General features: G+C 67.1%; 43 protein-coding genes, 1 pseudogene and 1 other annotated feature (1 of these 45 running past the window's edge). Of the genes and pseudogenes, 26 read left to right on the top strand and 18 right to left on the bottom strand.

All coding sequences use genetic code 11. The features are described from left to right. Window positions 1-275: the 5' portion of a hypothetical protein gene (locus tag JMJ56_RS22475; protein ID WP_202834015.1), read on the bottom strand. It extends 97 nt beyond the left edge of the window; 275 of the gene's 372 nt are visible here — the first part of the coding sequence; it begins with the start codon at window positions 273-275; the stop codon falls past the left edge of the window. Between the two features lie 766 nt (window positions 276-1,041). Between JMJ56_RS22475 and JMJ56_RS36240 the strand changes: the two are divergent. Both JMJ56_RS36240 and JMJ56_RS22470 read left to right on the top strand, forming a co-directional pair. Further along, window positions 1,042-1,116: pseudogene (locus JMJ56_RS36240) on the top strand (hypothetical protein); the annotation flags it as partial. Window positions 1,117-1,135: 19 nt separating this feature from the next. Next, window positions 1,136-1,867 carry a cation diffusion facilitator family transporter gene (locus tag JMJ56_RS22470; RefSeq protein WP_236038265.1) on the top strand — a complete coding sequence of 244 codons (732 nt, stop codon included), beginning with the start codon at window positions 1,136-1,138 and terminating at the stop codon, window positions 1,865-1,867. Between the two features lie 555 nt (window positions 1,868-2,422). Here JMJ56_RS22470 and JMJ56_RS22465 read toward each other — a convergent pair. Beyond that, window positions 2,423-4,693: a replication initiation protein gene (locus JMJ56_RS22465; RefSeq protein WP_202834014.1), complete on the bottom strand. Its 2,271-nt coding sequence runs from the start codon at window positions 4,691-4,693 to the stop codon at window positions 2,423-2,425. Window positions 4,694-5,891: 1,198 nt separating this feature from the next. Between JMJ56_RS22465 and JMJ56_RS22460 the strand changes: the two genes are divergently transcribed. The 9 genes from JMJ56_RS22460 (at window position 5,892) to arsH (ending at window position 14,409) form a co-directional block, all read left to right on the top strand. After that, window positions 5,892-6,977 (top strand): substrate-binding domain-containing protein, encoded by a 1,086-nt coding sequence (locus JMJ56_RS22460; protein ID WP_202834013.1) that lies wholly within the window; start codon window positions 5,892-5,894, stop codon window positions 6,975-6,977. A gap of 162 nt (window positions 6,978-7,139) precedes the next feature. Continuing rightward, entirely contained in the window at window positions 7,140-8,000 is an 861-nt protein-coding gene (locus JMJ56_RS22455) for a metalloregulator ArsR/SmtB family transcription factor (protein WP_202834012.1), read from the top strand. Further along, the gene (locus tag JMJ56_RS22450) at window positions 7,957-9,045 is read left to right on the top strand and encodes an ArsJ-associated glyceraldehyde-3-phosphate dehydrogenase (RefSeq protein ID WP_456318797.1); all 1,089 of its coding nucleotides are present in this window, start codon (window positions 7,957-7,959) and stop codon (window positions 9,043-9,045) included. Before JMJ56_RS22455 ends, JMJ56_RS22450 begins: the two co-directional genes overlap by 44 nt. Beyond that, on the top strand, window positions 9,045-10,271 hold the full coding sequence (gene arsJ, locus JMJ56_RS22445) for an organoarsenical effux MFS transporter ArsJ (protein ID WP_202834011.1): 1,227 nt from the start codon (window positions 9,045-9,047) through the stop codon (window positions 10,269-10,271). Before JMJ56_RS22450 ends, arsJ begins: the two co-directional genes overlap by 1 nt. A 95-nt stretch (window positions 10,272-10,366) precedes the next feature. Next, complete coding sequence (locus JMJ56_RS22440; protein WP_202834010.1) at window positions 10,367-11,011, top strand: hypothetical protein; 645 nt, start codon at window positions 10,367-10,369, stop codon at window positions 11,009-11,011. A gap of 14 nt (window positions 11,012-11,025) precedes the next feature. Beyond that, window positions 11,026-11,469 carry an arsenate reductase (glutaredoxin) gene (gene arsC, locus JMJ56_RS22435; RefSeq protein ID WP_202834009.1) on the top strand — a complete coding sequence of 148 codons (444 nt, stop codon included), beginning with the start codon at window positions 11,026-11,028 and terminating at the stop codon, window positions 11,467-11,469. Next, entirely contained in the window at window positions 11,466-12,560 is a 1,095-nt protein-coding gene (gene arsB / locus JMJ56_RS22430) for an ACR3 family arsenite efflux transporter (protein ID WP_202834008.1), read from the top strand. Before arsC ends, arsB begins: the two co-directional genes overlap by 4 nt. A gap of 7 nt (window positions 12,561-12,567) precedes the next feature. Then, entirely contained in the window at window positions 12,568-13,653 is a 1,086-nt protein-coding gene (locus JMJ56_RS22425) for an ArsO family NAD(P)H-dependent flavin-containing monooxygenase (RefSeq protein ID WP_202834007.1), read from the top strand. A 12-nt stretch (window positions 13,654-13,665) separates the two neighbouring features. Then, on the top strand, window positions 13,666-14,409 hold the full coding sequence (arsH, locus tag JMJ56_RS22420; RefSeq protein ID WP_202834006.1) for an arsenical resistance protein ArsH: 744 nt from the start codon (window positions 13,666-13,668) through the stop codon (window positions 14,407-14,409). 356 nt (window positions 14,410-14,765) lie between these two features. On the opposite strand, the gene JMJ56_RS22415 is transcribed toward arsH, so the two are convergent. Both JMJ56_RS22415 and JMJ56_RS22410 read right to left on the bottom strand, forming a co-directional pair. Beyond that, entirely contained in the window at window positions 14,766-18,539 is a 3,774-nt protein-coding gene (locus tag JMJ56_RS22415) for a hypothetical protein (protein WP_202834005.1), read from the bottom strand. Window positions 18,540-18,731: 192 nt separating this feature from the next. Further along, the gene (locus tag JMJ56_RS22410) at window positions 18,732-19,643 is read right to left on the bottom strand and encodes a LysR family transcriptional regulator (protein ID WP_202834004.1); all 912 of its coding nucleotides are present in this window, start codon (window positions 19,641-19,643) and stop codon (window positions 18,732-18,734) included. A 77-nt stretch (window positions 19,644-19,720) separates the two neighbouring features. Between JMJ56_RS22410 and JMJ56_RS22405 the strand changes: the two genes are divergently transcribed. Together JMJ56_RS22405 and JMJ56_RS22400 are read left to right on the top strand one after the other, a co-directional pair. Continuing rightward, entirely contained in the window at window positions 19,721-20,296 is a 576-nt protein-coding gene (locus JMJ56_RS22405) for a GNAT family N-acetyltransferase (protein ID WP_202834003.1), read from the top strand. Window positions 20,297-20,450: 154 nt separating this feature from the next. After that, window positions 20,451-21,680 carry an MFS transporter gene (locus JMJ56_RS22400; RefSeq protein WP_202834002.1) on the top strand — a complete coding sequence of 410 codons (1,230 nt, stop codon included), beginning with the start codon at window positions 20,451-20,453 and terminating at the stop codon, window positions 21,678-21,680. 307 nt (window positions 21,681-21,987) lie between these two features. On the opposite strand, the gene JMJ56_RS22395 is transcribed toward JMJ56_RS22400, so the two are convergent. Then, window positions 21,988-22,170, bottom strand: a complete 183-nt coding sequence (locus JMJ56_RS22395) for a hypothetical protein (protein WP_202834001.1) — start codon at window positions 22,168-22,170, stop codon at window positions 21,988-21,990. Between the two features lie 294 nt (window positions 22,171-22,464). Beyond that, window positions 22,465-23,952 carry a SulP family inorganic anion transporter gene (locus JMJ56_RS22390; RefSeq protein WP_202834000.1) on the bottom strand — a complete coding sequence of 496 codons (1,488 nt, stop codon included), beginning with the start codon at window positions 23,950-23,952 and terminating at the stop codon, window positions 22,465-22,467. Window positions 23,953-24,022: 70 nt separating this feature from the next. Further along, window positions 24,023-24,078: a sequence feature (sul1 is cis-regulatory element that is thought to sense ions involved in sulfur or methionine metabolism; They are found in Alphaproteobacteria), on the bottom strand. Between the two features lie 610 nt (window positions 24,079-24,688). Between JMJ56_RS22390 and JMJ56_RS22385 the strand changes: the two genes are divergently transcribed. Next, a complete protein-coding gene (locus tag JMJ56_RS22385; protein WP_202833999.1) occupies window positions 24,689-25,750 on the top strand; it encodes a hypothetical protein in 1,062 nt (353 codons plus the stop codon). A 340-nt stretch (window positions 25,751-26,090) separates the two neighbouring features. On the opposite strand, the gene JMJ56_RS22380 is transcribed toward JMJ56_RS22385, so the two are convergent. The 6 genes from JMJ56_RS22380 to JMJ56_RS22355 all read right to left on the bottom strand — a co-directional run bounded on the left by JMJ56_RS22380 (window position 26,091) and on the right by JMJ56_RS22355 (window position 34,458). After that, entirely contained in the window at window positions 26,091-27,347 is a 1,257-nt protein-coding gene (locus JMJ56_RS22380; protein ID WP_202833998.1) for a molybdopterin molybdotransferase MoeA, read from the bottom strand. 123 nt (window positions 27,348-27,470) lie between these two features. Beyond that, window positions 27,471-30,095 carry an arsenate reductase (azurin) large subunit gene (locus JMJ56_RS22375; protein WP_202833997.1) on the bottom strand — a complete coding sequence of 875 codons (2,625 nt, stop codon included), beginning with the start codon at window positions 30,093-30,095 and terminating at the stop codon, window positions 27,471-27,473. A 12-nt stretch (window positions 30,096-30,107) separates the two neighbouring features. Continuing rightward, the gene (locus JMJ56_RS22370; protein WP_202833996.1) at window positions 30,108-30,635 is read right to left on the bottom strand and encodes an arsenate reductase (azurin) small subunit; all 528 of its coding nucleotides are present in this window, start codon (window positions 30,633-30,635) and stop codon (window positions 30,108-30,110) included. Between the two features lie 169 nt (window positions 30,636-30,804). Then, window positions 30,805-32,160: a sigma-54-dependent transcriptional regulator gene (locus tag JMJ56_RS22365; RefSeq protein ID WP_202833995.1), complete on the bottom strand. Its 1,356-nt coding sequence runs from the start codon at window positions 32,158-32,160 to the stop codon at window positions 30,805-30,807. Beyond that, complete coding sequence (locus tag JMJ56_RS22360; protein ID WP_202833994.1) at window positions 32,150-33,613, bottom strand: sensor histidine kinase; 1,464 nt, start codon at window positions 33,611-33,613, stop codon at window positions 32,150-32,152. The genes JMJ56_RS22365 and JMJ56_RS22360 overlap by 11 nt, the downstream gene beginning before the upstream one ends. Continuing rightward, the gene (locus JMJ56_RS22355; protein WP_202834049.1) at window positions 33,610-34,458 is read right to left on the bottom strand and encodes a substrate-binding domain-containing protein; all 849 of its coding nucleotides are present in this window, start codon (window positions 34,456-34,458) and stop codon (window positions 33,610-33,612) included. The genes JMJ56_RS22360 and JMJ56_RS22355 overlap by 4 nt, the downstream gene beginning before the upstream one ends. Before the next feature lie 258 nt (window positions 34,459-34,716). Here JMJ56_RS22355 and JMJ56_RS22350 point away from each other — a divergent pair, with 258 nt between their 5' ends. Together JMJ56_RS22350 and JMJ56_RS22345 are read left to right on the top strand one after the other, a co-directional pair. Further along, on the top strand, window positions 34,717-35,094 hold the full coding sequence (locus tag JMJ56_RS22350; RefSeq protein ID WP_202833993.1) for a hypothetical protein: 378 nt from the start codon (window positions 34,717-34,719) through the stop codon (window positions 35,092-35,094). Next, entirely contained in the window at window positions 35,094-35,441 is a 348-nt protein-coding gene (locus JMJ56_RS22345) for a hypothetical protein (protein WP_202833992.1), read from the top strand. The genes JMJ56_RS22350 and JMJ56_RS22345 overlap by 1 nt, the downstream gene beginning before the upstream one ends. Window positions 35,442-35,453: 12 nt before the next feature. Here the strand turns inward: JMJ56_RS22345 and JMJ56_RS22340 are convergent, their stop codons facing one another. The 5 genes from JMJ56_RS22340 to JMJ56_RS22320 form a co-directional block, all read right to left on the bottom strand. Beyond that, a complete protein-coding gene (locus JMJ56_RS22340) occupies window positions 35,454-36,686 on the bottom strand; it encodes an MFS transporter (protein ID WP_202833991.1) in 1,233 nt (410 codons plus the stop codon). Then, window positions 36,683-38,140: an NAD(P)-binding domain-containing protein gene (locus tag JMJ56_RS22335; RefSeq protein WP_202833990.1), complete on the bottom strand. Its 1,458-nt coding sequence runs from the start codon at window positions 38,138-38,140 to the stop codon at window positions 36,683-36,685. The genes JMJ56_RS22340 and JMJ56_RS22335 overlap by 4 nt, the downstream gene beginning before the upstream one ends. Before the next feature lie 54 nt (window positions 38,141-38,194). Then, on the bottom strand, window positions 38,195-38,617 hold the full coding sequence (locus tag JMJ56_RS22330) for a PadR family transcriptional regulator (protein WP_202833989.1): 423 nt from the start codon (window positions 38,615-38,617) through the stop codon (window positions 38,195-38,197). A gap of 326 nt (window positions 38,618-38,943) precedes the next feature. After that, window positions 38,944-39,351 (bottom strand): hypothetical protein, encoded by a 408-nt coding sequence (locus JMJ56_RS22325; RefSeq protein WP_202833988.1) that lies wholly within the window; start codon window positions 39,349-39,351, stop codon window positions 38,944-38,946. 359 nt (window positions 39,352-39,710) lie between these two features. Next, a complete protein-coding gene (locus JMJ56_RS22320) occupies window positions 39,711-40,181 on the bottom strand; it encodes a hypothetical protein (RefSeq protein WP_202833987.1) in 471 nt (156 codons plus the stop codon). Window positions 40,182-40,894: 713 nt separating this feature from the next. Here JMJ56_RS22320 and JMJ56_RS35585 point away from each other — a divergent pair. After that, window positions 40,895-41,164, top strand: a complete 270-nt coding sequence (locus JMJ56_RS35585) for a helix-turn-helix transcriptional regulator (protein ID WP_202833986.1) — start codon at window positions 40,895-40,897, stop codon at window positions 41,162-41,164. Between the two features lie 872 nt (window positions 41,165-42,036). Further along, window positions 42,037-43,002, top strand: a complete 966-nt coding sequence (locus JMJ56_RS22310) for a Bug family tripartite tricarboxylate transporter substrate binding protein (protein WP_202833985.1) — start codon at window positions 42,037-42,039, stop codon at window positions 43,000-43,002. Between the two features lie 115 nt (window positions 43,003-43,117). On the opposite strand, the gene nhaA is transcribed toward JMJ56_RS22310, so the two are convergent. Beyond that, the gene (gene nhaA / locus JMJ56_RS22305; protein ID WP_236038263.1) at window positions 43,118-44,314 is read right to left on the bottom strand and encodes a Na+/H+ antiporter NhaA; all 1,197 of its coding nucleotides are present in this window, start codon (window positions 44,312-44,314) and stop codon (window positions 43,118-43,120) included. 227 nt (window positions 44,315-44,541) lie between these two features. On the opposite strand from nhaA, the gene JMJ56_RS22300 reads away from it, so the two are divergent. The 8 genes from JMJ56_RS22300 to JMJ56_RS22265 all read left to right on the top strand — a co-directional run bounded on the left by JMJ56_RS22300 (window position 44,542) and on the right by JMJ56_RS22265 (window position 57,628). Next, window positions 44,542-47,877 carry a transglutaminase family protein gene (locus tag JMJ56_RS22300; protein ID WP_202833984.1) on the top strand — a complete coding sequence of 1,112 codons (3,336 nt, stop codon included), beginning with the start codon at window positions 44,542-44,544 and terminating at the stop codon, window positions 47,875-47,877. Window position 47,878: 1 nt separating this feature from the next. Next, window positions 47,879-50,401, top strand: coding sequence for a circularly permuted type 2 ATP-grasp protein (locus JMJ56_RS22295; RefSeq protein WP_202833983.1), 2,523 nt, complete (start codon window positions 47,879-47,881; stop codon window positions 50,399-50,401). Then, on the top strand, window positions 50,398-51,288 hold the full coding sequence (locus tag JMJ56_RS22290; protein WP_202833982.1) for a transglutaminase family protein: 891 nt from the start codon (window positions 50,398-50,400) through the stop codon (window positions 51,286-51,288). The genes JMJ56_RS22295 and JMJ56_RS22290 overlap by 4 nt, the downstream gene beginning before the upstream one ends. Window positions 51,289-51,460: 172 nt before the next feature. Further along, window positions 51,461-52,558 (top strand): zinc-binding metallopeptidase family protein, encoded by a 1,098-nt coding sequence (locus JMJ56_RS22285; RefSeq protein WP_202833981.1) that lies wholly within the window; start codon window positions 51,461-51,463, stop codon window positions 52,556-52,558. A 228-nt stretch (window positions 52,559-52,786) separates the two neighbouring features. After that, complete coding sequence (locus tag JMJ56_RS22280; RefSeq protein WP_202833980.1) at window positions 52,787-53,107, top strand: 6-pyruvoyl trahydropterin synthase family protein; 321 nt, start codon at window positions 52,787-52,789, stop codon at window positions 53,105-53,107. Window positions 53,108-53,286: 179 nt separating this feature from the next. Next, entirely contained in the window at window positions 53,287-53,802 is a 516-nt protein-coding gene (locus JMJ56_RS22275) for a molybdopterin-dependent oxidoreductase (RefSeq protein ID WP_202834047.1), read from the top strand. 3 nt (window positions 53,803-53,805) lie between these two features. Beyond that, window positions 53,806-56,298 carry a putative bifunctional diguanylate cyclase/phosphodiesterase gene (locus JMJ56_RS22270; protein ID WP_202833979.1) on the top strand — a complete coding sequence of 831 codons (2,493 nt, stop codon included), beginning with the start codon at window positions 53,806-53,808 and terminating at the stop codon, window positions 56,296-56,298. Between the two features lie 97 nt (window positions 56,299-56,395). After that, window positions 56,396-57,628 (top strand): cation:proton antiporter domain-containing protein, encoded by a 1,233-nt coding sequence (locus tag JMJ56_RS22265; protein WP_202833978.1) that lies wholly within the window; start codon window positions 56,396-56,398, stop codon window positions 57,626-57,628. Window positions 57,629-57,671 lie beyond the last annotated feature (43 nt).

Here is a 57,671-nt window from a genome sequence, read left to right as displayed (position 1 = left end):
TGGGTGGCGACGCCGTCCGGGCGGTGCGGCTGCGGGCCGTCGCCTCTGGGGGCGTCGAAATGCGCGGCCGCGCCGCCAGAGTGGTTCGACGTGGCGCTCGGGTTGTGCGGCTGCGGGCCGTCCCCACGCGTCGGATCGAAGTGGGGCGCCCGGTCCCGCTGGCTGGCGGCCTGGGCCAGGATCCGTGGACGACCGGCGTCATCGTCCGCCAGGGCGGGCAGGGCGCCTGTCGCGGTCAGTAGCAGGGCGGCAGCCAGAGCGTTGCGAAGCTTCATCCGTGTGTTCTCCTGTGCTGGCTGCCAGGAGGTGGCAGCCGTGACAGGCGACGATGTCGGGCCGCCATGTCACGGGGGTGCACGGCGGTGCATCCATTTGTTGCAAGGCGTGGCCGGGCATGAAGCCGCTGCTTAACGGCCGTGATGGCCACCGTGGTGATGTCCGCCGCCATGGCGGTGCCCACCACCATGGTGGTGACCACCGTGGTGATGCGGCGGCGCGTGATGGTGATGGTGGCGCTGCGGCACGTAGTGATGATGGTGCCCGCCGCCGCCCCAGTATCGCGGAGCGGCCGCGTATGGGGCCGGTCCATAGCCCGGGTAGACGGGCGCGCCGCCGTAGTATGGCTGGGCGCAGGCTGGCCCCAAGGCGAGCAGAACCAATGCGGCAATCGTGGTGACCCGGCGCATGACGGCTGTTTCTCCGACTCTGGCACGCTCCAAGTGCACGGGGGGTGTGTCGAGCGCATGTCGGGAGGAGGGCCTAATCTGGGCAATCCTCCGCGGCGCCAGCTCCGCGCCGGTCAGTCTCGGGCGCCGCTGGCATGCGCCCGGTCAGCCGTCTCCGGGCCCGCGGCCGCTCGTGCCCTCCACGCCGACAAAGAGCAGCGCCGGGCCGGGCGTTTACAGGGCAGGGCACAGGGGAACTCGACATGCGGCATGACCACGACCACGACGGCGGGCACTCCCTCGCGCACGGCCCCGGCACTCGCACGCGGACTTCGGGCGGGCCTTCCTAATCGGCATCGCCCTGAACTCGATCTACGTGGTCCTGGAGGGCGTGTTCGGCATCCTGTCCGGCTCGCTGGCCTTGCTGGCGGACGCCGGGCACAACCTCTCGGACGTGCTCGGCCTGCTGCTTGCCCTGGGGGGCGACGCTGCTGTCCAAGCGGGGCCCGACGCGGCGCCGCACCTACGGCTGGAAGGCGAGCTCCACCTTGGCAGCGCTGGTCAACGCGGTCCTCCTGCTGGTCGCGGTCGGTGCCATTGGCTGGGAGGCGGTCCGGCGCCTCGCCGAACCCGAGCCGGTGGCCAACGGGACGGTGCTCTGGGTGGCGGCGGTCGGGGTGGCTGTCAACGCCGGGACGGCGTGGCTCTTCGCCGCAGGCCGCAAGGGCGACATCAACGTCCGGGGCGCGTACCTCCACATGGCGGCGGATGCTGGGGTGACGATCGGCGTCATCGTTGCCGCGCTGATTATCCGTTGGACCGGCTGGCTATGGCTGGACCCGGCGGTCAGCCTCGCCATCGGCGCGGTAATCCTGGTTGGGACCTGGGGCCTGCCGCGGGACTCTGTGAACCTGGCGATGGGCGCCGTCCCGGCGGGCATCGCCCCGGACGAGGTCAAGGCATGGCTCGCCAGCATGCCCGGCGTGACCGAGGTGCACGACATGCACATCTGGGCCATGGGAACGACCGAGACGGCGCTGACGGTGCATCTCGTTCGAGACGACGCGCGGGCAGACCGCGAGCTGCTCCTGCGCGTGCAGTCCGGGTGCCGGGAGCGGTTCGGGATTGCCCACCCCACGGTGCAGCTGGAGACGCCCGAGACGGCACAGGCTTGCGGGCTGCGGCCGGACCACGTGGTCTGATGCGGGGGACCATGCAGCCGACTTCCTGGAGCCGAGCAATCGCCTGGGCGCTGCTCACCGTTCTGGGTATGACGAACGCCACGGGCAACGTGTTCGACCTGGAGCAGAAGTTCTGGTAGTTCGACCGTGTCCTGCACGCATGCAGCATCCTTGCCCTGACGCTCTGGCTGACACTGTTCGTGTTCGGCCAGACGCTCGATGGGAAGCGTGGCCACCGCCTCGCGCTGGTCCTCCTGATGGTGAGCGTCGGCGTCGTCGGTGCGCCGTAGGACGTGGCAGAATCCGGCTTCGACCAGGGCGCTCCGGGCGACGTCATCAAAGGCGGGCACGACGCCATCATCGACATTCTGATGGACACCGCAGGGTCGGTGTCCCGGGCCTGAGGCCCTCTCGGCTGAACGGGGCGGGACCGCCGCCCGGGCCCACAGGCGCTCGTCGAGGTAAATGAGGCCCAGGAGCTGACGAATGCGACGGACATGAGCGACATATCCCCCTGACCTCGCGTGCCTCGGTCAGAAGCTTCTCGGTCGCGAGTTAGAGCAGCGCCACGAGAGTCTACCACGGAATTGGAAACATCTCTTCCCAACCCGGGACTTCCGTTAGGCAGGAGTGGTTTACCATATCCCGTCGGTCTCCCACGGGGAGCAAGCAATGCTCTTTTGAGGGATTAGGCAGCGCCGGGCGACAGGCAAATACCACTGCCGACGACTCCATCTCGGCAGCCACGGCGAGAGTCTCTACCCGCATCTGGGACACCGCAGGACGTGGGTCGGGTACCACGCTCAAGGAGTTCACCATGTCCGGGCCGGAGGAAATCCCTGCCCGGACATCGGATGTCGTAGAGCACAAAGACGTCGCCACGCTGGTAGAATCCACCATGGAAGCGCCATAGAGAATTTCTGTTCGAACCCCGGATGTCACAGGAGCTTTGGGCGGTACCACGTCGGGGGAGTCTGCTATGGCAAGCACGGAAGGGTTCGCGCCGACAGAGGCTACTGCGGGGAATGGGCTGGGTACCATGCTCGAGGGGTCCACCACAGCCACGGCGGCGCCAAGCGGAATCCTCTCCCGGATATCGGGTACCACCGGCTCTGAGTGGGTTACCACGTCTGCCATGGCCAGTGCGGGAAGTTCTACCTGTACAGCGGTAGCCTCACGGCAGGGGGTGGGTACCATCTCCAGGTCGTGGGTTACCGGGAGCAGGGAAGCAAGCGAAGGGTTTTCCGTTTCCGCCGAATTGAGGTGGCCCTTTTTTACATGGGGGACAGCGTCTGTCCGGTTGTTTGCGGGCTCGCTTTCGGCCCCATTGGCCATCGCCGAGCGAACCGCATCCCAGTGGCGCCGGACAGTCCGTTCGCTGACGATACCCTCGTTTTGGACGGCTGCCAGCACTGCGGCCTGGGTCGGCGTCCGGCCAAGTTCCTTTGCCAAACGGGTGGCGGCCGCGACAATCAAACCCTCAGAGCGTGCTTTGCGGGATTCGGCTGTCATCCGGCCACCAGCGCCATGGCGTTCCGCCAAGTCAACCGGGTTGGACGTAACCGGTTTCGGAGCGCGAGCCTTATAGACGTGCCAAGTCCACCGAGCGACTTTGGCGGCAGTCACCAAAGCCTTCTTCTCAGCACGTCGGCCATCGCCGCTTAGGCTGTCAGCGAGGCGCATGGCCTCCGCTGCCACTCTGGCGCTGAACTCTTGCTCGTCACGACCGGCAGCCTTGTGCGGCCAAACCTCTTGCCGCGCCCAAGATGTCAGATGCGCAAACAAGCGATTTGACCCGGCGGCGATGAGTGGGTCGGGATGTTCCGGTGAGAGCGTCGGACTGCGCTGCTGCGCAGCGGCCAACTCCCGCAGCGCGTCCATGCGGACGTTGATGTCGACGTGCTGACGCAACACGCCGAGGTCATAGGGCTGCTCTGCCAAGATGCGCCGCTGCCACATCGGGCTGAGAGGGTTTTTGTGCCTGTGGCTATTCAGGAGGCCGCCAGGGTCGGCACCGAGCGGCAGCAGGGCTTTGGTGAGACCGCGGAGGACGCCTCGGTAGAGAGCGCTGAACCGAGCGCATCGCTCACCCTCCATCGGGACGCTGTCGTGCAACAACCAGAAGAGGTGTGGATGGTGGACCCGCCCATCGTTGTCCTCCCAGCCAACCACCAAATTCGGGAGCGGTACGCCAGCCGTCCGGCATGCGTCAGCAATGTCGTCCCACGCCAGGATAGCGTCTACCTCAATGCGGAGAACGCCACAGACCCGTTTGTTGTCTTCGACGTAAGCTGCGTCGAGTGCCAGCAGCTTGCTGTCGCTGCGGTACGCCTCACCCTTATGGTCTCCAACGTATAAACGCCGAACCTTAGGTACTTTGGATGCGAACAGCTGCAGGATTGGGTGCTCGGAGGACACCAATCCGCGGTAGCAAAATTCGGGGCGGAAATAGGTTTTGCTCTCTGCGAAGAACCCGCCCCACCATTGGAAGCCCACTTCCATCCGTAGTTTGACGCAAGCTTCTGTTGACCGTCTGCGTTCGCGTGCCGCATCTGTGAAAAGCGCAATCATTTCGGCAGTCGGCTTGGGTTTTGCCTCTTTTGGGGCGGCCGATGCAGGCTTGCTCGTCTGAGCCTCAACGTTGGCGTCGAGCGCTTCCGAGTGAGGTAAAATTGTTTTCGCCGTTTCCGCCTCAACTCGGGCAGACTGGTCTTTGTCAGCTTCAGGCGGGTCCGGCTTCTCTTCCGCATGCGGTCCCGGGTCCGGCACCGCATGCGTCTGTGATGTGCTGCGTTGGACAGAGTAGTGTACTTTTCGCCGTAGCGGATAATCCAGGCTGCGTCGCATTCCGGTTTACGCCTCCGAGGCCGTCGCACTCCAAGCTTACGCTGGCGCGTTTTGGCACGCACAGGCGTAGCCGCCGCGTCAGCGCTGTCCTGATTGCCCGCGCTTTCGACGCGAGCCGGATGGGAATCCATTCACGGCCTCGTTACAAACACGATGTCCGACGAGACCTGAAGGGCTTCGGTTCCGGACCCGATTCCTACATTCTGCTCAAAATGCCGATTCTCCTAGAAGAAAAACCTAAACTAAAAGTAGGGAACGACAGCTTGTGGGGTATCAGCGACCGGAGAACGGCAGGGTTGAGAGAGGATTCTGCGACGCCTAACCATTGCCTCTATGGCGCGAATCCTCCCGCGTTGCGGAGGTGCTGGGCTAGGCCGCCTAACTTCGCGCGAGTATGCAGGGCATGGTGGATCGCTCGCGTCCTCGACTACCGTCAGCTGCTTCAAGCAGAACTGTGGCGACGCAACCCGACCGGCTCGACACTGGATGTGACGTTGGTGGAAACAGTCCGAGTTGTCCCCGTCGACTGTCCGTTCAGGCCGTTCAGCTTACGGCGCCCTTTCCCATGGGCAGCCGTCAAAGCGGCGGTCGACGGTATTTTCAGCCTCCGCAATTAGAATATTTAACCCGTTCGGAACACTGCTTCGGAATGTTGCAGAGCGTACTCCGTCCGGTGAATACAAGACGAGAACCCATCCATCACCGCCGTCGTCTGAAACCTCAAGACGGTGGTCTCGGTAAGCCTTCAAGATTACCTGCTGCGGCTTGTTCATGGCCTGTCTCATGGCTAACAAGCCGCAAACTCTTCTATATGACACTGTCGTGTCAACGCCCCAACACCGTTGAGCCGCACTCGAGCCATTGCAGTAGTCGCCAAAATCGACGGTCTCCGTTGCAGGCCGTATCAGAGCCGCCGCCTTACGGATGCTCCTGCTTCGTACCCTACTGTTGTTCAGCCAAGCGCATGGTTCATCAAACTGCTTCAGCGCACCCATGGATCCCGTGTAGCCGGACCCAAGCCCATGGGATTTCACTGTTCTGTAACAGACAACATCCCATCGGCATTCTATGACCTTTCTGCAAACCTCGAATTGAGCTTTCTTGTCTGGGTGTTTGCGTGGAAGGTCTCAAAGCTATGCTGGCTTTCGTTGCGGGACATCGGCCGACATCAGCGGAGGAGCGGTGTCGTGGTGGTCAGATGAGGCGTGAGAAGGACGGAGGCCCGTTTGGCCGCAAGTCGAGCAAGGTTTTGATTGCTGCAGTAGTTGCGGCCATGCTGGCCATGTACGGTCATCCAGCGGCTGCACAGCCACGTGAAACGGTCCAGGTAACCGGCAGCTCGACAGTGTTCCCTTTCACTTCCGCAGTCGCCAGCAGCATTGCGAGAGCGGCAGGAGGGGAGCGGGTGCAGGTTACCAGCACCGGCACTGTGCATGGCTTCGCACAATTTTGCCGAGGTTCTAACCTCCAGCATCCTGACGTCCAAAACGCATCACGCCGCATGACGGCTGGCGAGTTCAGCTTATGCGTCCGAAACGGCGTGAACGAAATAATGGAAATCCCAATCGGGTTCGACGGTATCGTCGTGGCACATCGCAGAGGGTTGCCTTCGCCCAACTTTACTCTGGCTCAACTGTGGATGGGGATGGCCAAGGAGGTACCGCAGGGCGGGCGCATTGTACCGAACCCGTTCACCTCATGGCGCCAAATCTCGGCCTCCTTGCCAGACTGGCCCATCAGCGTCATCGGACCGCCGCGAACTTCCGGCACCCGCGACAGCTTCACCGAACTAGCGATGTTGGCAGGCTGCCGGACGTTTCCGGAAATCCAGGTCATCACGGATGCCGCTGAGCGGACCCGCCTCTGCAGCACTGTGAGGGAGGACGGAGGCTGGGTCGACGGCGGCGAGGACGACCAAGCCATCGTACGTCGCGTTACGGAGGGCCGCGACGGTACGCTCGGCGTCTTCGGTTTCAGCTTCCTGCAAGCCAACAGGGAGCGCATCGAAGGGTCCTCCATCGAGGGCGTGGATGATGCCGCCGAGACCATTGCCTCTGGGCGTTACCCTCTCTCGCGGCCTCTCTTCTTGTATGTGAAGCGGCCGAACCTCGAACGGGTGCCAGGCCTTAAAGAGTTCCTTGCTGAATATGTCTCCGACGGCGCTATGGGGTCCGGTGGTTACCTTCTGCGTATCGGCTTGGTGCCCGTCGACTCCGAACGCCTGCTGCAGGTTCGGGCTGTGGTGCGAGACCGCACCATCATGATGCGGCGCCCAAATGATTGATGCGCTTCAATCTCAGAAACCCAGTCGCTCATCATAATCACCGTAATTGTTAGTAAGTGAGCGGCGAGGTCCAGAGGGTGATTACATGACGACTAGCCGCAGCGGCATGCCCGCAGCAGCAGGGGGTCCGGCGCCGCGCAGCGGCTGCCGAGGTTAAAAACGATGGAATCTTCAACGGCTGCCGATGTTTTCGCCGCCCTTGGCCAGGAGTCCCGCCTGGAGCTGCTGCGCGCGCTTCTCGAAGCAGGCCCCAGCGGCCTCTCCGCGGGAGCAATTGGCACAGCCCTAGGCATCGTGCCCTCTACCTTGTCTTTCCATCTGCGGGCCCTGGAGCAGGTGGGGTTGATCCGCCCAACCCGGCAGGGCCGCAGCCTGATTTACGCCGTCCAGGTCGACCGCCTCCGTCAAACCATCGCCTTTCTCACAGAGTCCTGTTGCGGCGGCCAACCTGAGCTTTGTGGAGCGCTGACCTTGCCAATGCTCGCCTCCTCCCCGGAGAACTCCCCGATGAAGCCTGCCTTCAACGTCCTCTTCCTTTGTACGCGTAACTCCGCGCGCTCGCTGATGGCTGAGGCGGTTCTGAGGAAGCTGGGAGGGGACCGCTTCCGGGCCTATTCGGCGGGGTCCGATCCGGCGCCCCAACCCATGCCGGAGGTCGTGGAGAAGCTCAAGACCCTTGGCCATGACGTGTCGGGCATTCGGAGCAAATCCTGGCAAGAGTTCCTGCACAGAGAAGCGCCCCGCATGGATTTCGTAATAGCGCTGTGCGACACCCTTCAGGGTCAGAACTGCCCCGACTTCGGCGACCGGGCTATCACTGCATCCTGGCCACTGCCAGGACCCGGCAAGTTCGAGCCAGGATCCAGCGAGCGGGTGCTCTTACTCAATGAGCTCTACGCCAGCCTGCATCGGCGTATCGGCATCTTCACCAACCTGAAGTTCGATGCGCTGGACCGCATGTCGCTGCGGCACCAGCTGGATGACCTCGCGCAGGCCCCCCTCTCCGTCGCAAAGGACCGTTGAGATGCGCATAGGCATCAATGGTATGGGCCGCATCGGCAGGCTGGCGCTCCGCGCGGGCCTGGGCGGCGTATTCCGGGAGAACGAGGATCCGCGCGCGGGCAACCGGCTGGACGTCGTCCATGTGAACGAGCTCAAGGGCGGCGCCGAGGCTACCGCCCACCTCCTCGCGTTCGACAGCATCCACGGCCGCTGGCGCGAGCGGATCGGGGCGGAGGATGGCCGCGCCATCACCATCGGCAACCGGCACATCGGCTTCAGCGCGGAAGCCGCCCCGTCCGAGGTGCCCTGGGGCGACTTGGGCTGCGACATCGTCCTGGAATGCACGGGCAAATTCCTGAAGCAGGAGCAGCTCCAGGGCTACCTCGACCGGGGCGTTAAGCGGGTCATCGTCGCGGCGCCGGTCAAGGACGGCTCCGCCTTGAACGTGGTCGTCGGCGTTAATGACGACCGCTACGACCCGCGGGAACACCGGTTGCTGACCGCCGCCTCCTGCACCACGAACTGCCTCGCCCCTGTGGTGAAGGTTGTCCACGAGGCCATCGGCATTCGGCACGGCCAAATCACTACCATCCACGACCCGACCAACACCAACGTGGTCGTGGACGCGCCGCACAAGGACCTGCGCCGAGCCCGCTCGGCCATGCTGTCCCTCCAGCCGACGACAACCGGCAGCGCCACCGCCATCTCGCTCATCTACCCCGAGCTCAAGGGCCGCCTGAACGGTCACGCCGTCCGGGCACCGGTGCTGAACGCCTCGTTGACGGATGCCGTCTTCGAGATGCGGCGCGAGACCACCGAAACCGAGGTCAACGAGCTGTTCCGCGCGGCGGCGGCGGGACCGCTCGCGGGCATCCTCGGCTTCGAGACCAGGCCGCTGGTTTCGGCCGACTACGCCAACGATACCCGCAGTGCGATCGTCGACGGGCCAAGCACCATGGTGACCGACGGCACCCTGCTGAAGGTATACGCCTGGTACGACAACGAGATGGGCTATGCCTGTCGGATGGTGGACCTGGCCAACATTGTCATCGAACGGGGAGCATGATGTCAGGCATCCGCAACTACCTCGTCGTGACCGGTGCCTACTGGGGGTTCACCCTCACGGACGGGGCGTTGCGGATGCTGGTGCTGTTGCACTTCTACCAGCTCGGCTACACGCCGTTCACGCTAGCCTTCCTGTTCCTGCTCTACGAGGCAGCGGGCATCTTCGCGAACTTCGGTGGGGGCTGGTTGGCGGCCCGCTTCGGCATCCCCCGCATGCTCTCGATCGGCCTGAGCCTACAGATTTGCGGGCTGCTCATGTTGTCGGCGCTGGACCCAGCCTGGGGCGCGGCCATGTCGGTCGCCTGGGTGGTGGCCGCCCAGGGCATCTCCGGGGTGGCCAAGGACCTGACCAAGACCGCCTCTAAGTCAGCCATCAAGGCAACCTCGCAGCAGGGCGCCGGTCAGCTGTTCCGGTGGGTGGCCTGGTTCACCGGCTCCAAAAACGCCATGAAGGGCTTTGGCTTCTTCGTGGGCGGCGCCCTGCTCCAGTTCGTGGGGTTCCGTCCGGCGCTCTGGCTGCTGGTGGCCCTGCTGGCCGTCGTCCTGGCTGGCGTACTGCTGTCGCTACCGCGCGAACTCGGCAAGGCGAAGGCATCAAAGAGCTTCAAGGAACTCATGGCAAAGAGCCGGGGCGTGAACCTGCTGGCAGGCGCCCGGATCTTCATGTTCGGCTCGCGCGACGTCTGGTTCGTCGTGGGCCTGCCGGTGTTCCTCTACAGCCAGGGCTGGCACTACGTCGGGGTCTCGACCTTCCTCGCCGCCTGGACCATCGGCTACGGCGGGGTGCAGGCCCTGGCGCCGTCGGTCGTCCGCCGCAGCGAGGACGGGCTGTCGCGGGAGGTTCCCGAGGCGCGGCTCTGGGCTGCGGCCCTAACCGCGATCCCGGCCGCCATCGCCCTCCTGCTGGCCACCGGCGGCGTCGGGCGCCCGGATGTCATCGTGGTCGTCGGCTTGGCGGTGTTCGGCTTCGCCTTTGCGGTCAACTCGTCGCTCCACAGCTATCTGATCCTAGCCTACGCAGGCTCGGAGAAGGCCGCCGAGGACGTCGGCTTCTACTACGCCGCCAATGCCGGAGGGCGCCTGTTCGGCATCCTGCTGTCCGGCATCCTGACGCAGTGGGGTGGCCTTCAAGCATGCCTCTGGGGTTCGGCGGCGATGCTGGCGGCCTGCATGGCGCTGACCTTCATGCTGCCCCTGCGGGCCGAGGCAAGACGGATCGTGATCTAAGGATGCACTTCGGTTAGCCACTGCAGGCTCTGACGGTCTGTGGAAGCCGCATTGTTGGATTATCCGAGCTTCAAAACCTCCGAGTTGGACAGCCCATGACCGCTTTGAACTGGGTGCTGCAAGAAGATCAGGTGACTGTCGCCTGCGATACGCTCGTCAGCAGCGCGACCGACATGTTACCTGTTCGATTCATATCGAAGGTCTTTCCCATACACCACGCGCGAACCCTTCTGGCCGGGACTGGATCTGAGCTGGCACTCATGAGAGCCCTCTCCGTTGTTATTTCGGGAGCGTTGTGTCGGCATGTCGTGGATGTCGACAGGGCGCTCACTGCTGTGCTGCCTGGGGTTGTGCAGGAGCTTCCCGAAAGCATCACGTCGACGATCTACATCTTTGGGTGGGATGAGGATCAGAGGCAGATGCGCGGTCACGCATACCGTTCACCGAATGGATTTGCCTCGGAATTGCTGCGCTATGGTCTTGGCATCAAGCCGCAGGTGGATGTCAGCACCGGTTCGATTGAACCCTTCGAGCCGTTTTTCATCGACATCGTTATGCGACAACGGGAAGAAGATGAACAAAAACCGTTAGCGAAGCGTGTTGGCATTGGCGGCGAGATCATCCTGTTCCAGATGACCGAGGATGAGTTGACCGCCAAGACGATCCATCGCTTTGCGGACTATCCGCACCAGTTCAACCTCGCAGCAAATCGGCCTGCGCCTAGTTTATCTGCTGTCTAATTAGAGGCCGCTCAATGACGACTAGCTTCATCATTTACCACAACCCCGCCTGCGGGACGTCCCGCAATGTCCTTGGCCTCATCGGCAACAGCAGCGAAGAGCCGACCATCGTCGAGTACCTGAAGACGCCGCCCTCCCGGGAGGAGCTGTCGGATCTCATCCGGCGCATGGGTGTGCCGGTGCGCCATGTGCTCCGCCAAAAGGGCACGCCCTATGCGGCACTCGGCCTCGGCGACCCGGCCCTGACCGACGGCCAGCTGCTCGATGCCATGATGGCGCATCCCATCCTCATCAACCGGCCCATCGTCGTGACGCCGCTCGGGGTGAAGCTGTGCAGGCCGTCCGAGACGGTGCTCGACATCCTGCCGAACCCGCAACGCGGCGCCTTCGACAAGGAGGACGGCGAGCCTGTCGTCGATGAGCGAGGCCACCGAGTTGCGAAGGGAGTGGCGGCATGAGCGCGTCAGCTCAGGCGGAGGCCGCCATCCAGAGCCGCAAGGCGGCGATGGGCACCTTCGAGCGCTACCTGACCCTCTGGGTGGCGCTGTGCATCGTCGCGGGCATTGCGCTCGGCGCGGTCATGCCGGGCTTCTTCCGTGCGCTCGGCCGCATGGAGGTCGCCCAAGTCAACATCCCGGTCGCGGCGCTGATCTGGCTGATGATTGTGCCCATGCTGCTCCGCGTAGATTTCGCCGCTATGGGTCAGGTCACTCGGCACTGGCGCGGCATCGCCGTCACCCTCGGCGTGAACTGGCTGGTGAAGCCCTTCTCCATGGCGCTGTTAGGCTGGTTGTTCATCGGCTGGCTGTTCCGGCCATGGCTCCCGGAAGGGCAGATTGACAGCTACATCGCCGGGCTCATCCTGCTGGCCGCCGCGCCCTGCACGGCCATGGTCTTCGTGTGGTCACGCCTGACCGATGGCGAACCCAACTTCACCCTCAGCCAGGTCGCGCTGAACGACGCCATCATGGTCGTCGCCTTCGCGCCCGTGGTCGGCCTGCTGCTCGGCCTCTCGGCCATCACGGTGCCTTGGGACACGCTGCTGCTGTCCGTGGCGCTCTATATCATCGTGCCTCTCGTCGCGGCACAGATCTGGCGGCGCTCGCTGCTGGCCTCCGGCGGTGATGCAGCCCTCCAGCGCATGCTGAAGGCGCTGAACCCGGTGTCCCTGGTAGCCTTGCTGACCACTCTGGTGCTGCTCTTCGGCTTCCAGGGCGAGCAGATCCTGGCGCAACCGTTGGTCATCCTGCTGCTCGCCGTGCCCATCCTCATTCAGGTTTACTTCAACGCGGGTCTCGCCTATCTGCTGAACCGGCAGTGCGGTTCGGCGCACAGCGTGGCCGGGCCGTCGGCTCTCATCGGTGCCAGCAACTTCTTCGAGCTCGCCGTCGCCGCCGCCATCAGCCTCTTCGGGTTCGAGAGCGGCGCCGCGCTGGCCACCGTGGTCGGCGTGCTGGTGGAGGTGCCGGTGATGCTCTCCGTGGTCCACATCGTCATGCGGACCCGCGGCTGGTACGACCGAGGGGCAGGCCGGGTGGCAGCTCGCTAGACCCCGGATGCCGGAAACTCAGAGCAGGCAGGTCGTCGTCATCGGCGGCGGGCAGTCTGGCCTCGCGGTCGGCTATATCCTGCGCCGGACGGGGCTAGACTTCGAGATCTTGGACGCCAACGAGAGGCCGGGTGGCGCCTGGCCGTCGGCCTGGGACTCTCTGCAGCTCTTCTCCCCCGCGCAGTGGAGCTCGCTGCCGGGCTGGCCCATGCCGCCGGTCCCGGGTGGCGGGTATCCCGGCCGGGACCACGTGGCCGCCTACCTCGCAGCCTACGAGGAAAGATACCAACTGCCAGTCCGGCGCCCAGTCCGGGTCGAGGCTGTCGAGCGCGCCGGTGACCGCCTGCTGGTCCGGACCGATGCGGGCAGCTGGACGGCCTTGGCCGTGGTCAGCGCGACTGGCGGCGCCAATCGCACCTTCCTCCCAGAGTACCCTGGGGCGGAGGGCTTCCGCGGGAGGCAGCTGCACTCCTCCTCCTACCGCTCGCCGCAGGAATTCGTGGGCCAGCGAGTCCTTGTCGGCGGCGGCGGAAACTCCGGCGCCCAGATCCTAGCCGAGCTGTCGCTCGTGGCCGAGGTGACCTGGATGACGCCCCAGGCGCCAACCTTCCTGCCGGACGAGGTGGACGGTCGCGTGCTGTTCGAGCGGGCGACGGAGCGCGTGCGGGCTCAACAGGAAGGACGCGACCCCGGGCCGCCCAGAGGCGGCCTGGGCAACATCGTCATGGTCCCGCCGGTCCGGGAGGCCCGCGACCGCGGCGCGCTGCGCAGCGTTCGACCATTCCTGCGCTTCGAGCCCGACGGCGTGGTCTGGCGGGATGGCAGCCGCAGCCTGGTGGACGCGGTCATCTGGTGCACGGGCTTCCGCCCGGCCCTCGCTCACTTGGCGCCGCTCGGCGTGCTGGAGCCGGATGGGCGCGTCGTGGTCCGGGGTGGCCGGTCCGTCCGCGAGCCACGCCTGTGGCTGGTTGGCTACGGCGATTGGACCGGGCTCGCCTCTGCCACGCTGGCCGGGGTGACGCGGGCTGCCCGAAGCGCCGTCCAGGAGATCGGAGACACCTTGGCGGCAACGCCGCCAGCGAACGCCGCCTAATTGGAGACCTGAATGCGTGACGTGAACCTTCCGGATCAATCGCTACCCAACGTCTCGGAGGCGCAGCTCGACATCCCGACCATCGAAAAACTCGGCATCCCCGGCGCCAGCACGCACCCGCCGCGGATCCTGCTGCTCTACGGTTCGCTCCGGGAGCGGTCCTATAGTCGCTTCCTGACACTCGAAGCCGAGCGCATCCTGCGGCGATTCGGCGCCGAGACGCGGGTCTTCGACCCCCGCGACCTGCCATTGGTGGACAGCGTGCCCGCCGACCATCCTAAGGGCGCCGAGCTTCGGGAGCTTTCCCTCTGGTCCGAGGGCCAGGTCTGGTGCAGCCCGGAGCGGCACGGCGCCGTCACCGGCATCCTCAAGAACCAGATCGACTGGCTTCCCCTCGAAAGTCGCGGTGTCCGCCCGACCCAGGGCCGGACGCTGGCGGTGATGCAGGTCTCTGGTGGTTCTCAAAGCTTCAACGCTGTGAACACGCTGCGTCTGCTCGGCCGCTGGATGCGGATGGTCACGATCCCCAATCAATCCTCGGTGCCCAAGGCTTTTGAGGAATTCGACGAGGCGGGCCGGATGCTGCCAGGGCCGCTCTACGACCGAGTGGTTGACGTCATGGAGGAGTTGGTGAAGTTCACCCTGCTACTGCGCGACCGCTCGGACTACCTGACCGACCGCTACAGCGAGCGGAAGGAGCGGGCGGAAAAACAGGCCAAGGCTGATCTCGCCGTCATGTCGGGTGCGGTGAGCTGAAGGTAGGCGGGTGGCAGCATAACGCTGCTGCTCTTTTGTCAGCTGTGTGCCCATCCGGCCGTCCGTGCTCCACCACCGCCTCACGAATGCGAACGTGACTGCTCGGGGGCCGACGGCTGAGTTGATTGGATTACAGATGTTGGCAGGCCGCGTGGAAATGGCCTTTGCAGCAGCAGGATCATACAATCATGGCCGCAGGCGTGATCGTGATGGTGGCACGGAGGCAATCGTGCTGCTTGCAACGGTAGCTGCGCCGCATGCGGCCGACACAGTTTCCTCGCCGTGCGACATGCCGCGGAGGATGGTGGAACTACACCGGAGCGGAGACATACAGCCGCGCAAGCCTGAAGGCTGGGTCAATCCTCCATCATGCGCTGCCTGGCTCGTACATCTTCACGCTTAGCATCTTCCAACCAATCCGCGGCGACACTTGCCAGCATGGCCGAGGTCCGAGGCCAAGCCGTGCAGGCGTCCGCCCACCCCCTGTATGCTGCAGCAAGCTGTCGCTCCTGGTCCCCACCGTCGTAGAGCCCCCTCAAGTGCACCCCACGCATGTTGAAGCGCTCAATGCGAATGCCCGTCTCAAGGTCGTCCGAAACTGCCTCCTCAATGAGGTCGCGCACGGGGCTAGCAGGCCATGCGCCGTCCGTGAGGTCATGCGGCGCGTGGGCCAGGACCTTTCCAACGCACTGAGCGCCGATCGCCTCACGGTCGGCCTCCCGCAGCCGCCGCATCGCCTCCCGGACCCACAGAGCTGTCACCTCCCCGTTCACGCCGTTGGCCGTTACGCCGGGAACGGTGCGAAACGCAGCGAGGAGGTCGTAGGCGGCCTTGGCAAGGTTGCGCTCCGCCTGATTCAGCTCCCGCGGCTCCTCCGACGCGCCTCGGAAGACGAGCTTCACCGCGTCCACAAACATGGTCGGGTCGGCCGCCATGAGGTGGAGGATGGCTAAATCCCCGTATCCTTCCCGCGCCCGGCCCAAAAGGGGCAGGTAGGCGAACTCACGCCTGGCCAAGTCGGTGCGGTTCACGTCGTCGCGTGCGCGCAGCCCATCGAAAACCTGCTCGAGGTGGAATGAGAGCATGGATGGGTCGTCGAGGGGACCGGAGTTCAAGGCGGACAGGGTACCGTCGAGCGCCTCGAAGACGAGCGCGGCTGCGGGGCGCGCGGCCTCGGCAAGGGTGGTCAGCGCTTGGTAAGGCCGTCCAACAGAGAGATACTGGCTAGCCGCCCTCTCGTTCAGCGCAGAGTCACCCTCCGCGAGCCGCCATGGATGCCTCCCCCTCCAGTAGGAGTTGGCCACGGCGTCACTGAGGCGGTCAACGAAGTCCCAGGTCCCGGGGCCGTCCTCCAGACCGAGCGCCAGATTGGCCACCTGCTCCGGCGTGCGCCCCTCCCGCGCGGCACGGGCGAGCAGCTCGCGCCACGCGTCGCCAAAGGTGCGGTCGGCCGAACCGGAGAGGGCGCGAGCGAGGATGCCGGAGTTCTCGGTGCGAGCCGCCTGGGCCGTCCCGCACAGGTCGAGGACGGCCTCGGGCGTACCCGCCGCGAGTACGGCAGGAGCCGCGAGAAGCCACGGAGCACGCACGGCCTCCGCGAGGCGCAGCAGTCCGGCGCTCCCTTCGCGGCTCAACAGGTCCGCCACTGCGACACCGCGCGCCTCCTCCAGCGCCTCCGCCGTCATCTCCTCTTCCGTGAGAGCGCGGTGGCGTGACGGACGATGGAAATCGAACAGGGGCGCCGCGACGGAGACGCTGTCGCTGGGCGCGAACCGGCGCACGATACCGGCGAGGACCTCAAGCCGCTCGCCCTTCAACGTCCACCCCGCGTCGGGGAACTCGGCATGCCTCGCCGCGATGTCCCGGAGCTTCTCCCACAACCTCCTTCGTTCTTTCACCTCCGTCGCTGCGAAGACAGCCTCCAATTGCTGCGTCGCCCGCGCCTGATCCTCGGATGAGAGGACCTCGATGCGGTCGAGAAGCGTGATCCATCGTTCGGGATCGGTCCCCACCATGCCGAGTACGTGATTGGCGACCGCAGCCCACATCTTAGCGGTTTCCTGCCTCGACGGTCCGTGGTCGTAGGAGCTGGCTTCTCGGAGACGGGGCCGTGCTGTGGGCTCCGCAACGGCGTGATGCTCCGGGAGCAGGCGCATGCAGAGTTCCCATCCGACCGATTCGCTGGTTCGGATGATCGCTGTCAGCACGCCGAGACACTTCTCCAAGTCCGCGTCCGTGCCCGGCAACCAAGGCAGCAGAATGGAGCGCAGGCTCCGAACCGGCCTGTTAATGAGCATGCTGTCAGGATGCGGGTCGAGGGCCGCAAGCCTGGCCAGGAGGAGGGCCGCCTGTGGCAGCACAGCTGGGTCCCAAGCAATCCGTTCCAATGCCCAGAGGAGATGGACGTGGTAAGACCTGGGCGTGATGAATTCGGTGCGTTCAACGAACAGCCACCGCACTCCCTCAGGGTCGGCTGCCACGAGGCGTTCAATCGCCGCGACGAAAGGGATGGGGGCGGCCTCCGCCAAGATCGGGAGAGTGCCACGCAGGCTGGCGAGAAGGCGTGCATCCGTCGCGAGGCCCGGTAGCGCTGCCACCGTGGCGTCCGCCCACCTTTCAGGCCCGCCTGCGGTTGCCAGCGCCGGTCCGCAGCCCGCACTATTATGGAGGGTTGCCGTCATCAGCAGCGTGGTCGCAAGGCCGTCCCGAAGCCAGTCGGAGTGCGGCACGCCCGGGCCCGCCATCATCAGGTCCGCGCTGGTCTTGTCGAGATTCGCATCCACGAGGCCCAGCACATCCAGGCAAGCCTGCCTCAGCCGCTCGAAGTGGCCCGCGCCGAGGTGGCGTCCCAGCAGGACGAAAGCATCGACAGGCGCTCGAACCTTCCAAACCGTGCCTTCGTTCTCCAAGGGTGGGTCATCGATCGCAAGGAAGGGCTGCGCCCGCGCCTCCCATTCTCCGTAGTCGGCGACTCCGGCGAGACGGGCGACAACCGCTCTGTCGGCGGGCGTCGCCGCATCCCAGGCTCCTGCCAGCAAGGCGGGCAGGAGGGAATCGGGGGTGGCGGCCCATGCCGGTGAAGGGTGATCGATGCCTGGGATGCGCCGGGCGAGCACCGTGACGCTCCTGCCGCACTCGGATGCGAGCTGAAGCGCCTTCTGCAGGGGTATCCTGGGCTGCTGCAAAGCCTCGGCGAAGTCGTGCCGCGACGGCCTTCGCAGGTCTATAGCGCCACCGGCTGCGTCGTTGCGGCCCCTGGCCAGGATGGTCGGCCCCCATTGCGCGAGGGACCCGACGCTGCGGGCCGCGCCGTGTGTCGGGAAGTAGGCGAGCGGCCTGTCCCGCAGATCCCGCGCCGCCTCGGGCGTGTCCACCACAAGCGACCTTGCCTCCAGCACCAGCCGCACGGCGGGGTCGGCCTTACGGAGCGCCGCCATAGCAAAGGCGAGTGCCTCGTCGGGCGAGTCGGCTGAGACGACGATGCGGTCGGGTTGGAGGGCGGCGAGACGCTCGAGCATTTGCGTCGCCTGCTGCTGTCGTCCGGCGAGGATGACCTCCTCCTTGAGCGGCGGGTCGAAGCGGTTGGAATACTCGTGCCAGAATTCCTCAACACTCCACACGCCCTGCGGAGCCGCCTGGAACTCCAGGCGCGCCCAGCGTGCCGCCACGCCCGACGCGAGGGCCAGCCAGTGCCTCAGTCGCCCGCCGTCTACGATCAGGACGGCTCCCCATCCCGATTCTGCTCGGAGTTCCTCCTCGAAGTCGTGGAGGTGGTGGCCGGGGGTGTCGTAGTGCCTTGGCGTGACGAAGACGAGGGTGGAAGCGGCCCGTTCGGTGTCGTCCACCTCGCCCTTTCGCTTTCGAATGTCACGCCGTGCCTTGTCCCTTACGTCCCGCGAACAGCCGAACTCCCAGTAGGACCTGCCGCGCGGTACGTGAGGCGGCGCCCCCGGCGAAACCAACACGCCGTCGAAGCCTCGCACCCGCCCCGCGCCGTCTGAGAGGAAGCGCATCACGTCAGGAACCGCCGACGTGGCCAGGATCAGGTCGGCCACTAGGCGCGGCAGCTTGTCTTGCGCATCCGTCTTCTCGGCGAAGCCATCGAGGTGGTGCTTGTCTATCCACTCCATGCGGATCTCCCGGTCGCTGCCGCGCTCGCAGACGAACGACAGCAGAAAAATACCATAAAAGGAAGTTGCGCGTCACCATGGGGCGGTTCGACAAGTCGGACGCGACGGCGGCAGCAGTTCTCAGAGATAACCTTTAGCGGCTCGGCACCAGCCGTTACTCTGGTTCCAAAGTGGATTTGTCGCTTACGGCCATTATCCATTGTTCACCGAACTTGATTGGCTACCCGCAATTTTCAAGGCGCCGAGCAACCTTCCAAGGCCCCGGTCGACGACCTTCTCCTTGCGAACCACGACTGCGAGTTGCCGTGCGAGGGCTGGACGCAAAGGCCGCACCACGGCGCCCGCGACGTGGCCGCCGAGTGCGAGCCAGGGCAACACCGAGCAGCCGCGACGGCCCGCCACCAGCACTTTGATGGCCTCGACGCTGCCAAGCTCTATGATGGGTCGAGGGACAACGCCCGCTCGATGGAACCAAGCGTCGATGATGGCTCGGGTGTTCGCACCCGCCTCGTACAGGATGAGGGGCAGTCCGTCGAAGTCGGCCGCGGTCAGCGCGAGGCGCTCCGGGGGCGCCATGCTGTCTGGCAGGAGTGCCACCAAGGCGTCGGTGGCGATCCGGGTCGTGGTGAGCGAACGTGCGAGCGCCGCTGGTAGGGTGACCAGCGCCGCGTCGAGATCGCCTTCCTCGACCCGGCGGAGGATGTCCGGCGTGTTTCCGGTGGCGATGATGACCTCGAGGCCGGGCATGCGCGCGTTCAGCTCCGCCAGCACCGGTGGCAGGAGGTGGATGCAAGCCGTGGCACCCGTGCCCAGGCGGACGCGCCCCACCTCACCGAGCCGGTGGGCCGCGGCCACCGCCCTGGCGTCCTCGACCGCGGCCTGCGCCCGCCGGGCCGGTTCAACGAGGGCCCGCCCGGCGGCAGTTGGCACCGCACGCCCGGCGACCCGCTCAAGCAGCCGGACGCCCATGATGCGCTCCAGCTCGCGGAGCTGCTGGCTGGCTGCGGGCTGGGTCAGGCCGAGCGCCTGCGCGGCGGTGGTGACGCCACCGGTCTCAACAACCAAGAGGAAGGTCCGTAGCTGGCGGAGGCTTGGGTCATGCATGCGGAAAACTTATCCTGATGCCGCGGATCAGATAAATTTCCTTTCACCCCCGAGCGGGCGGCCGCAGTCTTGCAGGCATGAACACACAGGACTTCGCCCCAGCGACAGGGCAACTCAGCACCATCCGCGTCAGGCCGTCAGCGGAGGACGATGTTGACGCCATCGCCGCCACCTACGGCCATCACGTCCTGCATGGGACCGGCTCCTTCGAGACCGAACCGCCCAACGAGGACGACATGCGGCGGCGGCGCGCCGACGTCCTCGCCCGCGGGCTGCCCTACCTGGTCGCCGAGGGCGGCGACGGCGCCATCCTCGGTTATGCCTACGCCAGCGCCTACCGGCCGCGCGCCGCCTACAGGAACACAGCGGAGAACTCCGTCTACGTGCGCCACGACGTCAATGGCCGCGGCATCGGCCGCCTGCTGCTCCAGGAGCTGCTCACGCAGTGTGAGGCGCTCGGGGTGCGGCAGATGGTGGCGGTGGTCGGCGACAGCGCGAACCTGGCTTCGGTGCGCCTGCATGAAGCATTCGGATTTCGCCTTGTCGGCACCCTCCGCTCGGTCGGCCGCAAGCACGGCCGATGGCTCGACACCGTCCTGCTCCAGCGCGCGCTCGGCGAGGGAGACGGCACGGACCCGGACGAGGGCGGCTGACGCTAGGAAGAGGGGACAGCGCACAGCGGACCCAGCGCCTTCGCATCCCGCGGCAACGTCGTTACGGTGCCTCGCCCACACCGAGGTGCTCGATGCTGCCAGCCGCTGCAAGCCAGACAGCGCACCCCGCCAGGGACGGCCAAGCGGCTATCCCATGAGGGAGGCTGGGCGAGCCGCCCTTACCCCGGGCAGCCGGAGCTTCGTCGCCGCCATCGTGGCCGCGCAAGTGCTGACGCAGATCGGCGCCTTCATCTTGCCCGCCCTGCTGCCCGGCACCATCGAGCGCTGGCAACTATCGAAGACCAAGGCCGGTTGGCTGGTCGGCATTTTCTTCGCCGCCTACGTCCCCGCCGTCCCGGTGCTCCTGGCTCTGACCGACCGCGTCCCGGTGCGGCGCATCTACCTCGTCGGGACCGGGCTGACCGCGCTGTCGCACCTTGGCTTCGCCTTCGTGGCAGACGGGTTCTGGTCCGGCCTGCTGATGCGCGCCCTGGCGGGCGTCGGCTGGGCGGGCGCCTACATGGTCGGCCTCAAGGCCATCGCTGACCCGCTCGAGGGCACCGCGCAGTCGCGGGCGGTTTCCTGGCATGCTGCCGGGGTCGGCATCGCGGGTGCCGTTTCCTTCGCCGCCGCCAACCTGTTCGACGCACTGGGTGGGCCGAGTGCCGCCTTCGCGTTCGGCGGCGTCGCCGCGGCAACCGCCTTCGCCATCGCCGTGGTTGTCATGCCGGGCAAACTGCCGCCCCGCCTGGGTGACGCCGCGCGCGGGCCGCTGCTCGACTTCCGCCCCGTCTTCCAGAACCGGCGGGCGATGGCGTGGATTGTCGGCTACACCGTCCACACCTGGGAGATGGCCGCCCTCCGCGGATGGGCTGTGTCCTTCCTGGCCTCGACGGCGGCCCGGCTCGACGCGCCTGGGTGGATGCCATCGCCCGCCGTCCTGTTCACCGTGGCGGGCCTCGCCGGTGTCGCGGTCTCCGTCACCGGGAACGAGACCGCGCAGAAGTATGGCCGTGCGCGGCTGGTGCTCTGGGCCATGATCGCCGCCGCCTTGCTGTCGCTGGTCACGGGGTGGACGACCGGCGTCTCCGTCGTGGTGGCGGCGGCCGCGGTAATGCTCTGGAACGTCGCCATCTACCTCGATAGCTCGGCGCTGACTGCCGGGACGGTCCAGGCGGCCGACAAACGCCTCCGGGGCGCCACTATGGGCCTGCACTCAATGGCGGGCTACGCGGGCGGGTTCCTCGGCCCGCTCGGGGTCGGCTGGTTCCTCGACCTCGCGGGTGGCGACGGCGCGCTCGGCTGGGGGCTGGCCTTCGGCCACCTCGCAGTGGTCACCCTCGCCGGACTGTTGGTCGTGCGTCGCCTTGGCAGAGCGGGCTGAATGGGCGCTGTCGGTCTAGCTGGGCTAGAAGTCAGCATGACCACGCCTCCCAGGAGCGACCCTCCTGGGATTTAAGAGCCTGTCCTGCAGCCCGCGCCGGGGGCGTTCTCTGCCATCGCTTTTGGAGAATTGGAACTGCCGCAGGGCATCCGGGACACAGACACGGCGACCACTGCGGCACCGTTGCAATCCGACGTCGTGGCAAGGCCTTAGCATGATGGCGTCGGACTCCAGAAGCTGTCTCAATAACTTCAGCACCAGCGGCCAGACCACCAAAACCTATTCGAGGTAATGCTGTTGGTGAACGCTATGAGTTGTTGTGTCTGTCTTCAGGGTGCGGCTTGTTTAGCCAGAAATCGTCTCTGGGCGAATCACCAGCGGTAATGAGGCCGAGTTCCATCACAAGCCCTCCGATGTAGTCCAAAAATGCCGCCATTAAGGTTAGGATGAAACCCAATACCATTACGGGCAGAGCGATAAAGCTTCTCATGGTTTCCATCTCCAGCCCGTGAGTTGTTCAGCTATAACCTCAAGCATCAGAGCAGATCAGACAGCGTACACGCAAAGGTTGTTTCAACTAGATTTTTACTCGCAATGGATGTGGTGCTGTCGGTGATCCAGAGGCCCAAAAGAGTCCGTAAGGCTGTTTGAGGTGAACCTCCTGGCGAGGGTCTGCCCGAACGTCGTGGGAACGATTGGGCAAGCGGCGCCGCAGTTTGGCGTGACCGGCGCTCGGTGAGTGGCGCGCCACCTAACCCGCGCGCCAGCCAAACGGCCCGGTGCCTCAAGAATGCGGCCCGGCGAGGGTGGCGACCGAGTCCTGCTTATGCGTGGCGAAGCGGTCAACCATGGTGGCGCTCGCCTCGTTCAGGCCAATCACCTGCACTGCATGCCCATGCCGCCGCCCCTTGAACACGACACGATCCAGGGCGCCGACCGCCGAAATGTCCCAGAAATGGGCGTCGCTGACATCGATGACGATCTGCTCAACCGGCTCCAGCAGGTCGATCGAGTCGAAGAAGGTGCCCGCGGAGGCGAAGAAGACCTGGCCCTCCACCCGGTAGGTGCGGACCGTGCCGTTGGGCGAGAGCTCCGAGGTGACGCGGCTCAGCCGGGAGACCTTGCCAGCGAAGAAGACGCCGGAGAGCAGCACCCCGACCAGGACGCCCTTGGCGAGGTCGGCCGTGGCGACGACCGTCGCGACCGTCGCCAGCATCACCACCGAGGACGGCAGCGGATTGGTGCGCAGCCGCGCGAGGGATCCCCAGGAGAAGGTGTTGATTGAGACCATGATCATCACCGCCGTCAGCGCGGCGACCGGCACGATGGCCAACAGGTCCTGAAAGATGACCAGCAGCGCCAGCAGGAACACCCCGGCGGTGAGGGTCGACAGGCGGCCGCGGCCGCCAGAGGAGACGTTGATGACCGACTGGCCGATCATCGCGCACCCCCCCATGCCGCCGAAGATGGCCGAGGCCATGTTGGCGACGCCCTGGCCCATGCATTCGCGGTTCTTGTCGCTCGGCGTGTCGGTCATGTCGTCGACAATCTGCGCGGTGAGCAGCGATTCCAGTAGGCCCACCGCGGCGAGCGTCAGCGACACCGGCAGGAGGATGCGCAGCGTCTCGAGCGTCAACGGCACCTCGGGCAGGCCGAAGCTGGGCAGCGCCGAGGGCAGCTGGCCGAGATCGGCGACCGTCCGCACGTCGAGGTGGAACACTGCCGTCACGGTGGTGAGGACCGCGATGGCGACGAGCGGCGAGGGAATCGCGCGGGTCAGGCGCGGCAGTCCGTAAATGACCGCGAGGCCGAGCGCGATGAGCCCGTAGGTCGTCGCCGGGACGTCAACCAGTTCCGGAAGCTGAGCCAGGAAGATCAGGATCGCCAGCGCGTTGACGAAACCCGTCATGACGGATTGCGACACGAAGCGCATCAACCGCCCCAGCTTGAGGATGCCTGCCAGGATTTGGAAGACGCCCATGAGGATGGTGGCGGCGAACAGGTACTGCACGCCATGGTCGCGCACGAGGGCGACCATGAGTACGGCGGTCGCGGCCGTCGCGGCGGAGATCATTGCCGGGCGGCCACCCGCGAAGGCGATGACGCAGGCGATGACCACGGAGGCGTAGAGGCCCACCTTCGGATCAACACCAGCGATGACCGAGAAGCCGATCGCCTCCGGGATCAGGGCGAGGGCGACAACGAGGCCGGAGAGGAAGTCACCGCGGATGTTCGAGAACCACCCACGGAATGGAGAGAGCGGATGCTTCATAAAGGGAGGAGTCCGCACTGGACACGGAGAGCTCGCTTGGAGGCGCTGAGCTGTCCTAGGATGTCATATGCGTTGTCCGGCGGATCAGCGGCCGGAAGAGCCACCCGGGATTACACCGGGTCCGTACGAATGAGGCTAGGTTAACGCGAACCGTGCTGCAGTGCAACCTAGCTACGCGCACAATACCGGATTTCGGGTCGTTAGGCCCAACGAGGCTTATTGAGCAGTACCAAATCCAGCGCATGCCGCACGCGCAGAGTCGTCGTTGTTGTGCAGCACCGCGCCTGTGAACGAGATCATGTCGCATGCAGACTTGTGATTAGGTGGTAAACAACCGTTCACGTACCTTGACGACACCATGACATCCGCGCCGCCATAGCCCCCTCTCCCCTGTCGCCCTGATGTGCCGCTTGCGGCCCAGGGCTACATGCGTCCCGCGCCTTGTGGGATGGATGGCCGCGCTTCCCCCTCCCGTTGCTCGGTTCGGCCACGTGCCCGTACGTGGTGAGCCGCGCGGAGTATGGTTTGATGTCCATGTCCTCGCTTTCGCCGCAAACTTTCCGCGGCTCGCGCCTACATCTGAGTTCCAGAAACGCTTCCACTTGGCAGTCTCTCACCAAGCACGCCATCGACAGCAATGTTGGCGTAACTCGACGCTGCATTGACACAGAGATAATCGCCAAGGGCATTGAGACCGCTCCGCTTGCCATCGCTGTCCGTATGGGGAGCCCGGCCGATGCGTGAGCAAGCAAGGTCGCCGCGCGCCGCCAAGGCGGACGCAGTCAGTCGGGCGAAGGCGAATGCCACGCCTACATGGTTCGCCTACCTAGTCTCATTTCTCGGCTCGCTCGCCGTCATGTTCGCGCTCTACTATGGATCGCTGCTCGGCCTATCGGCCACCGGCAACCTGCCACCACCGGCCCTTACGAATTCCCTCTGCATTGACGAGAAGTTTGCCTTCATGAGGCAGGAGCGTCCCGAGGCTCCGAACATGCTTGTGGTTGGCTCGTCGGTCGCGTGGCGCCACTTTGACGGCGATACCATGACCCATGCATCGCCGGAGGCGGTGCCGTTCAATGGCGGCATGTGCGGCCGAAGCATCAACCAGACCGGGTATGCCGCGGAATGGCTGCTGGGGCACTTTGGGACGGTGCGGGACGTGCTGCTCATCGCGTCGCCGCAAGACTTTAACAGCTGCCCTGCGTCCTCGACCGCCTTCTTCGACCGCGGCGACGTGGATGACTACGTCTTCGGCCAGGCCAACCCCTGGCTGCTCTACACCCGCTACTTCTCCCTGGTTTCCCTGGTCCGCAACGCCCTGTCCATCGCCGACAAGCGCTCTGGCGCAGACCGCGTCGATCCGCTGGTCTTCGACAAGTATGGCAGCGGCCCGCTGGGAGGCGACGGCGTTAGGGGCACGCTGCTCTACGGCAAGGTTGCCGAGGCGGATCCTGCTTGCTTGGAGGCACTGTCTCGACTGGCCACGAAGCTACGGCAGGAGGGACGCCGTTTCATGGTGGTGTCCACGCCGCTTCATCCGGAGTGGAGGAGGTTGCACGATGCCAACGGCGAGTACATGGGCCGCCTCAACGCCGCCATCGGGACCGCCTTGGCGGAAAGCGGAGCGGAGTACTGGGACAGCAACTCATCGCCGTCACTCGCCGCCAGCGACTTTTTCGATGCAATCCACCTGCGCTGGACTGCGGTCCCGGAGTTCACCGGCGACTTGGTGAAAGCTTTCCACCTCGACAGGGGGCTTGCCGGGGTTTCAACGCAGATCGTCCGTGGGGGTGCTTGATGGACCAAGACACCGGTTTGGCCTGGAGGCTGGTCCGATACGACATCGCCGTTTACTGCAGCGACGACGCGATTGATGAGGACCTACCTTGGCCGACTGCCTGGGCGATACTGAATGGCTTGAACAAAAAGCCGCTGGTTGAGGGTTACGCCGCCTCGCCGAGGGCAGCACCTGACGCGGTGTTGAGAGCGTTCGCAAGCATGTTGGGGACGTAGTTCACAGGTCTGAGGGCATCGGCTTCGGCTGCGTTTGGATGCATCTGCTGAAATCATCGAATTGCCCTTAAAGCAAGTTTCCCGGCTCACCGTGCGTCGCCTCCTTCCTCGACCGCGCAGGTGCTTTAGGCGAGGCCGAAGCACCCGTCGAACGGGAAGAACTCGACCATGTCCCCGGCCCGCAGGGTGCCTGCGGTCGCGCCGACGCGCAGCAACCCGTCGGCGGCGACGAGGGGTGTGAGGCGCGCAGACCCTGGCCGCCCGACCCGCTCTACGAAAAGCTCCTCGCCATCGTGGATCATCGCTGGCGCGAACTCCTCACGGCCCGGCTTGCGTTGCCAACCGGCCGCCAAGCGCGCGGGAAGGCCGCGCAAGGGACGCGGTGCGTGCCCCGCCAACCGGGCCAGGAGTGGCCGTGCGAACAGCAGGGCGCCCACGAGCGCCGCGACCGGATTGCCGGGCAGGAACAGGCAGCGAGCCTCTCCGAGCTGACCGAAGACCAACGGCTTCCCGGGCTTGAGCGCGATGGCGGTCCAAGAACCCTCACCCCCGGCGTCACGCAAAGCGCCAAGCAAGTGGTCGGCCTCGCTGCCGGAGACGCCACCCGACGCGACGATGGCATCAAATCCGCCCGCGCCTGCGAGGGCTCCCGCGATGACATCGCGCCGGTCGGGCAGCAAGCCAAGGTCAACGACCTCGGCGCCGCTCGCGGCGAGCAGGGCGGCAAGCATCGGCCGGTTGCTGTCATGGATAGCCGCCTCGCGGAGCGGGGCTCCGGGCGCGAGCAATTCATCGCCCGAGGACAGCAAGGCAACGCGGGTGCGGCGGCGGACTGGCACTTCGCACAACCCGGCCGAAGCCAGCAGGGCAAGGTGACGAGGGTCGAGCCGGATGCCAGCCTCCAAAAGTGGGGCGCCGGAGGCGACGTCCTCGCCGCACCTGCGGATGTTTTCCCCATCCGCCAGGACCGGTGCGCGAAGCCGTCCGCCTGCCTCGATCCGGCAGCCCTCTTGCATGGCGACGGCACATACCCCCGGCGGGATGCGCGCGCCCGTCAAAAGGCGCACGGCCTCTCCGGGGCGGACGTGCCGAGGGCCATGGCTGCCCGCCGGATAGCTACCGACGAGCGAGAATGGCCCGGCGCCGGACCCGGTGAGCCCGTATCCGTCCACCGCCGAGCGATCGAACGGCGGTATGGGGAAGCTGGCGCGAAGCGGCGCCGCGAGGACCCGACCGGCAGCCAAAGATAGAGGCACCGTTGCCTGACCAGAGACCGGCGTCACCCCGTCAAGGAGTGCCGCTCGTGCGGACTCGACGGAGACGAGACCCGGTGCGCGGTCGCAGCCCGCCTCAGTCGGCGACGGCGCCAGTTTTGACGTCATGGCGGATGCAGGCTCCTCAAGGCTTTCTCTTGAAGGTTAGGACCGAGCGGTGGCCCGCTTTCCTATGTTGCTTGTGCGCGGTGGCGTGGCCCGAAATGGGGCCACGCCACCCATGGCTCCGGCTCAGCCCGCTGGCCGGTATTCCTGGGTCTTCCAGGACAGGTGGCGCACGGCGGCCGGTGCGTCGCTGATCTTCCGGATGTCCCCCCAGGTCTGCTTATAGTTCGGGATGATGAGCTCGTTGGTCGCCTTGCTGACCACGTTGCCCTGCACCCCGGTGGGGTAGGCGAACAGCATGAAGGTCTCGTTCCGCCGGACCTGCGCCTCGGGCCAGGCGACGGCCTGGGTGGCGCCGTTGCCGTTGAACACCTCGACCAGGTCGCCCGGGCTGAGCCGCAGCTCCTGCATGTCGGCCGGGTTCATCTCGATGTACGGGTAGGGGAAGCGGTCCCGGACGAAGTCGTTGTGCTGGTCCAGGTAGGCGGACTGCCAGACGTGGTTGGCGCGGCCGTTGTTGATCAGGAAGCGGTGCTTGTCCTTCTCGGCCTGCTTGCCCTCGGCCTGGAGGCCGCGCCACTCGGCGACAGCGAAAGTTGCGCGGCCATCCGGCCGGTTGAACTTGCCGTCCGCATAGAGCCGCTTGGTACCGATAATGGGTTCGGTGCCGCCTGACGGTGGAGCGGCCGCCGCCGATGGACCCGTGTTCGGTCCCGCCTGCTGCACTGGCTCCTTGCCCCGGGCGCCCTCGATTGCCGGGCCTTGGACGACCATCCCAGGTGTGGCTCCTGTGGTGGTCCCGGCTGTGACCGGGCCGGTACCCGCAAGGCCAGTGGCGGGTTCCTGGAAGCCGTTGGTCCCCATGGCGCGTAACCGGGCGTAGGTGACGAACTCGCCGCCCTTCTCGTGCTTGCGATAGCCGTCGTTGAACGCGTCCTCCTCGGTCTGCCAGTCGTAGCCGCGGAACCGGTCGGCAATGTCGGCCTTGCCAGCCGCGCGCCAGGTGCGCTCCAGCGCCTGTGCCAACTGGGCTGCGATGAGGCAGTCGGGCATCGCCCGGCCGGGCGGGTCCATGTACCGCTCCGTCAGCCGCATGCGGCGCTCGCCGTTCATGGAGGTCAGGTTCATCTCGCCAGAAGTCGCGGCGGGCAGGACCACATGGGCGCAGGAGCCGATCTGCGTCGGCACGATGTCAACGTTCACCGTGAACAGTCCGCCAGCACGGATAGCCTTTATGATGGCCTCGACCTGGGCCGGGCGGTCACCGGCCGGGACGCTGTCCATCGCCTCCTTCACCATGTTCGTGCGGCGCTGATAGGTCCGCTTGAACTCGCCCGCGTTCAGCGTGGTCTTAAAGTGGTCGCAGCCCCAGACGTGGTGGATGCCGCCCTTGCCCTGGATGAGCAGCTGGTCGACGTAGGCGGCGGGCCTGCCGACATGTGCGTCGGACGGGCGGGCGTAGCCCTCCTGGTGGCCGCCGAGGCGCACGCAGCCGCCGCCCGGACGTCCGATGTTGCCGGTGGCCAGCGCCACGTTCACCATGGCCTGATTGGTTCGGTAGTTGTCGTTGCCCCAGATGATGCCCTTCTCGTAGGCGAACATAGTCCGGCGCCGGGCGCCGCCCTGCTTGGGCTCCGCGATCCACGACGCCGCCTTCCGGATGTCCGCCACGGACAGGCCGGTGATGCGGGCAGCGTCCTCCACCGAGGTCTTGTTGCCCGCCACGGCCGCATCGAAGCCACTGGTGCTCGCGTCGATGAAGGAGCGGTCCACCCAGCCGCGCGACGCAATTTCGGTAAACAGGGCGTTGAACAGCGCGAGGTCGGTGCCGCTGTTGATTTGCAGATGCAGGACGTTGTCCTTGCCTGCCTCCGCCTCGCATGCGGCAATGGTGACTGTGCGCCGCGGGTCAACGACGATGACGCGGGCCGCCGCGTGCGGCTCGTTCGGCAGCTCCTGCTTTTTCTTGTCGAGGCTGGTCCCGCGAAGGTTCGGTACCCAGTGATTCAGGAAGTAGTTCGTCTGGGTCTCGAGGCTGTTGGCCCCGGCAACGAAGATGGTGTCTGCGAGCTCCGCGTCCTCGTAGCAGTTGTTCAACTCGCCGACGCCCATGTCCCGGGTGCCGTGGACCTCGGAGTTGTAGGCGGGCCGGTTGTGGATCCGGATGTTCTTCACCTTCATGCTCTCGAAGTAGAGCTTGCCGGTGGCCCAGGTGTTCTCGTAGCCGCCCCCGGCGCCGCCGTGGTCGTAGGCGGAGACGATGAGTCCGTCCTCGCCCTGCTCCTCGACCACGCGCCGGGTGACCTCGGCGACCAGCGAGAGGCTGTCCTCCCAGGATGTCGGTGACATGGTGCCGTAGCGCCAGACAAGGGGGTCGGTCAGGCGCGCTTGCTGCGTGCCGGTGACGGCGGAGTAGGACACCTCCGCCATGCGGGCGCCGCGGATCGAGCCGAGCCCGGAGTTCACCACGCAGTCGTGGTCGGGCTTGATGACGATCTGGACATCGCGCCCGTCCTGCTTGACCACGTTGTACATCGAGGGCGCCACCCAACCGGCGCTGTCAGCGCCCTGCTGGCCGCGCAGGTCCTCGCCGTAGGCGTTCTCACCGGGCGCCGGGCCGCCCTGCCGGTTCATCGGCCAAGTGTAAGCCTTATAGCCGCAGCCCACGATGCAGAAGTGGCAGGTCACGTTGTTCACCCGCGCGTCGCGCGGCGGGATTGGGAGGCGGTCGATGTTGCGCTTGTAAGCCATGTCCGCTCCCCCTCAGCCGAGCACGTTGGAATGGCGGCCGTAGATGAGTTCGTCCACGCCCTCGGCTTGGATGTCCCCGTTGCCGTCGACCTGCAGGCGGTACTGGGCGAGGTTCTGGGTCGCGTGCCCCCAGATCTGCAGTCCGCCCTTCTCGCAGTCGAAGCGACTGTAGTGCCCGGGGCAGTTCAGCGTCCGGTCGTCGGTCCGGTAGAACATGGGGTAGCCCTTGTGCGGGCAGAGGGTCGAGTAGGCCACGACGTCGCCGTCCGGTCCGACACCGCCTTCAACGCGGGTGCCCAGCTTGAGCAGCACGCCGGGGCTGTCCGCATCGGGGTAGGCGATGTCCAGCGGCTCGTTGGGTTTGAGGTCGCGGATGTTGGCTAGCTTGGCGCGCGGATAGGTGACCTGGGCCAGCGCCGGGGCGGCCCTGGCCGGTGCCGCCGGTGCGGCGGCTACGGCGGCGGCACCGGCCGCTGCGAGCGCTCCCCGGCCCAGGAAGAAGCGGCGTCCCGCTTCCGCGACCTTGTTGCAACCCGACATAACTGGCCCTCCCTCGATCGGGATGGGAAGTGCAGCGTTTGTGCCAGCCCGGCAGGACAGGCAGTCGCGGGCCGCAGCATGGCCAAAGGGTAGGCAAAAGGCCGAAACAAGACCCAAGTTCGGTGCGCTGCTACATCAGGCGCAGTCCCGCCGTCCGGACTGCTAAGACTCAGCCAGTCCCGGAAGCTGGACTCCCGCTGGTCTCGACGGGCCGCGCGAGCCCAAGGCGGCGAACCTTTTCGAACAGGGTGGAGCGGCCGACACCAAGGCGTGCTGCAGCTGCGCCAACGTCCCAGCCGGTTACCTCAAGGGCACTGGCGACGGCGCGACGTTCGGCGGCCACGAGGACCTCGGCGAGCGTCGCCGCGGCGTCCTCGGTTGCTGTCGCCCCTCGGCGGTCCGGAAAAAGGTCGGCGGCACCGATCCAGGGATCGTCCGCCAGCGCCACCGCGCGGTCCACCCGGTTTCGCAACTCCCGGGCGTTGCCCGGCCAGGCGTGCGTCTCCATCGCCTTCACCGCCTGCTCGTCGAAGCCGCGCAGGGGCCGAGGCGACCGGCCGGAGGCGCTTTCAAGAAAATGGCGGGCCAGATGGACGACATCCTCCGGCCGGGCGCGCAGCGGCGGGATTTCGACCCGGATGACGTCGAGCCGGTACAGCAGGTCCTCGCGGAAGCGGCCGTCGCGCACGCGGGCGTCTAGGTCCACATTTGTGGCGGCGATCGTCCTCGCCTTGAAGGGCAAGACGGCGTTGCCTCCGACCCGGGTGAACTCGCGTGCCTCCAGCAGGCGTAGGAGCTTCGCCTGGAGCTGCGGCGGGAGTTCGGCCACTTCGTCGAGGAACAGCGTTCCCCCTCCCGCGCGCTCCGCGTAACCCTCTCGCCGCGAGGTCGCGCCCGTGAAGGCGCCGCGCTCGTGCCCAAAGACCTCGCTCTCCAGGAGGTCGGCCGGGATCGCGGCGCAGTTGACGGCAACGAAGGGCAGCCGGGCACGGGGTGATAGGGCGTGCAGCAGCCGGGCAGCGACCTCCTTGCCCGTGCCGGTCTCCCCGAGCAGCAAAGACGTGCTGTCGCTCGAGGCGGCGCGGCGCAAGACAGCCTCGACCCGGCGTATCGCGGCCGAGGGGCCGAGGACGGCGTCCTCGGGCGCGACGAGCTTGCGGGCAAGGAGCGCCTCGATGCGGCCAAGCAGGTCCGCGGTCTCGACCGGCTTGACCAGAAAGTCGTCCGCGCCAGCCTTGAGGAGCCGGATGGCTTGGTCGATTCCGGCGTATGCGGTCATCAGCAGGGCAGGCGTTCCAGCCAGGCGCTCCCGGTAGGCGAGGAATAGCTCCTCGCCAGAGCCGTCCGGCAGGCGCAGGTCGGACAGCAGCAGGTCAGGGACGCGGCGAGCGAGCGCCGCCGCGGCCTCGACGGCGCCATGCGCCCACTCGACGCTGTAGCCCTCCAGCCTGAGCCGCTGCGCCAGGGTGCCGCCCATGACCGCGTCGTCCTCCACGAGCAGGATGCGGCCGCGTTCAGAGGGCATGGACGGCCTCCATCGGGGCAGGCGCCGCGGGCAACTCGGCGACGAGGCGGGTGCCGGTATCGGATGGCAGCCGGACGATGCGGCCGCCGAGGCTTCGGACCAAGCGCACCGCGGTCCAGAGACCGAGGCCGCCATCCTCAGGCGGCGGCCCGTCGCGCGCATGCAGCAGCGCCTCTACCGCGGGCGGAAGGCCGGGACCGGCATCGGTCACCTCGACGACCGCGCCTCCGCCGTGCAGTTCGCTTGCCCGGAAGCGAAGTGTGCCGTGCGGCGGAGAGGCCGTGGCGGCGTTGAGCAGCAGGTTGAGCGCCACTTGGCGCGCCAGGGTTCGGTCCACGGCGACCTCGCCGGACAGCTCGTTCCGCCAATCCAGGGTGAGCCCGCGGCGCGCCACCTCATGGCGCACGAGCAGCCGGAGGTCGTCGAAGTCCTGCGCCGCCAGCGCCACGGTGCTGGCGGCGCCTCGCCAGGTGGCGAGGCCAGCTCTTACGACGTTGCGGATGTCGCCCAGGCCGCGCCGGAGCAGGCCGAGGGCCTCCGCGCGCACCTCGGGGTCGTCGCCATGGTCGCTCAGCGTGTCGACCGCCGTGATCAGCCCGCCAAGGGGGTTGTTGACCTCGTGAGCCATGGCGGCGGCGAGACGGCCCACTTGCGCGTGGCGCTCCTCCTTGGCGAGCCGGGCCGCCATAGCTTCGCGTTCAGCGGACGCAGCTGCGGCCTGGTTCCAGGCAGCTAGGAGGGCCGCGTGCTCCGGACCGATTCCAACCGTCTCATCCACCGGAACCGGCCGCCCGCTGCGAGCTGCTTCGGTCAGCCGCCGCCGCACGAGGTCGGCGGGCGCGAGAAGGTGGCGAACAAGCAGGACTCCTGCAGCCGCGAAGACCAGGGCGAACGCCCCGTTGGCGAGAACAAGTGTCCGGACTACAGCCCGGCGCTCGGCCAGGAGCGGTCCGATGTCGGCCTGGGCGACGATGCGGCCCACGGGCACGTCGCCTTCGGCAAGGTCACGCGCCAGAACGGCGGTCGCGGCATCTGCGTCGAGCACCGGCCTCCCGGCAGCCGCTGCGGCATCGGCCTGTGCAGCGAGAGCCGCAGCGAGCCTAGTACCGCTCGGGATGCTGCGGGGCTCCGCCGACGCCAGGACCGTCCCGTCCGGCAGGAGGACCGCGAACAGCATCGGTCGGAGGGCGCCGTATCTCGCGCGTGCGCGGTCGAGGGCGTCGAACGCTTCCCAGATGTCGGCTCTCGCGGCAGCGGGCTGCACTGCAGTCGCCAGGCCGTCTAGGAAGGCGGAGGCCAGTTCCGACAGGTGGCGCTCCTGGTCGCGTGCAAGACGGGACAGCACGGCCTGCCCCGTAGCGAGGGCCACGCCCGCGACCAGCACGGCGACAATCAGCGGCACCCGGACGGCAAGCGGCCAACGCCGCGGGTCGAGAGCGTCGAGCCGGATCATGTCCGCGCTCCCACCTCGGCCGCCATGCGGGCGATGCTGTCGTACAGAGCTGGCTCGGCCGAAACGAAGCCGTCCAGCCGGAGGGTCTCAAGCACCCGTTGCCCGGATTCGCTCTCCCGCATCTCGAGGAGCGCAGCGGCGAGGCCCCGGGCCGCGGGACCGTCCCGGCTTTCGGACAAGCAGCAGATAGGAGGAAAGCCGTGCCACTCCGAATGCGCGACGACGCGGGTGCCCGCTGTGACGGCTGGTTCGCGGTCCGCGACCGTCTCCCAGACGTAGCCGTCCACCGAGCCACTATCGGCCAAGCCTGCCCCCACCGCCCGTAGGACGTTCCGGTGTCCATAAGCGAAGAAAGGCCGGTTGAAGAACCCTTCGGGCCGTTCGTGGCGCGCCGACAGGAGCCAGCGCGTGACCAGGAAGCCGGAGTTGCTGTCCGGATCCGAGAAAGCGTGTGAATGGCCGCGGAGGTCATCGATCGAGGACACGTCCAGGCTCGCGTCGGCGATCAGGTAGGACTGGTAGAGCGGGCGCCCGCGGTGGAGCGGCACAGCCAGCAGGGACAACCGGTCGGCATGGCGGACATAGGGGAAGCCGCAGATCCAGGCGGCGTCGAGCTGCCCCGCCAGAAGCATGGCCACGATTTCCTGGTAAGTGCGGCGCTTTACCAGCTGGACCGGAGAGCCGAGAGCTGCCTCGAGATGCCTTCCAAGGTCTCGCAGGAGCGCCAGGTCCGAGTCCAGGAAGACCGGAGTAAGCCCGAAGCGGACCGGCGCGGCCGCGTGTACCGGTCCTGCCGCCGCGGTGGCCAGGAGCGCTCTCCGACCGATGAGCCAGGGTGCCTTCATTCCGTCACCGCTTCCGAGGGCATCTAAGACGTGATCTGCGCGCGGCGCCACCTCCGAACGGTGCGACATGCGACGTTGGGAGTTGGCTGGGCATTGAGGCTCCGCGTATGCCGCTCGATGGCCTTCGCAGCATCGCCTAGGAAGTTCTTGCGTCTTCGCGAGAACCAACCCGGAGCAGGCGCGCGCGTTCCTGTCTTGTTGACAGACCGGCACATCCCTGACGGGGTGATGGCGAACTCGGCAGGTCGGGATGCTCGGTTGGAGATGCCAGAAAGTGCTGCAGCCCGGCTTTCCGCAACCATTTCCCGTTCTACGCGGCCTCCTCCGCAGCAGGCGCAGCTTTACCACAGGCTGGAGAACGGGACCTCTCAGACGTTCGCCCTCGGCCATCTGCAGCAGAGTTCGGGCGAACTGTGGGGTCAACCGGCCCGGGGAAGCAGCATTCCTTCGGTCAAAGCCTACACCGGGCCGCTACCGGCAGGTCGCCAGGGTATTGAGTTCACAACTCCGGTCCTGCCTGCGCCCAACAAGCCACCGCGCGACGCCCTCTGGTATTATGGCCACCAGCCAGGCGTCACGCTCAATGCACAGGGGTTTGCTGTGATTAAGATCACCGTGACCAAGAGGGTGCCCTGATGATCCGTCAGGTCGACCTCGCCGAGGTGTTCACGGGCGCTGAATTCGTCCCTCAAGCGGTCATCAATCGAACGCTCGAGTATTTCGAGCACGAGCTGGGTATCCGTTTTGGGGAGGACGCCGACGATCTGGATACGTACAAAGTCGCTGGCCTCAAAGTGGACGGTCGGGTGCCGCTTGCCCTGATTCAGTATAGGGGACACCCTGCGGACGAAGTGACGCTTTACATGGCGCACGATCCGGAGCGGTTTTCAGAGGCGGCTGACTTCCTGCCCGCCATCCTCGAGGAGCTTCACCTTCCGCGCGCTTCCGTCACCTGGATCAGGGAACCGAGCGCGGCTATCTGACCCGGCCCGGCTCTAGTCAGACCGACGTGGCCTGAGAGCCATCGGAACAAGGGGCAGCACCAACGCCACGTTCACCAGGGCGGCGCCGCACAGGACGGCGAGCGTCCCATGGGGACCCATGCTGTCCAGCAACCAGGCGCCAATCAAGGGTGCCGCCGCCGTGGCAAGCAAGGTCGGCAGCGCCAGGCGGCCCATGAGAATGGCATAACCTTCGCGGCCGAACAGCGCGAGCGGCACAGTCCCCCGGGCTATGGAACGGATGCCGCTGCCCATTCCGTAGAGGACGATGCTGGCCGCCGCGATGCCCGGCACCCCGACCAGCAGGCCAAGGCCGACCGCGACCAGGACCGAGGAGGCGACCAGGCTCCAGACGGGGTGGGTCTTCTTGCCGAAAGCCATCTCGAGGATGCGCCCGCCGACCTGCGCAGGACCGATCAACGTGCCGAGGCCGACCGCCGCCGCGAGGGCCAGCCCTTGAGCTTGCAGCAGCATGAGGAGGTGCACGCCGATGATGGTCATGGTGCCGTAGGCCAGGGTGAAGCCCGCCGCGAGCAGGAGGAAGGCGGCACGTTGGTCCGGACGCACGTGCCCGGGTGGCGGCGAACCCGCCATGGCAGGCTTCGGCGGCCGCTCTGCCTCGCGCGGCAGGGCGAGCAGGTAGAGGGGCATCACCACCGCGACCATCAGCGCCGCATAGGTCAGGCAGGCGCCGCGCCAGCCCAGGTGCGTGGCGAGGAACGCGGTCAGCGGCCAGCAGACCGTGCTGGCGAAACCCCCGAACAGGGTGACCTGGGTGATGACCGGCCGCGCGTCCTCGCCATACAGTCGACCGAGCGCGGAAAAGGCAGGGTCGTAGAGACCGGCACCCATCCCGAACCCGATGACCACCCAGGCCGCGACGAAGAGCGGAAGGTTGGGCGCCAGGGCAAGGCCCAGCAGGCCGACGGCGAGCAGGACGGCGCTGGCGGCCAGAACGGGGCGACCGCCATGGCGCTCGATGATGTGCCCGACCCGTGGCGAGACCAGGCCCGAAACCAGCAGACCGACGGACAGGGCCCCCACCACCCAGGCGAGTGGCCACCCGGTGTCGGCCGCGACAGGCCCGGCCAGAACGGCGGGTAGGTAGTAGCTGCTGCCCCAGGCGAGAATCTGCGCCACACCCACCGCCGACACGACCACCAGCCTCGGACGGCTGGTGGCCGGGTCCACCGGGGCGGTGCCCCCGGCTGCGGTATCGAGGCTCATTCAGCCGGTTCGACCGGGGCGAGCTCCTTGCGAGCCGGGCTGGCGCAGCAGGGTGGGTCCTCGATAAGCTCCGGCTTGGGCGCGTAGCCGCCGCCTTGCGGCGTCTCTGGCATGCAGCACGATGCCGCGGTGTCCACCGCCTCCGGAAGCACGCGGCTGGAGCTGCAGACGCCGGTCTGCGGCAGGTCCAGTTCGACCCGGCGCGCCGCCTCGACGTCGCCCGCGAGGAAGGCGGCAATGGAGCGGACCTGCTCGTGGCCAGTCGCCAGCAGGAAGGTCGGCGCCCGGCCGTAGCTTGCCATCCCGGCCATGAAAAGACCCACATCCGGCTGTGCCAGTTCCTCGGCGCCGTGCGGCCTGACAGTGCCGCAGGAGTGCAGGTTCGGGTCAATGAGCGGCGCCAGCACGCGCGGGCATTCGAGCGCCGGGTCGAGGTCCGTTCGAGCCTCGCCGAGGATGCTGAGGTCAGGCCGCAGGCCGGTGGCCACTACCATCTCGTCGACCTTGACCACACGGCCTTCAGCGCTCTGCACCGTCAAGGTCCCGCCGGACTCACACTGGATCTCGTCGACGGAGAAGGGCGCCAGAAGCTCGATGGTGCCGCTCTCGACGAGCTGCCGCAGCCGCTGCCCAAGCGCGCCACGCTCCGGCAGCTGGTCGGCCGCGCCGCCGCCGTAGGCCCGTGTCAGGTCGGTGCCCCGCGCGGCCCAGAGGACGGAGGAGCCAGGCGCCTGCTCGGCGAGGGAGGCGAGGTCGATGAGGGTGCCGATGGCGGAGTGGCCGGAGCCGACAACAAGGACTCGCTTGCCTTCGTAGCGTGTGCGGTCTGTGCCGAGGATGTCGGGCATGCCGTAGCGGATCCGACCGGCTGCCTGGCGCTCGCCGATAGCGGGCAGGCCAGAGGAACCGGCCGGGCTTGGGTTGCCCCAGGTGCCAGTGGCGACGATGACGGCACGGGCAAGGATCCGCCCCTGCGTTCCGTGCTCATCCTCGAACCGCACCTCGAAGGGCTGCTGCTCGCGTCCGGCGTTCCGGACCTTGCCCGCGCGCAGCCGGGCGACGCCGGTGACGCGCGTGTTCAGCCGCAGGCGTTCTGCAATCTCCGGCAGGGCGGCGAGCGGCGCCAGGTAGCCCTCGACGAGGTCACGGCCTGTCGGGAAGGCCTCTGGGTCCGGCGCCGTCCAGCCGTGCCGCTCCAGCAGAGTTCGGGCGGCGCGGTCGATGTTGTAGCGCCATGGCGAGAACATGTGGACGTGGCCCCAGGCTAGCGGCGCCGTACCGACCGAAGGACCGGTCTCGAGCACAACCGGCTCCAGCCCGAGCTCGTGGAGGTGCGCGGCTGCGGCAAGGCCGACCGGGCCGCCGCCGATGACGGCGACCGGGAGCGAGGCAGGGTTCGGGCGCACGGCGTCCGGGGCCTCGGGACGCCGGTTGGCGGAGCAACATGAGTTCATCTTGGTTCTCCTTCCTCATACCTCTATGGGCGATGCATCAAGACAAATGGAGGTTCAGCACTTGCAGGCCTCCCCAGCCGTTTCGCGCGCCTTGGCGGCACGGCCGGTCTCGGTTAGGGCGGCGGTGGCATCCATCCAGGCGCCAAGGCCGACCTTGAAGGCTTCGCGGCCCTTGTCGGTCAGCGTGTAGACGCGGCGCTCGCGGCCGGAGACGACCTCGGTTTCCGAGGTGACATAGCCGCCCTGCTCGAACTCGCGCAGCGTCGGGTAGAGGGCACCCTCGGAGGGCGAGCAGCAGCCATTTGTGGTTCGCTCGACCGCCCTGGCGATGTCGTAGCCATGCGCGGGGCCATCGTGCAGCACCTGCAGGACAAAGAAACGGCTCAGCGCCATCTTGATGGTACCCGCCCAGTAGGCGCGGTCCGTAAAGTCTGGCGAGGGGCGGGCGACGGCGCGAAGGACAGGCTTGCTGGACATATCGGTAATCTATGCATCGCACTGCGATGCATCAAGCTACGATTTCCATGCTGGTGACCTTTTTTCTTGGGCGGCGCCTAAGTGAGTCTATTGGGCCAGAGCGGCGGCAGAGAAGGCTGGCGGCGTAGGCGGGCCGAGAGTTGACGTTCAGCGCCTAGCGACGGGCCAACCTCGCTCGGTACAGGCTACCAAGTGCTAGGCAAGCCGATGGCTTATTGGGTACCGTTCGCTGCAACGACCTAACTGACGTAGCCAAATGGTAGCAGGCGAGTGGAGGGCATCGTCCTTACGATATCGCCGAGGTGCTGACCGCAGGCGGAAGCAACTTATTCTTCATCCAACCTGAGGCGTGCCCGCGCCGCATGAATGACAGCAGCAACTTCACCGCCTTTAAGTGCCTCAATCGGAGTCCGGCCCAAATTGGGATCTGGCTCTACGAGAAATTGGAGCGCCGCCCATCGCCCTGCTTTGGAGGTGTCAAAAATATCTACCGACTCGCTGATGCCTGAAAGGATGTCCGGTTTGTCCTCTTTCAGCACAATCTGCATTCTAGGAATTGTGATTTTTTCACCATGCACCATCCCAAGCACGCCGCCTGCTTGTATTTTATCGTGCAGCTCTTGCTCACCCATTCTTAGCTGTTGAGCTGCTTCCTCCAAAGAGAGGGTCCCGCCTGCCTTTTGAAGTAGGGCAGCGCTCAGCTTCTGAAAACGTGCTTCCATGTCGTCTTGCATCTTGGCTCACTCCACGTAGAGAGCGGTGCTGGAGCAAACGTTTAATAAATTGCTCTTACCGCCTTCTCAGTTTCGGCCTGTGAAACCACAGACGCCCTACCGTGACCTGATAGCTTGCTTCCATCGATATTTGTCTCCGCGCTCTCTCAACCGACCAATAGTTTTTGAATGCCGGTAAGGCAGGTATGGCAAGCTATGGACGAGCCGACCATCGTGCCAATAAAGCAATTCATTATCTCGCCAGAGTGCCTCGCCATTAAAGCCGTGACATCTCTTATCAGGCTGACGTGCTGGTTGATGTTGTGACATCGCTTTGCTCTCTGGCTATCGGGTTAAGATATGCCAATCTGCCAATTAAGTTATCTTCTAGACGCTCGGATGCGTAGGTAGGCTTCGCGGTGCTGGCTTAAAAAACTATCTACATCGTGTAGAATGCGTTTGGGTGGCTCGATGCCAATATGTCGAGCAACCTTGCAAGCTGCGACCCAGTGGCTATCAGCAAGTCTATCCAGAACCTGCGTAGCGGTGTTTGCTTGGTCAATGACGTCGTCGCCCAACAGCAGCTCGAAAGCTATTACTGCTTCTTCTCCTTCATAATAGAGATTTTCGAGCGCAAACTGTCGCCCTAGCTTGTAGATGCGCCCGCTCCTGGTTCGAGCTCGACCTATAGGTATGTCGAGTTCCATAATTTCCGACGAAGACATCCAAGACAGCCCACCCGTCCCAGGATGGACCGAAGCGTAGCCAAAAAGTACCTCTGTGCCGCTTTGGAGGGGCACGGTGCACCATGGGTCCATCTCTGCTAAGGCCATCTTATCGGCCAGAGACATCTTTGCCCATCCTGCATTAAACTCTGGAGTTTACAACGGCCTTTTGGAAGAAACGTGGGTTAACTCTGAAGCCTAACACTGCTAAATCCTCTATTTTTGCAAATTCTTCTTCGGTGCAAGGGTTTGGCTTTTCGAGTCGGACGATTTTTTGACGGTGGACTTCTGCATTTTCCTTCTGTCTGCCATGATATCCTCCGGTCTAATGTAAAACACTCGCTGTCCGTGGGCGTCTCGATATTCTGACAAGACCCGAAGCAAAACGGAAATTTGAGTACATTTCCAATGAAATGCTGCGGCATGAACTTGGTCAAAAATGTACTGAGGTACTTCCGCTCTAATATTCCCTGTCCAAAGAATCTGTTCGCCCAACGCTGGAACTTTCACTCCGAAAGCGGAAGAGCCTTGCTTTTTCAATGAAGGTTGCTCCGATTGGAAATCGCATTCGCTTCCAGTGCTGCTATTTGAAAGACGCATCGCTTTGTGATGCGTTTAAGCTGATACGGAGAGCCATACGCTAGACTCGGTCCAACCAGCAGGCTTTCTCCTGGCACACACCGATGCTCAGAATACGACTGTTCACGGGTCAGTCAACCGGTTTGCCGGTTTTCAGAACCGGCCAACCGGTCATTGCTACTACAGGAAATAGTTAGGGCTGGCATGTTTGTGTCTATTGTTGACAACGCTCCGCATCATCATGCTCGGATGCGGCCCACATGTTTCGTTCCCCTCGGCTGCTAGTCGCCGCTCGTGTATTGGCCGGACTGAATCAGTCCCAGCTAGCCAATGCTGCAGGAGTAGCTGTCAGTGTTCTGCAAGCAATTGAACAAGGCCGTTCGGATCCCAAGTTGTCAACGATGTTGGCGCTAGTTGATGCTCTCAAAGCGCGAGGAGTTATGCTAGCACCAGAAACCGAGCGTGTAGCTGGCGGCGTACTTGTGATGAAAGATAGTCAAACTGAGGCAGTTTGGCGAAGTGGAACTTAATCCCAAGCTTGGTCGAACGTCGATATTGCCGGTCGGATTTGTAGCCTTAAGGGCGCAAATATGTCGTTGTTGAGCCGCGCTAGATAGAACATGAGTAACATTCCACAAGCGTTACTTTATATCTGGGTCTCGAACAGGCCCCACGATTTCAACTAAATGAACTTCGGCGGCATTCTGGTGGCAAGTGTCAGTCGCTGAGGCCTTCAAAAACTGCCCGTTATTTCTTAGGCGATTGAGGCTGCTTGACCTCTTATGGTATTCGACTCCGTAGCTCTGGTTTCACCTGAAACAGGTCGCTTCCGAGACGCTCATCTCGGGGAGACACCTCTCAATGGTGACTCCAGAACTCACCTGCTCAGGACGAATGCCACCTGTCGGATGGTGTACCAGCCTTTCTACAATGAAAGGCCTCCACCTCTTGCGAAAGGCACCTAGTACTTTCCTGTTTTGCAAAAACAGAGATCGAAGCCGTCCATGCTTTCCATAGGGGGGACCCGTTATCCACAGGAAGGGGGCCGCGAAGCTGCTTTTAAGCAGCGAGCGTAGCGGCCCCCTTCCTGTGGATAACGGGGGGTTCCTGTGGAAAGTGTGGGCGGCGGGACGCGACTGTTCAAACTGGTAAACTTACCAGCACAAGGCATCTAGCCGAACCGCCTGAAATTACATGATTCTCGGATAGCGCGGTGGAAAAGAGGTAGAATTTTACCCCACAAACCGCGGCTACCATTCCACCACGCCCCCGCCCGAGCTCGGATAGCACGGAATGCAGCCCGCTGCGAAGCCGGGACGCCATGCCGAGCCGACCGCGCCGCGCTTGCCAGCCCCCGGCCCGCATTGTTCAGTCAGCGGCAAGAACGACCGGAGGATACGCCTTGCCCATCTCTCGCCGAGCGCTTCTCGCCGCGCCTGCCCTGTTGCCCGCCCTGCGTCCCCCCGGGGCCCGCGCCCAGGCACCCTGGCCCGAACGCCCCGTCCGCATCGTCGTCGCCTTCCCCGCCGGCACGGTGACCGACACGCTGATCCGCCACCTGTCGGAGCCGCTGTCGCGCGAGCTCGGCCAGCCGGTCATCATCGACAACCGTCCGGGCGGCAGCGGCGTCGTCGGCACGGAGAGCGTCGCGCGCTCGGCGCCTGACGGCCTCACCTGGTGCGTGCTGAGCGTCACCAACGGGGCGCTGAACACCTATCTCGTCCCGCGCCTCTCCTACGACCCGCTGAAGGATTTCGCCCCGGTCGGCTATGTCGCCGACACGGCCTATATCCTGGTCGTGCCGGCCGCCAGCCCGGCGCGGGACCTCAAGGGCTTCGTCGAGCTGGCGAAGCAGCGGCCGCTCACCTTCAGCTACGGCAATGCCAGCGCCCGCATCGCCTCGGCGATGCTCGCCCGCATGGGCGGCGCGGAGATGACGGCGGTGCCCTATCGCGGCGGGCCGGAGGCGCTGACCGATGTCATCGCCGGCCGCATCGACAGCACCTTCACCGATTTCGCCGCCGGCATGCCGCAGGTGAAGGAGGGGAAGGTGCGGGCGCTTGCCGTTACCTCGCCGCAGGCCTTTGCCCTCGCGCCCGAGATCCCGCCGGTGGCGAGCCTGCTGCCGGGCTATGGCGTCTCCGCCTGGTTCGGCATGGGCCTCCCCGCCGCGACGCCGGCGCCGATCGTGGCGCGGGCCAATGCGGCCATGAATGCGGCGCTGGCCGACCCTGGCTTCATCGAGAAGGTCGGCCGGCTCGGCTATGTCCCGCGCGGCTCGACCCCGCAGGAATTCCACGCCTTCCTCCGCGCCCAGATCGAGGAGATGACCGTGCGGGCGAAGGAAGCCGGGTTGGAGCCCGGCTGAGAGTCCTCCGCGAAGCTGCCGCGTGGCTTGGCGGCGGCCCCGGATGGCCGCCTGCCTTTCGCGGCAAAGCCGCGGAAGGACGCCGGGCGAGGGCCGGCCCCGACCGATGGTCCGATCAGTCCGCCCGCCGCGGCGCCGCCCTGAGCACCGCCGCCCCGAGCAGCCCCGCCAGCACCGAGCCGGTGAGGATGCCGATCTTCACCTCCGCTTGCAGCAGCGGCTCGCCTTCGAAGGCGAGCATGCCGATGAAGAGGCTCATGGTGAAGCCGATGCCGCAGAGCAGCGCCGTCCCCAGCAGGTGCCACCATCCCGCCCCCACCGGCATTTCCGCCCAGCCGAGGCGGATCGCCGCCCCCGCTGCGCCGAAGACGCCGATCAGCTTCCCCACCAGCAGGCCGAGCGCGACGCCGAGGGTCAGCGGGTCGAGCAGCGCCTCCATCGTCAGCCCGTCGAAGGAGACGCCGGCATTGGCGAAGCCGAAGACAGGGACGATGGCGAAGGCCACCGGCAGGTGCAGCGCATGCTCCAGCCGGTGCAGCGGCGAGGCGGCGAGATCGTCCGCCCCGCCCGGCCGGTTCCGCAGCGGGATGGTGAGGGCGAGCACCACGCCGGCCACCGTCGCATGCACGCCGGAGCGCAGCGTCAGCCACCACAGCACCGCGCCGAGCAGGAGATAGGGCAGGAGCCGGCATACCCCGGCCCGGTTCAGCCCGACCAGCACGAGCGAGACCAGCCCGGCGAGGCCCAGATAGGGCAGGGCGATCTCGCCCGTGTAGAAGACCGCGATGATGGCGACCGCGCCCAGGTCGTCGAGGATGGCGAGCGCCGTCAGGAAGATGCGCAGCGAGGCCGGCACCCGCGGCCCGAGCAGCGCCAGCACCCCGAGCGCGAAGGCGATGTCGGTCGCCGCCGGGATGGCCCAGCCGCGCAGCGTCGCCGGATTGCCCGCATTGAAGCCGGCATAGATCAGCGCTGGCACGGCCATGCCCCCCGCCGCCGCGATGCCTGGCAGGATGCGCCGGCCCCAGCCGGCCAGCTGCCCGTCCAGCATCTCCCGCTTGATCTCGAGCCCGACCAGCAGGAAGAACACCGCCATCAGCGCGTCGTTGATCCAGTGCAGCAGGCTGAGCGGCCCCAGATAGGCTTCGAGCGCCCCGAAATAGGCCGGCGCCGCCGCCGAATTGGCCAGGATGAGGGCGAGCACCGCCGCCGCCATCAGCACCAGCCCGCCCGAGGCGCTGTTGTGCAGGAAATCCCGCAGCAGCGACCGGGCGCGGCGCGAGGCGGGCCTCACTGGCATGTCCGGCGGCATGGCGAGGCTCCTTTTGGTCGTCGATGCCGGGCGGTGCTGCCGGAAGCAAGGACGGAAGGCAATGCGGTCCGGCTGACATTCCCGCCAGCCTCCGGGTGGCACCGCCATTGCATCGCCGATGGCCTGGGCCGGCGCATGGCTCGGGCGATGGAAGCACGGGCCTGCGCGCATGGCTCTCTTGCTGTAAGCGGTCCCCAACCGTCCCACCCAGGACCCGGATACTTCTCATGCCGCTGCATGTCGCCCTGAACCACCGGACCAGCTACCGATACGAGCGCGCCATCACGCTCGGGCCGCAGACCATCCGCCTTCGCCCGGCGCCCCACGCCCGCACGCCGGTCGTCAGCTACGCCCTGACCATCGAGCCGAAGCCGCACTTCCTCAACTGGATGCAGGACCCGCAGGGCAACCACCTGGCGCGCGTGGTCTTCCCCGAGCGCGTGACCCATTTCGACGTGACGGTCGACCTCGTCGCCGACATGGCGACGATCAATCCCTTCGACTTCTTCCTGGAGCCCGAGGCCGAGACCTGGCCCTTCCAGTACGACCCGGTGCTGGAGCAGGAGCTTGCCCCCTTCCGCCGCACCGAGCCGGCCGGGCCGCGCCTTGCCGCCTTCCTCGCCGCGATCCCCCGCGGCGAGCAGCCGACCATCGACATGCTGGTCGGCCTGAACCGCCGCATCCAGGAGCGCACCGCCTATGTCGTGCGCATGGAGGCGGGCGTCTGGACGCCGGAGGAGACGCTCGGCAACGAGCGGGGCTCCTGCCGTGACAGCGCCTGGCTGCTGGTGCAGGCATTGCGGCACCTCGGCTATGCGGCACGCTTCGTCTCCGGCTACCTGATCCAGCTCGTCGCCGACCAGAAGCCCGTGACCGGCCCGGAGGGGCCGACCTCCGACTTCACCGACCTGCATGCCTGGGCCGAGGTCTACCTGCCCGGCGCCGGCTGGATCGGGCTCGACGCCACCTCCGGCCTGATGACGGGGGAGGGGCATATCCCCCTCGCCGCCAGTCCGGAGCCGGCCTCGGCGGCGGCCATCAGCGGCCTCGCCGAGAAGGCGGAGACCGAGTTCGGCTTCGCCATGTCGGTGACGCGGGTGCGCGAGACGCCGCGGGTGACGAAGCCCTATGGCGATCGCCAATGGCAGGACATCCTGGCCCAGGGCGAGCGCGTGGAGCGCGCGCTGACGGCGGGCGATGTCCGCCTGACCATGGGCGGCGAGCCGACCTTCATCGCCGCCGACGACATGGACGCGCCGGAGTGGAACACCGACGCGCTCGGCCCCACCAAGCGCCGCTATGCCGGCCGCCTGCTGCGCCGCCTGGCCGAGCTCTGGGCCCCCGGCGCCGCCCTGCAATACGGGATGGGCAAGCAGTATCCGGGCGAGCAGCTCCCGCGCTGGGCGCTGCACGCCCATTGGCGCCGCGACGGCGAACCGGTCTGGCGGGACCCCGGCCTCCTCGCCTCGGATGACGACCGCGACACGGCGACGGCGGCCGATGCCGCCCGCTTCGCCGGCATCCTCGCCGAGCGCCTCCAGGTCGACCCCTCGCTGGTCAACCCGGCGCATGAGGACATCCACTACTACCTGTGGCGCGAGAAGCGCCTCCCCGCCAACGTCGTCGCCGAGGATGCGAGGCTGCGCGACCCGCTGGAGCGCGCCCGCCTCGCTCGTGTCTTCGGGCAAGGCCTGGCGGCCCCGGTCGGCAGCGTGCTGCCCCTGCGCCGGGTGATGCAGGACGGCCAGCGCCGCTGGCAGTCCGGCCGCTGGCACTTCCGCGACGGCACGCTCTTCCTCATCCCCGGCGACAGCCCGATCGGCTTCCGCCTGCCGCTGGACAGCCTGCCCTGGGCCGACCCGGCGAGCATCGAGGGCGAGATCGAGGCCGACCCGATGGCGCCGAAGGAGCCCCTGCCGCCGCATGGCGATTTCGCGCGGCCCGCGCCGCGGCAGGCCGTCGAGCGCCCGCGCGGCCCCAGCACCATGGGCGCCGGCGCCGAAGGCTTCCGCCCGGTGCCGCAGGACCTGCCGGTGGTCGGCCGTGGCGAGCCGGGCCTGGTCCGCACCGCGCTGGCCGTCGAGGCGCGGAGCGGCATGATCCATGTCTTCTACCCGCCGCTGATGGCCGCCGAGGATTGGCTCGACCTCACCGCCGCCGTCGAGGCGACCGCCGCCGAGACCGGGCGCAAGGTGGTGCTGGAAGGCTACCTGCCGCCGCGCGACGAGCGGATCCTGAGCTTCTCCGTCACCCCGGACCCAGGGGTGATCGAGGTGAACATCCACCCCAGTGCCTCCTGGGCCGAGCATGTCGAGCGGACGGAGGTGCTCTACGAGGAGGCCCGCCAACTCGGGCTGTCCGCCGAGAAGTTCATGCTCGACGGCCGCCATGTCGGCACGGGGGGTGGCAACCACGTGGTGATGGGCGCTGCCTCACCCACCGACAGCCCCTTCCTCCGCCGCCCGGACCTGCTGAAGAGCCTGCTCGGCTTCTGGCACAACCATCCGAGCCTCTCCTACCTGTTCAGCGGCCTCTTCATCGGCCCGACCAGCCAGCATCCGCGCGTCGACGAGGCCCGGCAGGACGCCATCGCCGAGCTTGAGGTCGCCTTCTCGAAGATCGAGCCGGGCCGCGAAACCGCGCCCTGGCTGGTCGACCGGCTGTTCCGCAACCTGCTGGCCGACATGACCGGCAACACGCACCGGACCGAGTTCTGCATCGACAAGCTCTACGCCCCGGAGAGCAGCTCCGGCCGGCTCGGCCTCGTCGAGTACCGCGCGCTCGAGATGCCGCCCCATGCACGGATGTCGGCAGCGCAGATGCTGCTGATGCGGAGCGCCGTCGCCGCCTTCTGGCAGCATCCCTATGAGCGCCGACTGGTCCGTTGGGGCACGCGGCTGCATGACGAGTTCATGCTGCCGCACTATGCCGAGCAGGATTTCCGCGACGCGCTGGACGAGCTGCGCGGCCTCGGCTTCCCGCTCGATGCCGCCTGGTTCGCCCCGCACCTGGAATTCCGCTTCCCGAGGATCGGCGAGGTGACGCTGCGCGGCACCAGCATCGAGCTGCGCCACGCCCTCGAGCCCTGGCATGTGCTGGGCGAGGAGCCGGCCGCCGGCGGCACTGCCCGCTATGTGGACAGCAGCACGGAGCGGCTGCAGGCCCGCGTGGCGGGATGGGTCGCGGAACGCTATACCCTCGCCTGCAACGGATACGAGGTCCCGCTGGTGCCGACCGAGACCCAGGGCGAGTATGTGGCGGGCATCCGCTTCAAGGCCTGGGACCCGCCCTCCGCCCTGCACCCGACCGTCCGCGCCCAGGGCCCGCTGGTCTTCGACCTCTATGACCGCTGGACCGGCCGCAGCCTCGGCGGCCTCTCCCACCATGTCGTGCATCCGGGCGGCCGCAGCTATGACACCCTGCCGGTGAATGCCAACGAGGCCGAGGCCCGACGCCGCACCCGCTTTCAACCCTTCGGCCACACGCCGGGGCCGATGCCGCCGCCCGCCGCCGTGCCGGCGAAGGAGGCCCCGCGCAGCCTCGACCTGCGGCGGGTGGGGTAGGGTGGAGGCTGGCGCCCCGCTCGACGAGATGGTGGACGGCGCCGGCGGCTTCCGCCCGCATTGGCGCCCGCTGCTCGGAGCGCTGGCCGATCTGGGGCGGGAGGCGCTCGCCGAGCGCGCCCAGCTCATCGAGCGCTTCCTCGCCGATGAGGGGGTGATGAGCCTGCTCGCGCCGCAGGAGGACAATCCGGTTGCCGCCTGGCGCTGCGACCCGGTGCCGCTGATCCTGCCGCCGGCGGAGTTCGACGCGCTGGAGGCCGGGCTGGCCCAGCGCGCGGCGCTGCTGGAGGCGGTGCTGCAGGATGTCTACGGCCCGCAGCGCCTGCTGGCCGAGGGCGCGCTGCCGCCCGCGCTGATCCATGCCAACCCGGCCTTCCTCCGCCCCTGCCGCGCGCCGGAAGGCGGCCGGCACGGCCCGCTGCTGCATCTCTACGCCGCCGACCTGATCCGCGCGCCCGAGGGCGACTGGCGCGTCGTCGCCGACCGCACGGCAAGCGCGACGGGCCTCGGCCATGTTCTGGAGAACCGCCGCGCCCTCTCCCGCCACATGCCGGAGTTCATCCGCTCGCAGGAGCTGCGCCAGCCCGGACCCTTCTTCGACATCTGGCAGGATGCGCTGCGTGCCCTCGCCCCCGGCGGCAATCCCGGCATCGCCTTGCTGGCCACCGGCCATGCCAGCCCGTTCTGGTCGGAGCAGGTGATCCTCTCCCGCGAGCTGTCCTGCGCCCTGGTCGAGGGCGGCGACCTCAGCGTGCGCGACGGCGTGCTCTACCTGAAGACGCTGCGCGGCCTGCAACGCGTCGATGTGCTGCTGCGCCGGCAGGACGGCCGCACCATCGACCCGTTGGAGCTGGACTCCAGCATGGCGCACGGCATTGCTGGCCTGCTGGACGCGGCGCGCGGCGGCGCGGTGAAGATCGTCAACGACCCCGGCACCGGCTGCGTCGAGGCGCCCGGCCTCGCCGCCTTCCTCCCCCGCCTCGCCCCGCGGCTGATCGGCGAGGAACTGCGCCTCGCCGGCGCCCGCACCCTCTGGCTCGGCGAGGCCGCGGCCTGGGCGGAGGCGGAGCGGAACCTCGATTCCTGGCTGGTCCGCAGCGCCGTCGACGGCACCGTCCGTTCCATCCGCCCGGCCGGGCTTGGTGCCGGGGTCCGCGCCGCGCTGCTCGCCCGCCTCGCCGCCGCGCCGCAGGACCATGCCCTGTCGGAAGTCCTGGCCCCCTCGGTCGCGCCCTGCGTCGGGCCGGAGGGGCTGGCGCCACGTCCCGTCATGCTGCGCCTCTTCCTCGTCTTCGACGGCAGGGGTTGGCGAGCCTTGCAGGGCGGCCTCGCCCGAGTGCTGGACGGGGCGCAGCCCGGCCCCGCCATCGCCAAGGATGTCTGGATTCCGGCCGAGGAGGGCACCGCCATCCAGGGCCCGCGCGGAGGCGCCTTCGTGCCGCTCTCCATCCGGCGGACCTCGGGCGAGCTGCCGAGCCGCGTCGCCGACAATTTCTTCTGGCTCGGCCGCTACCTGGAGCGGCTGGAGAGCGCGGCCCGCCTGCTGCGCGCCGGGGCCGGCCGTCTCGGCCGCGCCACGCCGACGCCGCGCGAACTGGCCGAGTTGCGCAGCCTTTCCGCCTGCCTGGTCCGTGCCGAGCTGCTCGATGCCGAAACCGCGCAGGGCGGCGCGCATGGCCTCGGCACCCGCCTGCTGACCCATGCCCTGCTGCGCGCCATGCGCGAGGGCGGCCCGGTGCCCGGCCTCCTCGCCCGCGTCTCCCACCTCGCGGAGCTGCTGCGCGACCGGCTGACCGGCGAGATGCAGCACGCCCTGCATCGCGGCCTCCGCCAGCTCGGCGCCCAGCTCACCCCCCTGCCTGGAGGGGTGGAAGCGCGGGAGGAGGCGCTCGGCCTGGAGCGGCTGACCGAGGCGAGCAATGCCATCCTCTCCTTCGCCGCGACCGTCGCCGGCCTCGCCGCCGAGAACATGGTGCGCGGCGGCGGCCGGCTCTTCCTCGATCTCGGACGACGGGTGGAGCGTGCCCAGGCGATCGCCGCCGAGATCGCCCGCGCACTCGACCAGCCCGGCGCCGCCACCCAGCCGGCCCGGCTGGAGCCGGGGCTGCGGCTCGCCCTGGAGCTGCGCGATTCGGTCATCACCTACCGCAGCCGCTACCTGACGGCCTTGCAGGCCGGGCCGGTGCTCGACCTCGTGCTGGCCGACGAGGGGAATCCGCGCGGCCTGGCCTTCCAACTCGCCGCCGCCCGCGACATGCTGGTGGACCTCGACGGCGATGCCTCATCGCCTCTCGGCCTCGCCGCCGGGCAGTTGCTGGAGGAGGCGCAGGCCATGGTGCGGGATGTCGCGGCAGCGGCGGGGCAGGCGGAGGCGGCGTTGCGCCTGCCGCCCAGGCTGCGCGCGATGGAGGGTGCGGTCGCCGCCCTCTCCAACCGCATCGCCCGGCAGTACTTCACCCTGCTGCCGGCGGCGCACAGCCTCGGCCCCACGGCCCCGGGCGGCCGCCTGCGCGGCGCGGCGTGATCTACCGGGTCCGCCACAGCACGCGCTATGCCTATGGCAGCACGGTGGAGCTCGCCGTGCATCTGCTGCACCTGCGGCCTCGCGCCCTGCCTGGCCAGCGGGTGATCTCGGCCGAGGTGACGGCGACACCCGCCCCTTCCCGCCGGCGTGAGGCGCTCGACCATTTCGGCAACCATGTCACCTGGCTCTTCCTCGACCAGCCGCATGCCTGCTTCGAGGTGGTGGGGGAGGCGGTGGTCGAGGTCGGCTTCCCCGTCCCGCCAGCCGCCACGGCGACCCTCGCCTGGGAGGCGGTGGCCAGGCTGGCCCGCGCCGGCGGTCCCGCCGGGTGGCAGGCCGCCGAATTCACCTTCGACAGTCCGATGGTGGCGGTCGAGCCCGCCGCCCTCGCCTATGCGGCGCCGAGCTTTCCCGCCGGGCGGCCGGTGCTGGAGGGGCTGCTCGAGCTGACGGCGCGCATCCGGGGGGATTTCACCTACCGCCCCGGCGCCACCAGCCTGGCGACGCCGGTGGCCGAGGTGCTGGCCCGGCGCGAGGGCGTCTGCCAGGACTTCTCCCATGTGATGATCGGCGCGCTCCGGGCGCTCGGCCTGCCGGCGCGCTACGTCTCCGGCTATATCCGCACGCGGCCGCCCCCCGGCCAGCCGCGGCGGCGCGGGGCCGACCAGTCCCATGCCTGGGTCGGCTGCTGGCTCGGCCCGCAGCATGGCTGGGTGGATCTCGACCCGACCAACGGCACGGTGGTGCGGGAGGAGCATCTGGTCGTCGGCTGGGGGCGCGACTATGCCGATGTCAGCCCGGTCAGCGGCGTCGTGCTCGGTGGCGGCGCGCATAGCCTTGGCATCGCCGTCGACCTGGAGCCCATCGCCGTCGAGGCTGCGGGCTAGAGCGGTTTCCGTTCGCACGGGCTCACGGAGCCCGCTCTAGCCTGTTGTTTGGACGAGCAAATTACTCCGTCCAGTTGATTCCACCTGATTGGAGTTTGCTCTGGCACCTGGGGCGGAACCATTCGGGGCTCGGCGCGTCACGCCCGCGCCTTATGGCACCGACGAGGTCCCGATGAAGCTCTTCCATTGCCAGGCCTGCGCCCAGGTCCTCTATTTCGAGAACATCCGCTGCGAACGTTCGGGCCACGCACTCGGCTACCTGCCAAACGAATTCGAGCTTTCCGCCCTGGAGCCGCTCGACCCCGCGGAGGACGGCACCGCGCTCTGGCGCCCGCTCGCCGAGCCCGAGACCGAGGTCCGGCTGTGCTCGAACGCTCAGTACGAGGCCTGTAATTGGCTGGTGCCAACTGATTCGGCGGAGGTCTTCTGCGTCACCTGCCGGCACAACCGCACCGTCCCGGACCTGACCGACCCGGCCAACCTCTTTGCCTGGCAGCGCTGGCAAAGCGCCATGCACCGGTTGTTCTACACCCTGCAGCGGCTCGGCCTGCCGCTGGCCAACCGCACCGACGACCCGAATCACGGCCTCGCCTTCGACGTGCTGGCCGACCCGCCGGAGGGCGGCGGGCCGAAGGTGATGACGGGGCACGACGAGGGCATCATCACCCTCGCCCTTTCCGAGGCGGACGATGCCGAGCGCGAGCGCCGCCGTACCGCCATGGGCGAGCCGTACCGCACCCTGCTCGGCCATGTGCGGCACGAGACCGGGCATCATTACTGGGACCTCCTGGTCCGCGATGCCGGCCGGCTGGAGGAATGCCGCGCCGTTTTCGGCGACGACAGCCAGGATTACGGTCAGGCATTGCAGGCGCATTACGCCAACGGCGCACCGGCCGACTGGCAGGACGCCTATGTCAGCACCTATGCCACCGCCCACCCCTGGGAGGATTTCGCCGAAACCTGGGCGCATTACCTCCATATCGTCGACACGTTGGAGATGGCCTCCGCCTTCGGCCTCCGCCTTCGTCCGCAGATGCCCCAGGCCGAGGCGGCGGCGGCCGCCGTGCTGGCAGCGAAGATCGACTTCGATCCCTACGGCCCGATCACCATCGAGGACCTCATCGAAGCCTGGCTGCCGCTTACCTATGCAACGAACAGCCTCAATCGGTGCATGGGTGCACCGGACCTTTATCCTTTCGTGCTCTCTGTCCCTGCCATTGCCAAGCTCGGCTACATCCACAAGCTGGTACGCAGCGGAAATACCGCTTGAATGGCTACGGTTGAAATGTCACGTTTATGGAACGCGAAACCAATGCCATTTCCTGACGGAAGCGGTTTATATTCGCCGGTGGTGCAAGTGCCCTGAAAGCTGGGCCTACAACCTGAGAGAGCAATGACGAAAATTGACACGGCATTAAGCCCCGGTTATGCGCCGATTTCCGGGCCCGCCACGCCCGAGCCCCTGGGAGTACCCGGCCGCGTGGGGGAGCCGGTTGGGATGATGACGATCTGGGCGGAATGCATCGTCTCCGCTGCCCATCGTTTCGCCCAGTATGATCTGCACGGCCATACATATACGGTGCGCGTCTCCGTCCGCGAGAGCGATGATGGCTTCCTCAATGCCGAGAGCTTCCGCGACGAGCTGATGCGCATCCGCCGCGGCGTCGACCATCGCTGCCTGAACGACGTGCTCGTGACCCCGACCATGGAGGAACTGGCCCGCTGGTTCGCCCGCGAGGTCCGCAAGGAAGGCTTCGACGTGACTGAGGTGCAGATCATCCGTCCCGAGGGTCTCGGCTGCCGCCTGACCCTGGCCTGAGGGGCCAGGAGCGCTGCGGGCGAGTACAGATAGTATGCCATCTGGCATCGTTTCGTGGCGTTCCTGTCAATTACGCCGCTGCCAAGTCCTCGCCTTCTCGTTTATATGGTTAATGGGATGTCCCCGGTGCGCGTGTCGCGGCCGTGGCCAGGCCTGTGTCCAGGCGGTGGGGGGTGAGGATGCGGCTGATCGAGCGGCGCCGGGTATTGCTGAGGAGCGGGCTGCTGCCGCTGACCCTCGCGCGAGCCGAGGCACAGACCCTGGCGGCCCCGACCGGCCGCGTGATCCTCACCGTCTCAGGCAAGATCTCCGCCACCAACGAGGGCGACTCGGCGCGCTTCGACCGCGCCATGCTGGAGGCGATCGGCCTCGCCTCCTTCACCACCGCCACCCCCTGGTACGACGGGCCGGTGACCTTTGAAGGCGTGCCGATGACGAAGCTGCTGCAACGTCTCGGTGCTCAGGGCGAGGCGGTGCAGGCCGTCGCCCTCAACGACTACTCGACCGAGATCCCGATCGCCGACTTCGCCCAGCACGGCGTGCTGCTGGCGCTGAAGCGCGACGGCAACTACCTGACGGTACGGGACAAGGGACCGCTCTTCATCGTCTACCCCTATGATTCCGATCCGGCGCTGAAGTCGCCGCGCTACTACGGCCGCTCCGCCTGGCAGGTGGCGCGGCTGGTCGTGCACTAGCCGATGCTGCAGCCGGAGGCCCAACACCGGCCGCAGCCACCCGCCGGATTGCCGCGCCTCCAGCGCTTCGGCTTCGTCATCATCATCGGCGTGCTGGTCCTGGTCGCGGCCTATGTCTCGGTCCTCATCAACCAGCGCCAGCAATCGCTGACCGCCGTCGCGCGCTACAACGTCACCTGGCTGGTGAGCCAGGGCGTGATCGAGGTGGCGCGGCTGCAGGCGGCCATCGCCACCTACCGGGCCGAGGCGGACGAGGAGGCCGAGGAAGCCGTCCAGCTCTGGCTCGACATCGTCGCCAGCCGCGCCCAGCTCCTCGGCGGCGGCGAAGTGGCGCATTTCATCCGCGAGGATCCGGAGCGCATGGCGACCGTCGCGCAGCTCCAGCGCGCCCTCGCCGCCGCCCAGCCGTTGGTCGCCCGGCTCGCCGAGCCGGGCGTCGCGGACCGCATGCTGGACGCCTTCGCCGAGCTCAGCCCCCGCCTCACCCGGCTGGTTTCCGCCGCCTATGCCCATGGCAACGACCTCGTCTCCGGCGACGTCCAGCAGCTCGGCGAGCTGTACTGGACTTTCATCGGCGTCCTGGTCGCCCTGCTGCTCTGCTGCGGCGGGCTGATCGGCACGCTGGCGATGCACAACCGGCTGATCCGCAACGCCCATGCCGAGGTGCAGGCGCTGGTCCAGGACCTCACGCGCACCGGCCGCCAGCTCGCCATCGCCAAGGAGCAGACGCAGGAGGCGATGGCCGAGGTGCAGCAGCAATACCGAGCGCTGCGCCTGCGCGATGCCGAGCTGCGCCTGCAGAACGACCGTTTCGACGCGGCGCTGAACAACATGTCGCAGGCGCTCTGCATGGCCGATGCGGACCGCCGGCTGATCGTCTGCAATCGCCGCTTCCTCGAGCTGTTCGGGCTGGCAGAGGCGGATGCCGCGGCGGGCACCGGGCTCGACCTGCTGATGCAGTCGGTCCGTAGCGCCGGGCGCATCGACCGGGCGCTGCTCGCCGCGCTCGGCGAGGCCCAGTCCGCGCTGGTGGCCGAGGACCGGGCCGGCTCCTTCTGGCGCGAGGGGGCGGATGGCCGCGCCATCGCCGTCTCCCACCGGCCGATGGCGGATGGCGGCTGGCTCGCCACCTACGAGGACATCACCGAGCGCCGCCGCGTCGAGGCGCGCATCAGCTACATGGCGCATCACGACGAGCTGACCGACCTGCCCAACCGGCTGCTCTTTCGCGAGTGCATGGAGGCGGCGCTGGCCGGGGGGCGCAGCCGCGGGCAGGAGCTGGCCCTGCTGTTCCTCGACCTCGATCACTTCAAGGACGTCAATGACACGCTCGGCCACCCGCTCGGCGATGCGCTGCTGCGCGACGTGGCGCGGCGCCTGCGCAGCTGTATCCGCGAAGGCGACCTGGTGGCGCGGCTCGGCGGCGACGAATTCGCCATCCTCCAGGCGCCCGGCCGCTCCGCCGAGGAGGCCGCCGACCTCGCCCAGCGCGTGGTGGACGTGATCTGCGCGCCCTATGAGCTGCTCGGCTACCGTGCCCAGGTCGGCGCCAGCATCGGCATCGCGCTGGCCGAGCATGTCACGGGCGATGCCGCGGCCGCCGCCAACCAGATGCTGAAGCATGCCGACCTTGCCCTCTACCGCGCCAAGGCCGCCGGACGCCGCACCTGGCGCTTCTTCGAGGCGAGCATGGCGGCCGATCTGGAAGCGCGGCTGGCGATCGAGGCCGACCTGCGCGAGGCCCTGCCGGGCAACCAGCTCGAGGTGATGTACCAGCCGATCTTCGCCCTCCAGACCAACCGCCTTTCCGGCTTCGAGGCGCTGCTGCGCTGGCGCCATCCGGTCCGCGGCATGGTGTCGCCCGGCGTCTTCATCCCGCTCATGGAGGAGACCGGGCTGATCGAAGCGGTGGGCCGCTGGGTGCTGGAGCAGGCGACGCGCGAGGCTGCCACCTGGCCGGCCCCGCTCAAGGTCGCCGTGAATCTTTCGCCGCTGCAGTTCCGCGCCGCCGACATCGCCACCAGCATGCTGCACGTCCTCAGCCAGTCCGGCCTCGCACCGGGGCGGCTGGAGCTGGAGATCACCGAATCGGCCCTGCTGCAATCGGATGGTGGCGTGGCCGAGGTGCTCCAGGCCTTTCGTAGCACCGGCATCCGCACCTCGCTCGACGATTTCGGCACGCGCTATTCCTCGCTGAGCTATCTGCTCAGCTTCCCCTTCGACAAGATCAAGATCGACCAGTCCTTCGTGCGCGACATGGCGACGCGGGCGGAAAGCGTCGCCATCGTCACCTCCGTCGCCCATCTGGCGAACCAGCTCGGCATGGCGACGACGGCCGAGGGTGTGGAGACAGCCGAGCAGCTCCGCCGCGTGCGCGAGGCGGGCTGCACCGAGGCGCAGGGCTATTTCTTCGGCCCGCCCGAATCGGCCACCGAGCTGCGCCGCTGGTTCGACGAGCCGAGCCGCTCCGACCGTATCCTCCAGGCCGTGCTGTAAGCCTGGTCCTGCGATCGACCCCCTGGGCGTTTCACGCCTGGGACGATCGCAGGCCGCTTCGGTTGGCCCTGGCGCCCGCGGCTGGCAGATAGGAGCCATGCCGCATCATATCCCCCTGATCACGACGCTTGCCGCAGCACTCGGGGCTGCCCTGCTGCTCGGGGTGCTGGCGCGCAAGCTGCGCCTGCCGCCGCTTGCCGGGTACCTGCTGGCCGGCATCCTGATCGGGCCGCATACGCCGGGCTTCGTCGGCGACCTGGCGCTTGCCGGGGAGCTCTCCGAGATCGGCATCATCCTTCTGATGTTCGGCGTCGGCCTGCATTTCTCCCCAAGGGAGCTGGCCGAGGCCCGAGGCGTCGCGGTGCCGGGGGCATTGGTGGGCATGAGCGTCGCCACGCTGCTCGGCTGGGGGTTGGCGCGACTCTGGGGCTGGACGGACGGGCAGGGGCTGGTCTTCGGCATCTGCCTCTCCGTCGCCAGCACGGTGGTGCTGCTGCGCGCCCTGCAGGAGCGCGGCAGCATCGGGAGCCGGGCCGGGCAGGTCGCGGTCGGCTGGCTGGTGGTCGAAGATCTGGCGATGGTCGTCGCCCTCGTGCTGGTGCCGGTCGCCGCCGCGCTGATCGACGGCCGCGTGCCGGCGGGGATGCTGACCGGCATGGGCGTCGGGCCGCAGGCGATCCTGCTCTCGCTGCTCATCACCCTCGGCAAGGTCGCGGTCTTCGTCGCGCTGATGCTGGTGGTCGGCAGCCGGGTGATGCCCTGGGTGCTCTCGCTGGTGGGCGGGCTGCGCTCGCGCGAGCTGTTCTCGCTCGCCGCCCTGGTCGCGGCGCTCGGTGTCGCCTACATCGCCTATGTCGCCTTCGGCGTGTCCTTCGCGCTGGGCGCCTTCCTCTCCGGCCTGGTGCTCGGCCAGTCTCCGCTCAGCCAGAAGGCGGCCGAGCAGACCCTGCCGCTGCGCGATGCCTTCGCCGTGCTGTTCTTCGTCTCGGTGGGCATGCTGTTCGACCCGCGGATCCTGGTGGAGCAGCCCTTCGCCGTCGTTGCCGCGACGCTGGTGGTGATGCTGGGCAAATCCGTCGCAGCCTGGATCATCGCCCGGCTGCGCGGGATGAGCGAGGCGGAGGCCCTGATGATCGCCGCCTCGCTCTCGCAGATCGGCGAGTTCAGCTTCATCCTCGCCAGTCTCGGCGTGGCGGAACGGGTGATGCCGGCGATCGGGCGGGACCTGGTGCTGGCGGTCGCGCTGCTGACCATCGCGCTGAACCCGGCTGTCTTCTGGCTTGCGGACCAGGCGGCCGCCCGCCTCACGGTTCGCCGAGGACCTCGGTGACGGTACCGTCCTGTGCGATGCGGCCAGCGTCGAGGCGGATGAC

The organism is Belnapia arida (assembly GCF_016773205.1).
Lineage (GTDB): Bacteria > Pseudomonadota > Alphaproteobacteria > Acetobacterales > Acetobacteraceae > Belnapia > Belnapia arida.
Note: the sequence above shows the minus strand (reverse complement) of the source record. Positions and strands in the feature narration are given on the sequence as shown.

Excerpts from the sequence above, each read along its gene's own strand:
- JMJ56_RS22370 (WP_202833996.1), bottom strand. The coding sequence starts at position 30,635 with ATGTCGGGTTGCAACAAGGTCGCGGAAGCGGGACGCCGCTTCTTCCTG.
- JMJ56_RS22390 (WP_202834000.1), bottom strand. The coding sequence starts at position 23,952 with ATGAAGCATCCGCTCTCTCCATTCCGTGGGTGGTTCTCGAACATCCGC.
- JMJ56_RS22335 (WP_202833990.1), bottom strand. The coding sequence starts at position 38,140 with ATGAACTCATGTTGCTCCGCCAACCGGCGTCCCGAGGCCCCGGACGCC.
- JMJ56_RS22465 (WP_202834014.1), bottom strand. The coding sequence starts at position 4,693 with ATGCGACGCAGCCTGGATTATCCGCTACGGCGAAAAGTACACTACTCT.
- JMJ56_RS22330 (WP_202833989.1), bottom strand. The coding sequence starts at position 38,617 with ATGTCCAGCAAGCCTGTCCTTCGCGCCGTCGCCCGCCCCTCGCCAGAC.
- JMJ56_RS22425 (WP_202834007.1), top strand. The coding sequence starts at position 12,568 with ATGCCGGAAACTCAGAGCAGGCAGGTCGTCGTCATCGGCGGCGGGCAG.
- JMJ56_RS22270 (WP_202833979.1), top strand. The coding sequence starts at position 53,806 with ATGCTGCAGCCGGAGGCCCAACACCGGCCGCAGCCACCCGCCGGATTG.
- JMJ56_RS22415 (WP_202834005.1), bottom strand. The coding sequence starts at position 18,539 with ATGGAGTGGATAGACAAGCACCACCTCGATGGCTTCGCCGAGAAGACG.
- nhaA (WP_236038263.1), bottom strand. The coding sequence starts at position 44,314 with ATGCCGCCGGACATGCCAGTGAGGCCCGCCTCGCGCCGCGCCCGGTCG.
- JMJ56_RS22325 (WP_202833988.1), bottom strand. The coding sequence starts at position 39,351 with ATGCAAGACGACATGGAAGCACGTTTTCAGAAGCTGAGCGCTGCCCTA.
- JMJ56_RS22400 (WP_202834002.1), top strand. The coding sequence starts at position 20,451 with ATGAGGGAGGCTGGGCGAGCCGCCCTTACCCCGGGCAGCCGGAGCTTC.
- JMJ56_RS22340 (WP_202833991.1), bottom strand. The coding sequence starts at position 36,686 with ATGAGCCTCGATACCGCAGCCGGGGGCACCGCCCCGGTGGACCCGGCC.
- JMJ56_RS35585 (WP_202833986.1), top strand. The coding sequence starts at position 40,895 with ATGTTTCGTTCCCCTCGGCTGCTAGTCGCCGCTCGTGTATTGGCCGGA.
- arsH (WP_202834006.1), top strand. The coding sequence starts at position 13,666 with ATGCGTGACGTGAACCTTCCGGATCAATCGCTACCCAACGTCTCGGAG.
- JMJ56_RS22355 (WP_202834049.1), bottom strand. The coding sequence starts at position 34,458 with ATGAAGGCACCCTGGCTCATCGGTCGGAGAGCGCTCCTGGCCACCGCG.
- arsC (WP_202834009.1), top strand. The coding sequence starts at position 11,026 with ATGACGACTAGCTTCATCATTTACCACAACCCCGCCTGCGGGACGTCC.
- JMJ56_RS22285 (WP_202833981.1), top strand. The coding sequence starts at position 51,461 with ATGAAGCTCTTCCATTGCCAGGCCTGCGCCCAGGTCCTCTATTTCGAG.
- JMJ56_RS22460 (WP_202834013.1), top strand. The coding sequence starts at position 5,892 with ATGAGGCGTGAGAAGGACGGAGGCCCGTTTGGCCGCAAGTCGAGCAAG.
- JMJ56_RS22280 (WP_202833980.1), top strand. The coding sequence starts at position 52,787 with ATGATGACGATCTGGGCGGAATGCATCGTCTCCGCTGCCCATCGTTTC.
- JMJ56_RS22345 (WP_202833992.1), top strand. The coding sequence starts at position 35,094 with ATGATCCGTCAGGTCGACCTCGCCGAGGTGTTCACGGGCGCTGAATTC.
- JMJ56_RS22360 (WP_202833994.1), bottom strand. The coding sequence starts at position 33,613 with ATGATCCGGCTCGACGCTCTCGACCCGCGGCGTTGGCCGCTTGCCGTC.
- JMJ56_RS22300 (WP_202833984.1), top strand. The coding sequence starts at position 44,542 with ATGCCGCTGCATGTCGCCCTGAACCACCGGACCAGCTACCGATACGAG.
- JMJ56_RS22405 (WP_202834003.1), top strand. The coding sequence starts at position 19,721 with ATGAACACACAGGACTTCGCCCCAGCGACAGGGCAACTCAGCACCATC.
- JMJ56_RS22410 (WP_202834004.1), bottom strand. The coding sequence starts at position 19,643 with ATGCATGACCCAAGCCTCCGCCAGCTACGGACCTTCCTCTTGGTTGTT.
- JMJ56_RS22440 (WP_202834010.1), top strand. The coding sequence starts at position 10,367 with ATGACCGCTTTGAACTGGGTGCTGCAAGAAGATCAGGTGACTGTCGCC.
- JMJ56_RS22455 (WP_202834012.1), top strand. The coding sequence starts at position 7,140 with ATGGAATCTTCAACGGCTGCCGATGTTTTCGCCGCCCTTGGCCAGGAG.
- JMJ56_RS22320 (WP_202833987.1), bottom strand. The coding sequence starts at position 40,181 with ATGTCTCTGGCCGATAAGATGGCCTTAGCAGAGATGGACCCATGGTGC.
- JMJ56_RS22450 (WP_456318797.1), top strand. The coding sequence starts at position 7,957 with ATGACCTCGCGCAGGCCCCCCTCTCCGTCGCAAAGGACCGTTGAGATG.
- JMJ56_RS22365 (WP_202833995.1), bottom strand. The coding sequence starts at position 32,160 with ATGCCCTCTGAACGCGGCCGCATCCTGCTCGTGGAGGACGACGCGGTC.
- JMJ56_RS22385 (WP_202833999.1), top strand. The coding sequence starts at position 24,689 with ATGCGTGAGCAAGCAAGGTCGCCGCGCGCCGCCAAGGCGGACGCAGTC.
- JMJ56_RS22395 (WP_202834001.1), bottom strand. The coding sequence starts at position 22,170 with ATGAGAAGCTTTATCGCTCTGCCCGTAATGGTATTGGGTTTCATCCTA.
- JMJ56_RS22380 (WP_202833998.1), bottom strand. The coding sequence starts at position 27,347 with ATGACGTCAAAACTGGCGCCGTCGCCGACTGAGGCGGGCTGCGACCGC.
- JMJ56_RS22275 (WP_202834047.1), top strand. The coding sequence starts at position 53,287 with ATGCGGCTGATCGAGCGGCGCCGGGTATTGCTGAGGAGCGGGCTGCTG.
- JMJ56_RS22375 (WP_202833997.1), bottom strand. The coding sequence starts at position 30,095 with ATGGCTTACAAGCGCAACATCGACCGCCTCCCAATCCCGCCGCGCGAC.
- arsJ (WP_202834011.1), top strand. The coding sequence starts at position 9,045 with ATGTCAGGCATCCGCAACTACCTCGTCGTGACCGGTGCCTACTGGGGG.
- JMJ56_RS22265 (WP_202833978.1), top strand. The coding sequence starts at position 56,396 with ATGCCGCATCATATCCCCCTGATCACGACGCTTGCCGCAGCACTCGGG.
- arsB (WP_202834008.1), top strand. The coding sequence starts at position 11,466 with ATGAGCGCGTCAGCTCAGGCGGAGGCCGCCATCCAGAGCCGCAAGGCG.